A 57,671-nucleotide genomic window follows, 5' to 3' on the forward strand; every position below is an offset into this window, starting at 1 on the left:
TCTCTGTTCTTCTCTCTGTTCTTCTCTCTGTTCTTCTCTCTGTTCTTCTCTCTGTTCTTCTCTCTGTTCTTCTCTCTGTTCTTCTCTCTGTTCTTACCTCCCCTAGCAGGTGGTCCCGCGGGCTGGGAGCTTTCCGGTCAGGAAGTACGTCGACGCGTGGTTGCGGGCGCACTCGTTGTTGAACCATGACGTGTGGCCGTAGGTGTCGCTGACCAGCAGGCGGCTGCCGCGGATCTGGCGTTGGAGGCTGACCGCGCCGGCCAGCGGCGTCGCCGGGTCGTGGGTGTTGTTCAGGATCAGCACCGGCGGTGCGTCCTTGATCGGGGTCGGCTTCCACGGGTTGGTCGGCGGGATCGGCCAGCCGGAGCAGGCGGCGGCCATCACCCAGCCCTCGACGGCGGCGCCGACTCGTGGTGCGACCGCGCGGGCGACGGCTAGCCGCGCACGCACGTCGGCGTACCCACGGAACTCACCCGGGAAGTCCATGCACGACACCGCGGCGTACGCCGACTCCGGGAAGCCGACGTAGCTGTTGCCGACGAAACCCGACCCGTCGCCCGCGTCAGAAGCCTTGGCCAGCGCCGACGCGAACGCCGTCCACGGGCCCTCGAAGCCGCCGAGGGTCGGCAGGAACATCGGGAGCGCCATCCGGATCTGGTCGCCGTTCACGGTCGTGTTGCCCACGGGCAGTGGTCGCCGGTCGGCCTTCCGGACCACGGCGTCGAACACCTTTCCGACATCGCGCCCATGCAGCGCACACTCGGGCGTCGCGGCGCACCAGGCCGCCATCCGGTCGAAGCCGCGTTCCATCTCGCGGGCCTCGCTGAGCACGAAGCCGGTCGAGCCCTGGGCGTGGTCGACGATCCCGTCGAGCACCATCCGGTCGATCCGGTGCGGGAAGAGCTGCGCGTACGTCGTCCCCAGGTACGACCCGTACGACGGCCCGAAGTAGCTGAGCTTCCGCACCCCGAGCGCCGCCCGCACCGAGTCCAGATCGCGCGCAGCGGTCCGGGTGTCGAGGTGCCGCATCAGGTCGCCGTTCTTGGCCAGGCAGGCCTTTCCGAGCTCGCGGCTGGCGGCGACCATGGCGTCGTACGAGCGTCGCGAGTCCGGGAACACCGGTACGCCGGGCTTCAGCACCGGGCCGCAGTCGAGCTGACTGGATCCGCCCGTTCCGCGTGGGTCGAAGCTGACCACATCGAACCGGTCGCGGAGCTCCTCCCCGAACAGGTCGCCGACGATCCCGGCCGCCAGCATCGAGGCGCCGGGGCCACCGGGACCGCCCGGGTTGAAGGTCAGCACCCCGAGTTTGTGCGCCTGGTCGCGGGCCGGGACGCGAGCGATCAGCAGCTCGGTCTGCCCCTTGCCCGGCTTCGCGTAGTCGAGCGGCACCGTCAGCCGCGCGCACTCGGCCGGTTGCCCCTCCTCGCAGGGTTTCCAGTCGATGCGCGCGGCATTCGACGGTACGGCGGGCAGCAGCCCCGCTCCGATCAGGCCCAGCGCCAGCAGTCCCTTGATCACCATGCGGCCAAGCTACGAACCGGAAGGGTCGCGGCCCGGCGCTGGAACGATCAACAGGCGAAAGTGAACGCCGGCACTCCGGTCAGTGGGCCGGCGCGAAGTCCAGGAAGCCCACCACCGAACGGATCCGGCCGTCCGCACCGACGGTGACGATATCGGTGCCCCCGGCAACGGCTTCCTGGCCGTCGGCGCCGAGTTCCCAGGTCCAGCGGACCCGGTCGTGGTGCTCGTCGATCTTGCCCGTCACCGCGAACCGCAGGCCCGGGAACATCCCCTGCGCGGTGCCGACCATCGCGCTCAGCTCGTCGTACCCGGTGGCCTCGAAGCTCGGGTCGACGAAGTACCCGTCGGGCGTCCAGGTCTTCTCGATCAGCCGGGCCCGCTGCTCGGCGTCGGTCTCGTTCCAGATGGCGAAGTACTGCTCGGCCAGGTTCATCGTGTTCTCCTCAGGATCGGTTGCCACAACCTTGCGGCCGGTCGCGGCGATCGGGCGATGACCTCGGAGGTCATGTCGGTGGACACCTCGGCGGTTACCGTCGGGAGCATGACGATCGCCGAGGAGACCTTCCAGCGGCCGGTGGGTGAGCTGCTGCGCGGCTGGCGCGAGCGGCGGAGGCTCAGCCAGCTCGACCTGGCCAACCAGGTCGAGGTGTCGACGCGCCACGTCAGCTTCGTCGAGACCGGGAAGTCGAAGCCGAGCCGCGAGATGGTGCTGCGGCTGGCCGAGCATCTCGACGTACCGCTTCGGGACCGCAACCAACTGCTGCTCGCGGGCGGCTACGCGCCGGTCTACAGCGAGGCGTCGCTGCACTCGCCGGCGATGCTCGCCGTACGGGAGACGCTGCGCCGGTTGCTCGACGCGCACGCACCGTTCCCCGCGCTGGTCGTCGACCGCTGGTGGAACATCGTCGAGACCAACGCCGCCGCCGCGCTGTTCACCGAGGACGTCGCGCCCGAGCTGCTCGCCGCGCCGATCAACGCGCTGCGCCTCACGCTGCATCCTGAGGGGCTCGGCCGGCGGATCAGCAACCTCGCCGCGGTCCGCGCCAGCGCGCTCAGTACGCTGCAGCGGCAGATCGCCAGCACCGCCGACCCCGAGCTGCAGGACCTGTACGACGAACTGCGCGGCTACGCCGGCGACGAGCGCGTCGCGGCCGGGCCGGTCGCGGAGGTCGTCGTACCGATGAAGCTGCGGCGCGGGGACCAGGAGCTGTCGCTGCTGACCACGATCGCGACCTTCGGGACGCCGCTGGACGTGACCGTGTCGGAACTGATGATCGAGCAGTTCTTCCCCGCCGACGAGGCGACCGCGCGGTACCTGAAGGAGATGGTGTGATGCTGCCCGACCAACGCATCGGTGACCCGGTCGAGCTGCCGCTGGCGTGGCTCGACTTCTACCGGGAAACCGTGCAGCGCAAGCTCGACGGACTGTCCGACACGGAGCTGCGGACGACGCAGCTGCCGTCGGGGTGGACGCCGCTGGAGCTGCTGAAGCACCTGGTGTTCATGGAGCGGCGGTGGTTGCGCTGGGGGTTCACCGCGGAGCAGGTGTCGGAGCCTTGGGGTGACAGCGACGCCGACGAGCGGTGGCGGCTGGACGAAGGCGACACGCTGGAAGGCTTGCAGGCGGCGCTGCGCGAAGGTGGGAAGCGGACCCGGGAGATCGTCGCGGGGGTGGTGCGGGCGGAGGCCGCGGCGGCGCAGGGGGTCGGGGTGGTCGGCGTTGGAGCGCTCGGCGTCCGGGCGGCGGAGGGCGGCCGGTTCGGGAGCGAGGACGTGAAGCCGACGCTGGGGTGGATCTTGTTCCACGTGCTGCAGGAGTACGCGCGGCACGTGGGGCAGCTGGACGTCGTACGGGAGCTGGCGGACGGGACCACCGGCGAGTAGGACCCCCGAGGTCCCACCCGCCGGTGGGGACCGCAGTTGATCTCGGTGTACATCAACTGCAGCCGCTGAGGACCATGCGTTTCGGGGCGCTGATCCTGTGCTTTTGGCGGCGACTTCGTCGCCGCGGGTTTTGGGGCTTTTCGCCCGCTCTTCCCTCGTCGTTCGGTCGCTTCGCTCCCTCTCTCCTCAGTCCAGAGCGGGCGGCCCCAAAACCTCTCCTGCTGATGGAGATTTGTCAGTACCCCACCGGCGGCCGGCCCGTTCCGCCCGCGGGCCGGCCGACGGCGTCATCGGTGTGAAGGGGGAGGGCCAACTACCGATGAGTCGGCAGCCCGGTGGGCCGCTCGGTGGGCAGGGGAGGAAGGCTCGGCTTGCCCGGCAGGGAAGGCTTTCCGGTCGGGATCGGCAGCGAGGGCTGACCCGGCAGGGACGGCTTCACGGTCGGGACCTTGATCGTCGGCAGGGACGGCTTGCCCGGCAGCGACGGCTTGGTGGTGGGGACGTTCGGCTTGCCCGGGAGCGATGGCAGCGTCGTCGGGACGTTGACCGGCGGCGCGGTCGGCACGTGGTCGGTGACGCACGGCGGCAGCTCGGGCTTGGCCGGGAGCGACGGCTTCCCCGTCGGCTCCGGAACGTTCGGCAGCGAAGGCTTCTTGACCGGCACCGAAGGCAGCGACGGCTTGCCGGTCGGGACCGGCACGTTCGGCAGGGAGGGCTTGCCGGTGGGGACCGGCACGCTGGCCAGCGAGGGCTTACCCGGCAGCGACGGCTTGCCCGTCGGCACGTTCGGCAGCGACGGCTTACCGGTCGGGACCTGCGGCAGCTTGCCCGGGAGCGACGGCTTCCCGGTCGGCACCGGAACGGTCGGCAGCGAAGGCTTCTTGACCGGCACAGAAGGCACCGAAGGCAGCGACGGCTTGCCCTGCGGCAGCTCGCCCTCGACCTTCACCTTGACCGACGCCTCGATCTTGCCCTTGCTCGGCACCTTCGGCAGGCAGGTCGGGTCGACCGTCGGCACCGCGGTCGGCGTACCGGCCGGGAGCTCGACGGGGACCGGGGGCTTACCGCCACCGGCGAGCAGGTTCTTCACGTCGGCCGGTCCGCCGATCGCGGCGGACACCGTCGCGACGCTGCCGGCGAGCGCGGTGACACCGGCGGCGGCCAGGCCGCGGCGCAGCCAGGCGAGCCGCCGGCCGCGGCGCATCAGGTCGGCCGGGTCGGGCTGCCACGGCTCCAGGTCGTACTCGAGCGCGCTGCGCACCCGCTGCTCGTCGCTCATCTTGTTCCTCCAACTACTCCGGATTCGATCAGGTCGGGTGCCAGACGCAGCTTGGCCAGGGCCCGGGAGGCCGTGCTCTTCACGGTCCCGGCGGCCATGCCGAGAAGCTCGGCGGTCTCCGCTTCGGAGAGGTCCTGCGAGTACCGCAGGGCGACCACGGTCCGCTCGCGCACTGTCAGCCCACCGAGAGCTGACAGCACGGCGTCCCGGGTCTGGACCTCGCCGGCGAAGTCCGCCACCGACCGGTCGTCCCAGTCGTTGTCCACCGGATCGCTGGGCACTTCGTTGGACCAGCGGCGGCGCGCTTGCGAGAGGAACCGGTTGACCAGCACCCGACGGACGTACCGCAACCGGTCGCCGTCCAGCCGGTGCCACTTCGGGTAGGACCGCATCAGCGCCTGTTGCACGAGATCCTCGGCGGTGTGGCGATCACCGCACAGCATCTCCGCGAACCGCAGCAGCGGCGTCGACTGCGCCTGCACGAACCGCTCGAAGTCGGCGTCCGCGGCCCGGGTCATCGATTCTCCTCAGCCTCTGTCACACCTGTCCAAACCCGGTGAGTCACCGGTTGGGTTCTGTCCGTTCCGAAGAAATTTATTTCCGTCGCTGTACAAGTACGGCGTTTGTTTGTCACGATCGGTCAGCCGGGTGTCGCACCCGGTGACAGCAGCCTCACCGCCCCGGAGGTACCGCCATGCGTATCACCCGAAGGTCCGCGGCCGCACTCTGCGTCGCCGCCGCGCTGGCCGCCGCACCCCTGGCCGCCGCCGTCCTGCCCAGTACGGCGGCCGGCACCGACCCGGTCGCCGTCGCCGGCCAACCGGCCGAAGGCTCCACCAACGTCGTCGCCGACGGCAGCCGGATCGTCCTCGGCGACGCCCCGGTCCGGATGGGATCGGCCGAGATCAAGCAGCGTTCCGGTATCGGCAACCTCGACCCGGTCCGCTTCCCCGCGGCGACGTCCGCGGTCGTCGTCGACTACACGACCGGTACGCCGGACGGCTCGACCGCCGAGGTCGACGTCCGCGCCCTCGTCAACGACCGCTGGTCGGAGTGGACACCCGCCAAGGCCGGTACGCCGACCGCGCTGCCCGGCGTCAGCGACCTGGTCCAGCTGCGCATCATCGTCGTCGCGCCTCCGACCGGCGCGAAGCCGTGGGTGGCCGACGTACGGGTGCAGCCCACGGACAAGGCCGTCGCGAGCACGATGAAGGTGCAGGCCGCGCCGCTGAAGTCGCGCGTCTTCGCCACCCGCGAAGGCCTGGTCGGCGGCACCACCGCGAACGGCCACGTCATCATCAGCCGCGACCACTTCGTCGCGCTGCCGTCGCGCCGCGGCCTGGCCAACAACGGCTCCGGCAACTACTCGGTCAAGGTCTGTACGACGACCGGCACCCTCCGCTGCGCGTTCGAACCGGTCTGGGACGTCGGCCCGTGGAACACCAAGGACGACTACTGGAACCCGAGCGCCACCCGCGAGATGTGGAAGGACCTCCCGCAGGGCCGGCCCGAGTCGCAGGCGGCGTACCAGAACGGGTACAACGGCGGAAAGGACCAGTTCGGCCGCACGGTCGCCAACCCGGCCGGCATCGACCTCGCCGACGGCACCTTCTGGGACGCGCTCGGCCTGACCAACAACGCGTGGGTCGACACGACGTACCTGTGGACCGGTGACGGCGGCCGCGGCACGGTCGCGATCACCTCGGGCTACCTCAACGTGCGCAACTCGGCGAGCTCGTCGGGTGCCGTCGTCGGGATGGCCGGGAAGTCCGCGCAGGTCACGGTCGAGTGCCAGGTCACCGGGCAGAGCGTCTCCGGTTCCCAGGGGACGTCGAACATCTGGTTGCGAGTGCATTCCGGGATGTACGTCGCCAAGGCCTGGATCAGCGCCGGTTCGTTCGGTGCTTGCTGAGCGGGGCTTCTGAACCACCGTGTCCGGAGAGCCTCGGGCGGGACTCTCCGGGCACGGTTTCCTCAGCAGCCGTGGGTGATCTGGGCGCAGGTGTGAGTGCCCCAGTCGAGCTTCTCGGTCCTGGTGGTGCCGTTGGACTTGCTGATCTTCACGATGATGCGCTGGGTGGTTTCGCTACCGGGGGTCCAGGGCTTCGGGTCCTGGTGCTGGAGCAGCCAGTAGTTGCCTTGGACAACCGCCTTGGTGGTGGCGCCGCCGGGGAAGGTGTAGGTGATCGCGGTGACGTCCTTGGGGAGGACGCCGGCGGCCCAGTAGTAGTTGTACTCCTTGCCGCCGCGCGGAATGAGGTTGTGGGCGACGGCGAAGGCCGCGAGCTTGGTGGACGCGATGATGCGGGCCGGTTCGCGGAGCGAGCCCTCGTTGTTCTGCCGGGCGTACGCCGTGTCGCAGGCGGCCCAGTGGGAGGCGTCGGCGAGGACGACGATCGTGCCGGGGGCGCCGTCGAGGCGGGCGACTGGTTTGGCGGAGCGTCCGGGGTGTGGCTGGTCGGTCAACAGGCGCTTGCAGGCGGCGACCGCATCCTTGGGGAGGGGGTACTCCTTCGGACGAGGAGGGACGGTAGGCCGGGTGACCGTCTTCTGCTGGGCTGCTTTCGGACTCGCCGTCGGAGTACCAGGACCGCCGGCTGCCGGCGTACCGGTCGTGGACTGGTCGGCTCGGGCGATCGTGATGCCGGCGACGGCGATCGCCGCGACGGCGACCGACGCGAGGACGGCGGCGCCGTTGCGCAGTACCCGGTGGTTCCTCATCTGTTGCCCTCCACAAGTTGTCGTTTCGGGCTGAAGGACGCGACCGCGCCGGGGAAGGTTCTTCAGCAGCCGTGGCTGATCTGCGCGCAGGTGTGCTTGCCCCAGACCAGCTCGTGCGTGGTCAGCACCTGGTCGTTCGCGCCGAGCAGGTCGACCTTGATCCGCGGACTGTCCGGCCCGTCGTGCTGGCTCGGCCTCGACCCGCGGTACTGCATCAGCCAGTAGTTCCCGAAGACCGACGCGCCCATCACCTCACCCTCGGGGAACCGGTAGCGCACCCCGGACACCCCCAGCGGCAGGATCCCCGCCGCCCACGAGTACTCGTACGGCGTGCCGCCCTCGATCACCTGGTTGTTGGCGACCGCGAACGCGTCCACGTCCGCACGCGAAGGGCGCTGGGTGGAGGTCGCCTGCCGCAGCGACACCTCGTCGCCGTACCCGCTGTCGCAGGCGCCCCAGTAGTTGCGTCCGGCAAATATCGCGATCGCTCCACGGGCGCCGCTGAGCGACGCCTTGCGCTGCGCCGCCGGTCCCGGCCGCGGAGTCTCGGCCTGCAAGGCGGTCCGGCACTCCGCGAGGAACTGCGCTTCCGGCTGCTCCGGAGCCCTGGAGTCCGGAGTCGGAGTGTTCCCGATGCCGCCCGGGGTGCCGGACATGGTCGGGCCGAAGGTCGACTTGCCGCTGGGGACGGCGCCGTCCGGGCGCGTCCGCGGCCCGGCGGTCGGCGTACCGGCACTCGGCAGGCCGAACGTCGGCGGACCGGCCGGCGCCGACCCCGACGGGCTCCCGAACGACAGCAGCCCACCAGCAGCAACAGCCAGTACGGCGACCGACGCGAGCCCTGCGGCAGCCAGTCCACGCATTCGGCGCCGGTGGTGCGCGCCGGCGATCACCGCCGCCGGGTCGAGCGGGCGGAGCTGGTCGTCCGGGCGCAGCGCGGCGCGCAGCTCCTCGTCGAAGTCGTCGTTCATGGCCGTTCTCCTAACGACACCTGGTCCAGAAGCTGCGGGGTCGCCCGCAGCTTCTGCAGGGCGCGGTTCGTCGCGCTCTTCACCGTGCCGACCGCGACCCCGAGCGTCGCGGCGGTCTGCGCCTCGGTCAGGTCCTCGACGTACCGCAGTACGACGACCGCCCGCTCCCGCGCGGTCAGCGTGGCGAGCGCGCCCGCGAGCGCGATCCGCCGGTCGACGGCGACAGCCGGGTCGGCCACGGTCCGGCCACCCCGCAGGTCGAGCTGCTGCTCCAGCTCGGCCGCGTGCCCGCTCGGCCGCTCCCGCCAGGGCCGTCGCCGCGCCCACGAGAGGTGCTGGTTGACCACCGCCTGCCGGACGTACCCGAACGGGTCCCCGAGCTCGATCCGGTCCCAGCGCAGGTACGCCTTCTCGAGCGCGGTCTGCACCAGGTCCTCGGCGAGTGCGGGGTCGCCACAGAGCATCCGCGCGATGTGCACCAACCGCGCAGACCTGGCCAGCACGAAAGCCGTGAAGTCCTCGTCCCGCCCGTCGGTCCGCCCCATGGAGTCTCCGTCCTTCCACAGCTCAAGACGCCGTAGGCCGGAGAAAGGTTCTGCGCAGGTTCGCAACTACCAGCCCAGCACCTTTCAGGTACCGGCCACCGGATCGGTGGTCGGTACCTGAGACCCGGTCGGGAGCTAGCTGGACCGGACGGCCGGGCGAGGGAGCGTGAGCCGGGCCAGGTCCGCCGGGGCGCAGTCGGCGGCGGCTCGGACTCGGTCTCTTCCTGCTGCCTTGGCGGCGTACATGGCTCGGTCGGCGCGGAGCAGGAGCTCGTCGACGGTCTGGCCGTCGGACGGGGAGACGGCGACACCGATGGAGACGGTCAGGTGGAACGTGTCCGGGTCGAGGTCGGGGTCGTCGAGGACGCCGGCGCACATCGCGGCCAGTGGGCTCGCGGCGACGGCGGTGCGCAGGCGATCAGCGGTGCTGGTCGCGTCGGCCAGGTCGGTCTCCGGGAGTGCGATCACGAACTCCTCGCCGCCGAAGCGACCGATCACGTCCTTCACCCGGATCGCCCCGCGCAGGATCGTCGCGACGGCGCGCAGTGCTTCGTCGCCGACCAGGTGTCCATGCCGGTCGTTGACCTGCTTGAAGTGGTCGATGTCGACGAGCAGCACCGCCACCGGCTCTCGCTGGGCGCGCGCCGTACGCAACATCTCCTCGGTACGCCGCCGCCACCAGTCGATCCGCCCGAGGCTGGTCTTCGGGTCGGTCTGCGCCTCGCTCTCCAGCTGCGCGAACAACAAAGCCCGCTGAGCCGTCAGCGAGATCGGGATCGCCAGGAACGCGAACCACGGGCTGACCAGCGCCGCCGCGGCGAGCAGGCAGCCCAGCGTCGCCGCAGTCGCGTCCACGCAGAGCGAGTCCTTGTCGCCGATCGCCTCCTGCCGACTGCTCCCCGGCACGATCAGCACGATCGCGAGCCCACACAGCGCCGCATCAGTCGCGACGTACGCGAAGGCAGCGAGCGTCATCGACACGACGAGCGCCAGCGAAGACCCACCGAGCAGATCGCGAGCCCCCACGAACACCGCATGCGCCGCGCCGACGCCGAGCACGCACACCGCCGTACTGAACGCCCACCGGTACGGAATGCACCGCCCGGCCCGGATCCGCCACCAGATCCGCAGCAGCACCGCGACCAGCACCGCCAGCGCCGGATGCAGCACCAGCGCCGCAGCGATCATCCACGCCGGCGCCAGGTCCTTGTGCAGCGCGCCGCCGGACTTCCGCCGGTTCTCGACCCGCCGCGCTCCCTCGACCGAGATCAGCGCCGACACGGTCAGCGCGAGCACCAGGTCGAGGCCCTTCCAGGAAGGCAGCTCGGCGAACGAGCGCACGCCGTACCCGATCGCGAGCAGGTCGACCAGCGCGACGAGACCGAACGCCGGGACCGTCAGGGTCCACAGCGCCCAGTTCCGGACCGATCGCCTACTCTGCGCAACCATCCTCTAACAGTACGGCGTTCCGGAGGAACCTGTCGTAAGGATTTGATCAACTATCTGACTCTTCCAGCAGGATGGAAGAGTCGTCCGCTCAGCGCTTGCGGCGCGCCGCCCCGAACAACCCGCGCACGATCTCCCGCCCGGCCGACCGCGCGAACTGCTTGAACGCCGACGAGCCGACCACCTGCTCGACCATCGACTTCTCCGGCTTCTGCGCCCGCGGCTTCGGCTGCTCCGGCGCCGGCTGCTGAGCCTGGGCCTGCGCCTCGGCCTCGGCCTGCGCGGCGCCCGCCTGCACCTTCGCCGCCAGCTTCTCGTACGCCGACTCGCGGTCGACCACCTCGGAGTACTTGGCGTGGTTCGCCGACGCCGCGACCGCCGCGCTCAGCTGCTCGGCCGAGGCCGGCGCCATCAGCGACTGCGGCGCCCGCAGCCGGGTCCAGGCGACCGGCGTCGGCGCGCCCTTCTCGTTCATCACGGTCACGATCGCCTCGCCGATCCCGAGCTGGGTGAGCACCTCGGCCAGCTCGTACGACGAGTTCGGGAACGTCGAGACGGTCGCCTTCAGCGCCTTCGCGTCGTTCGGCGTGTGTGCGCGAAGCTGGTGCTGCACCCGCGAACCGAGCTGCGCCAGGACGTCGTCCGGGACGTCCTTCGGGGTCTGGGTGACGAAGAAGACGCCGACACCCTTCGAGCGGATCAGCCGGACGGTCTGCGCGATCGAGTCCAGGAACGCCTTCGAGGCGTCGTTGAACAACAGGTGCGCCTCGTCGAAGAAGAACACCAGCTTCGGCTTGTCCACGTCGCCGACCTCGGGCAGGTCGTGGAACAGGTCGGCCAGCAGCCACATCAGGAAGGTGGAGAACAGCGCCGGCCGGTCCTGCAGGTTCGGCAGCTCGAGCAGCGACACGACGCCCTTGCCGTCGCGCTGCTGCAGCAGGTCGGCGGTGTCGAACTCCGGCTCCCCGAAGAACGCCTCGGCGCCCTGGTCAGCGAACCCGATCAGCGAGCGCAGGATGACGCCGGCGGTCGCGGCGGACAGCCCGCCGAGCTCCTTCAGGTCGCCCTTGCCCTCGTCGCTGGTCAGGTGCGTGATGACCGCGCGCAGGTCCTTCAGGTCCAGCAGCGTCAGGCCCTGCTTGTCGGCGTAGTGGAAGATCAGGCCGAGCGAGGACTCCTGGACGTCGTTCAGCCCGAGCACCTTGGACAGCAGCACCGGCCCGAACGACGTGATCGTCGCGCGGATCGGTACGCCGGACCCCTGGCCGCCGAGCGCGTAGAACTCGGTCGGGAAGCCGGTCCCGGTCCACTCCTGGCCGATCGCCTTGGTCCGGGCGAGCAGCTTCTCGTTGCCCTCACCGGGCTGGGAGATGCCGGACAGGTCGCCCTTGATGTCGGCGGCGAACACCGCGACACCGGCGGCGGACAGCTGCTCGGCCATCAGCTGCAGGGTCTTGGTCTTGCCGGTACCGGTCGCGCCGGCCACCAGGCCGTGCCGGTTCACCATCGAGAGCGGGATCCGGACCGCCGCCTCCGGGTTCGGCGTACCGTCGACCAGCAGCGACCCGAGCTCGATCGCGGGCCCCTCGAACGCGTACCCCTGCTTGACGGTCTCCACGACGTCCGGTGTCTCGGCCATCTCAACGCTGCCTTTCGCGCGACGGAACTACCCCTGCGCTCGGCATGCTAGTGCGGCCGGGCGACCAGAGGGGGTCAGCCGCGCACGAGGAACGGCTCCAGCAGGCCCGGAACCGCTTCCTGGGCGAACTCGAGGCCCTCGTCGGCGTCGGCGTCGCGGGCCGAGTAGGCGCCGCCGCCCGCGGCCGTGATCGCGCTGAAGGTGGCCAGGCCGGCACGGCGCTGGAAGACCGACTGCCGGACCCGCCAGCCCAGTACGCCATCGCGTTGCAGCGCCGCGGTTGATCGGCGTACGGAACCGGAGCGGGTGACCAGGTACTTGCCGGTGATCCCGTGGCCGAGTGCCTTGTAGTTGTCGCGGGCGAGCACGATCGCGACCGGCAGCAGTACGACGGCCAGCAGGCCTCCGAGCTGCAGCAGTACATCGGTGAACAGGAGCCCGAGCACCACCAGGACCAGCACCGGCAGCAGCGCGGCCGCGACGGAGATCCGGAGCCGCCGGCCGAGCGCGGCCCGCGGGTGCGGGGTCAGCCGAGCCGCGGCCGTGGGTGCGACTTCTTCCCGCAGTACGGCGGCCGCGATCCGGTCGGCGAGGTCTTTGGGAGCCGGAGGCAACAACGTCTTGTGGTCGGTCTTCTCGTCCTCCTGCTGCTGCACCAGCCCGGTCGCGATCGCGTCGACGCGGGCCGCACCGGCCAGGCGGGCGCCGAGCGGCTCGACAACGTCGACCCCGCGCAACCTCCGCTCCTCGATCGAGATCGAGCGCGTGGTGAGCAGCCCACGGCGTACGCGCAGGGTGCCGGGCTCGCGGTCGAGGCGGTAGTTCCACCACATCTCGACGAACAGCCCGAGCGAGCCGACCAGGCCCACGACCAGCAGGAACGCGGTCAGGATCACCAGTACGCCGAGCAACGGCGTACCGTTGAAGAGGTCCTGGACCCAGTCGATCAGCTCGTCCTGCAGCGTGAACCACTGCGACACCTGCATCACCGCACCACCGGCCGCGAGCCCGAGCGTCGGCGCGAGGAACGAGATCGGCGCGTACCGGATCCAGGCCGGATCGAGCACAGCGAGCGTCCCGTCGCTCTCGTGCTGCTCACCGCGCAGCAGCTCCAGCCGGAGCCGCTCGCCCTCGGCGCGCGTCACCGGGCTGAGCGACAGCGTGCTCTCGACGGAGCTCTCCCCGGTCCCGATCTTCACCGCCACCAGCCCGAACACGCGCAGGAGCGGGTTCGCCGTCAGGTCGACGCTGCGGATCCGCTCCCGGCTCAACGCCCGCCGCCGCAGTACCACCAGGCCGGTCCGCAGCTCAGCCTGCTCGGCACCGATCCGGTACGCCGTACGCCGCCAGCGCACGTACTCGAGCAGGGCTCCTGCGAGCACCAGCAGGACACCACAGGGCACCACCCAGGCGAGCGCCGTACTCCAGGAGGTCCCCGAAGCCACGCCGACAGCCGTCGGCACCGCAGCTCCCACAGCTACGCCGGCTGCCAGGAGGGCGCCGACGGCAACAGCCCGTGCGTCGAGCCGGCGCCAGCCGTCCTCCACCCCACCCACGCTCACGTCGCATCACCCGGCGTCGCCTGGGTGACCTGCGTCAGCCGCTCCGCGAGCTCCCCCGCCTGCTCCTGCTCCAGCCCGCGGATCTTCAGCGAACCCCGGGCGGACGCGGTGGTGACCACCAGCGTCGACAACCCGAACTGCTGCTCGACCGGGCCGCGCAGCGTGTCGACGGTCTGGATCCGCGACATCGGCGCGATCCGCCACTCCTGCCAGAAGTACCCGGCCCGCACGTACACCGCATCCTCGGTGACCTCCCAGCGGTGCACCCGGTACCACCACAGCGGCAGCACCGTCGCGAACGGCAGCCAGCAGACAGCCACCAGTACCGCCGGCGCCAGCAGCCAGAACCGGGCCGGCGCGATCAGCAGCCCGAGCAGCACCAGCGTCAGGATCGGCGGCGCGAAGACCAGCGCCGAGTTCACCCGCCAGACGCCGAGGACCCGGCGGTCGAGTGCGTTGTTCGGCGGCCGCAACCGCACGGTGCCCGGCATGACTTCCCCAGTTCCCCGACGTCGATGGTCGGGAACAACCCTAGGAGCCGGGCACCGCCGGGGGCGTCCACCAGAAGTCGGACACCCCCTGTCCGTTGGTCAGCGGACCACGACCACCTTGGTCGAGGCCGTGGTGAAGGCCCAGATCGCGTCCGACATCGACTTCTGCACCCGGATGCAGCCGTGCGAGGCCTTCTGGTTGGTGCCGAGCTGCCAGTCGCCGTGGATCTGCGCACCGTTGCTCTTGTACGTCGGGATCTGGTGGAACCCGATCCCGCACGGCGCGAACCGGACGAAGTTGTTCAGGTAGAGGCTGGCGCCGTCGGTGTTCTTCTTGATCCGGGCCGCCCGCCCGCACTTGGAGCCGGTCGTGTACGTCCCGGGCTTGAGGTAGCTCGGGTTGTCGACGATCGGGCCCTGCCGGACGACCTTGCCCTTGGCGTCGATCAGCCACAGGTAGTTCTGGCCCTGGCTGAGCACGATCCGCTTGCCGCCGCCGCTGGCCGGGACCGCCCGGACGTCGCAGCGCTTGGCCGAGGCGGCCAGGACGCGGCTGTACGTCGTACCGCCGAGCGAGCCGTTCTGGGTCATCTTGTTCGCGGCCTGGAACCGGATCGTCGCCGCCTGGGTCATCTGGCCGATCTTGCCGTCCACCGGCCCGGCGTAGCAGCCGAGCGCGTTCAGACGGGTCTGGGCCGCCTTGTTCTGGGCCACGGTCAGCGCGTCGGCCGGTAGCGTGGTCCCGGCGACCGCGACGACCACCGTGGCCGCCCCCGCCGCCAGCTTGGTCAGTACCTTCATGTCTACCCCCTGATAGTCCCTGTGCACTGTGGACGTCCGGGAGCGGTGAAAGGTTGAGTCTTGGTCTCGACCTTCCGCGGTGACATTCCCGACCTCTCCGGAGACCTCCGGCCCCGCTAGACTTCGGTGGGTGATCTTCAAGCGCGTCGGTGAGGAGCGGCCGTACCCCGATCACGGGTACAAGGCCAAGGACTGGTCCGTGCTGCCCCCGCGGCAGATCAGGCTCGACGAGCTGGTCACCACCAAGGGCACCCTGGACCTGAACGCGCTGCTCGACGAGGACTCGACCTTCTACGGCGACCTGTTCGCGCACGTCGTCGAGTACAAGGGCGAGCTGTTCCTCGAGGACGGTCTGCACCGGGCGCTGCGCGCGGCCCTGCAGCAGCGTCTGGTCCTGCACGCCCGGGTCCTGGTCGTGAGCTAGATGGCCGCCTTCCACCCGCAGCCGAGGCCGTACTCGCGGTTGCACTGGCGGACGCCGATCACCATGGTCGTGCTGCTGATGATCCTGGTCGGCGGCTTCTGGTGGGGCTGGAACTCGCTCACCGACTCCAGCGCCGAGCCGAACTGCGTCGAGCAGAAGCTCGAGAACAACCGGCTGGTCCCCAAGCAGGTCGTGCTGAACATCTACAACGGCGGCGCCCGCGCCGGCTCCGCCGCCCGCCTCGGCGAGGACCTGAAGAAGCGCGGCTTCAACATCAACAAGATCGCCAACGAACCGAACGGCGACAAGGTCGACACCGTCGAGGTCCGCGGCGCCACCGCCGACGGCCCCGAGGTGAAGCTCGCGATGGGCCAGCTCAACCAGAAAGCCGCCACCAAGGCCGACGCCCGCGCCGACCACACCGTCGACATCGTCCTCGGCAGCGGCTTCACCAAACTCAACACCAAGGGCGTCCCCAGCATCGCCGTCCCCGCCGACTCCGTCGTCTGCCTCCCGGTGGTCCGCCCGTCCCAAGCCATCCCCTCAGGCCAGAACCCGAACTGACCTGCGACGACCTCTCAGTCGTCGAGCCACTGCCGCTGATCCGCGCTTCGGTGGAAGCCGTTGTGCCAGGTCCGCACGCACGGCCGCCCCGTGACCGGATGCGTACCGTCGCAGGCTTCGTCAGCCGGGTCGTGAGACGCCGGCACCTCCTGTCGACCGGTCGCAGATGCCTCCATGGCACGCCCCTTCCAGAATCGCTCACTACACATCCTACCCATTTCTACCCATCACGATACGGGTAGAAATGGGCTATTGACAGTTACCCGTTGAATCTGGGTAGATTGTGGTGAGCGCCCATCCACCCTGGAGGACACCATGACGCTGCGCCTGATCGCCCACGAATATGCCGAAGGCACCACCGGTCAGACCGGGTGCGCACGCGTCTGGCTCGATGACGATCACCAGGACGACGTACTGGTGCAGTTGTACGAGACGCCCGACGGTCTCGACCGGATCGCGCCGGCCTCGATCCCACCCGGCGAGCTCCTGGGCCGCCTCCCCGTGGACACGCTGCTCGAGGCGGCTGACGCCATCCGAGCCCAACGGTGATCAGGCCGCTCGCCGTCGGAGAACTCCTCGATCTCTACAACGGCGCGCGCAAATCGGTCTTCCGGGTTGAGCTGCTGCAGTCGTACGCGTGGCCGGACGAGGCGGACCGCGTTGCCTCGTGGCGGGAGACCGGGACGGTCGCGCCCTCGACCGACCAGGAGTGGAAGGACGTCGCCGACCAGATCGCGGCGGGCTGTACCAACACCTTGGTCCACGTCATCGATCTGCCGGTCAACGACTACCTTCGCTACGAGTTCGCCGCCTATCAGGCCGACAACTTGCCGGCCGGCCAGGACGTCCGGATCGCGGTGCGCTCCACCCATCCAGGGCTCCGGGACGTGCCGTCGGAGTTCGCACTGTTCGACGACACCGTGGTCTGGTACCGCTACAACGCGGAGACCGGTGTCAAACTCGGCTGGGAGCTCGACGACGATCCCGAGACGCTCGCGGCGTGCAGGCGGTTCCGCGATCTCGCCATCGGCTGCTCCACACCGCTCCTGCAATTCATCGATGATCTGAAGGACGACCGACAGTAGACACGTACGCGTTCGACAGTGAGGTACCCGCCCTGCAACACAAGCTCGGCGGGTTGCTTCGTGGTGCCCGAAAGCTGGCTGGCCTGTCCGGCGAGAAGCTCGCGACAGAACTGGGGATCTCTCAGTCCAAGCTGTCCCGGATCGAGTTGGGGCAGTCCGCTCCGTCGGTGGATCTGGTGAGCCGCTGGGCACAGATCGCCCGGGTCGACCACGAGCGTGTGACCGAGATCGTCGGACTCGCCGAGCGGATCGCCACCGATGCCTATCCCCGCCCGTGGCACGGTCGGGTCCGCGGAGGCATCGCACGGCTGCAGCACGAGATCGCCGACGCCGAGGCCGGCGCGCGGCTCAACCTCGAGTGGCATCCGCGACTGATCCCGGGTCTGCTGCAGACTCCTGACTACGCGCGGGAGATCTTCCGTTGTGCGTACTCCGACGGCCCGGAGCTGCAGGCCGCCGTCGCGGCTCGGATGGCACGGCAATCCGTTCTGTACGACTCCACGCAGACCATCCGCTTTCTGATCGGTGAGACGGCACTGCGTTGGCCAGTGGAATCCGCGGCAGCCTTGCGCTCCCAGCTGGACCGTCTTGGGCTGCTGGCCGCCGAAGGCACGGCGGACTTCGCGATCGTGCCCTTCAGCTCACCCTCCGGTGCCTTCTCCTACCACGGTTGGCGAGTGCTGGCCGAGCGCGACGAGGAGCCGGATGTGGTAGAGATCGAACTCGAGACAGCCAAGGTGGACATCACCGACCCCGAGCAGACCGCCGCCTATCGCGCGGCGTTCGAGCGACTCTCCGACTCCGCCGTACGTGGCGCGGCCGCGGTGAAGTTGATTCGACGGATCCGTGAGGAAGTCTCGAAGCACTAGCAGGTTCCTGGCAGCGTCGCCGCACCAACAGACGACCTCAGCCAGGCACCTGCCACTGAATTCTCTCTTCTCTTTCTTGTGTTCTTTCTCTTGGTCTTTGTCTCTTCTCTTCTCTCTCAGTCCAGCAGTTCGACGAACCCGTCGGTGCCGTGGACTCTGATGCGTTGGCCGTCCTGGATGCGGCGGGTGGCGTGGTCGATGCCGACGACGGCGGGGAGGCCGTACTCGCGGGCGATGACGGCGCCGTGGGTCATCAGGCCGCCGACCTCGGTGACCAGGCCGGAGATGCCGACGAACAGGGGTGACCAGCTCGGGTCGGTGAAGGCGGTGACGAGGATGTCGCCGGGTTCGAGGTCGGCCTTGGCCAGGTCGAGGATGACGCGGGCCCGGCCCTCGACGGTTCCGGCGGAGACCGCCAGGCCGGTGAGGGCACCGGCCGGTACGTCGTCCCGCCGGTACGAACCGCTGATGGACTCGCCGTCCGAGGTGAGCACGCGCGGCGGGACGAGGGACTGGTCGACCCGGAAGTCGTCCTTGCGGCGCTGGATCAGGCCGGCGTCGGCCTGCTGCGTGCGGACGACGTCCTGGAGCTCGTGGAACGTGAGGTAGTAGATGTCCTCGCGCTCCGCCAGTACGCCGGCCGCGACGAGCCGGTCGGCCTCGGCCAGCAGCGCCTGCTTGTAGACGGCGTAGCGGCAGATGATCGCGTACTTCGGGTACTCGCGGTAGCCGATGAAGGTCCGCACCCGCTCGATCATCTGCTGGGTCTCGGTCGCCTTCTGCTCGCCGCCGGGCAGCGCGCGCAGCCGCTCCAGCACCTCCTGCTCCTTGGCGAGCGCCTTCAGCCGGCCCTCCTCGAAGCGCTGCTCAGCAGCGCCCGGCGCGAACAGCTTCACGTTGTCGAGGATCAGCGGCACCAGCGTCTCGGGCTGCTCAATCCAGCGCGGGCGGGTGATGTCGATCTCGCCGACGCAGCGCATGCCGTACTGGTCGAGGTACGCCGTGATCGCGGCGCGCGCCTCCTCGCCGCCGGCGACCTTGGGCAGCTGGTCGAGGAAGTCGTCCTCGGCGTCGGCGAGGAAGGCCAGCACCTCCGGGTACGGGCGGACGGCGTCGGCGACGTCGAGCAGCGCGAGGCCCATCTCGGAGGTGATGTTGCCGGGCGCGGACAGCGTCAGCGTGTCGGCCGCGTTCTTCTCGCCGAGCCACTCGAACAGCTTGTCGTTGAGCCACCAGGTGGCGTCGTGGCTGGCCATGATCGCCTGCATGCTGAGCGGGTCGCCGAGCAGCCGCTTCTGCTCGGCGAACGCCTCGAGGAGGAAGTCGAACAGCGCCGGCCCGGTCTTCGCGGCGATGTCGTCGCGCAAGGCGGCCAGGGCGGCCTGGCTGCGCCGGATCAGTTCGGTGACCACGGCAGGATCGGTCGGAAGCGGCGCGGAGGCACCGCGCATCGGCGGCTCGGCGGCCGCGCGCTCCCGACCAGCGGCCGGCGCTTGGTCCGGCACCGTCGGGATGAAGTCCCCTCGATCCAGCAGCGTCTGCAGTGCGTCCTGGATCAGCGGGTCGCCCTTCCCCACCAAGTCCAAGAACCCCGCCCGGCGCCCAGGCGAACTCAAATGCGGCGTCGAATCGACGAACAACCGCCCACCCGCCGCCAGCATCGGCGCCATCGCCGTCGACTGCCACACCGACAGCCCGAGCGGCTTCATCGCGTCCGTCATCATCTGCTGGTGCCCGACCGACAGGAACACATGGTTGCCCTGGTCACCGGTCTCCGGCACCGGGAACAGCGTGGTGATCGGCCGGCTCTGGACGATCTGGAAGTCGTCGTCGACCAGGCACCACTCGATGTCCTGCGGCCGCCCGAAGTGCGCCTCGATCCGCCGTCCGAGCGCGACCAGTCGCACAGCCTGCTGGTCGGTGAGCGCCGGCAACTCCTGCTGCGAGGCGGAGAGCACGACCTCCTCGGTCCCACCTCCCGGCAGCGCCTGGATCGCGATCTGCTTCGCCGAGACCGTCCGCCCGACCACCTCACCGTCGCGCACCGTGAACACATCCGGATTCACCAGCCCGGAGACCAGCGCCTCCCCCAGCCCGAACCCGGCGTCCACCGTCGCGACCTTCCGGTTCCCGCTCACCGGATCGGCGGTGAAGAGGATCCCCGACGCCTGCGAGAACACCATCTGCTGCACGACCACGCCCATCAGCACCGCCCGGTGGTCGATCCCGTTGCGCTGCCGGTACGTCACCGCCCGCTCGGTGAAGAGCGACGCCCAGCACCGCCGTACGGCGTCGATCACCGCCGCCGCCCCGACCACGTTCAGGTACGTGTCCTGCTGCCCGGCGAACGACGCCGTCGGCAGGTCCTCGGCCGTGGCACTCGACCGTACGGCGTACGCCACGCCCTCGACGACCGCCCCAGCGATCGCCGCCGCGACCTCCTCCGGCACGTCGACCCCCTCGACCGCCGCCCGCACCTCCGCGCTCAGCGCCCGGATCCCTTCCCGATCGTCAGCGGCCAACCCCGCCAGCGCATCGAGCCGGTCGTCGACAGCAGCCGTCACGACCTCCCGGTACGCCGAGGTCGTCACGCAGAACCCCGCCGGGACCCGCACCCCCTCGATCCGCGCCAACCCACCCAGGTTGGCCCCCTTCCCGCCCACCAAGGCGAGCTGCGACTGATCGGTTTCCTCGAGCTCCAGCACGTACTGCACAGCCACTGCGGCGACCTCCGGGAGAAACGGATTGTGACGACGGCCGCCGATTCTCCGCCATCACCGGGGTCTTGCGGCAAGCCCCGGGGTGCGCTATAACCTGAAACTGCAGGGAGACGAGGTCTCGCTGCTTTTTTGTTGCCCTCTACACCTGTTCGCGGCCGCGCTCGCCGAACCATCCAGCCAGGCGCCCGGCCCGCGACACCGCGCGCAGCCTGCGAATGGTCTTCTCGCGCAGCGGGTTCGGGGTCACCACGAGCATCGCGTCCCCGGCCCGCAGTACGGTCCGGCGATCGGGTACGAACGCCTGCTTGGCCCGGATCACCAGCGAGATCGACACCCCGGCCGGCAGCCGCAGCTCGCCGATCTCGACCCCGGCGAGCTTGGACTCGCTCGGGATCTGCACCTGCAGCATGTCCGCGCCGAGCGACTCCAGCGGCGCGACGTCGATGTCGACCTCGTGCGCCGCGTTGTCGTCCAGTACGCCGAGCCGCCGGGCCAGCCAGGGCAGCGACGGTCCCTGCAGGAGCGTGAACAACAGCACCAGCACGAAGACGACGTCGAACACCCGGTCCGCCTCGGGCACGTGCTCGGCGAGCGGGATCGTCGCCAGCACGATCGGTACGGCGCCGCGCAGGCCCGCCCAGGCGATGAACGTCTGCTCCTTCCACGGCATCCGGAACGGCGTCGCCGACAGCGCGACGGCCGCGAACCGGCCGACCACGGTGACCGCGATCCCGATCACCAGCGCGACCACGACGTCGTCCAGGCCGATCCGGCCGGGCGAGGCGAGCAGGCCGAGCATCACGAACAGCCCGATCTGGGCCAGCCAGGCGATCCCGTCGACGAACGACTTGGTGGCGATCCGGTGCGGCAGCTCGGCGCGGCCGATGATCAGGCTGGTCACGTAGACGGCCGCGAAACCGGAGACGTGCAGCAGGACCGTGCCCCCGGCGTACGAGATGAAGGCGAGCGAGACGATCGCCAGCGGGTACAGACCGGCGGAGCCGAGCGCGACGCGGCGGAGCAGGCCGACGCTCACCCAGCCGACCAGGAAACCGAACAGGGCGCCGATGACCAGCTCGTAGAGCACCAGCCCGGCGAAGTACGGTACGCCGTGCTCGCCGATCGAGCCGGTGCTGACGATCGTGACGAGCAGCACGGTCGGCGCGTCGTTCAGACCGGACTCGGCCTCCAGTGCGCCGCGCAGCCGTGGTCTGATCGGGACCCGGCGCAGCACCGAGAACACCGCCGCGGCGTCGGTCGGCGACGTCACCGCGCCGAGCAGGACCGCGATCTGCCAGTCCGCGCCGAGCACGAAGTGCGCGACGCAGGCGACCACCGAGACCGACACCGCGACCCCGAGCGTGGCCAGCACGACGCCGAGCGGCATCACCGGGCGCACTTCGTTCCACCGGGTGGTCAGACCGCCCTCGGTGAGGATGATCACCAGCGCGGCGAACCCGAGCGCGTGCGCCAGCTCGGCGTCCTCGAACTGGATCCCGAGCGCGGACTCGCCGAGCAGCAGGCCCATCCCGAGGTAGATCAGCAGCGAGGGCAGCCCGAGCCGGCCGGACAGCCGCACGGCGACGATCGCCACCAGCAGCACCGCGGCGCCGGCGAGCAGGATCCGGTCGAGTTCGTGCACGTCCACAGGCTCGGCCCCTCGGGGTCGGGGGCTGCATCCTAATTGACCGGAGCTATCAGCAACGAATCATCTCGCCGGACAAAGAACGAGGACCCTGACGCATCACACAGCATCAGGGTCCTCGGCGTAACTCCCGGCCGGAGCCGGTTGGCGGTGGCGGAGGGATTTGAACCCTCGGAAGGGGGGTACCCTTCACGCGCTTTCGAGGCGCGCTCCTTCGGCCGCTCGGACACGCCACCGCCGCAGAGGCTATCAAGACCTGTGCCCAATAAAGAAATCGCGCAGCCGGGCGCCCGCCTCGTCGGCCATCACACCGCCGATCACCTCGGGCCGGTGGTTCAGCCGGCGGTCCCGGACGACGTCCCAGAGCGAGCCGACGGCGCCCGCTTTCTCGTCGTACGCCGCGAAGACGAGCCGGTCCAGCCGGGACAGCACGATGGCGCCCGCGCACATCGTGCAGGGCTCCAGCGTGACCACCAGCGTGCAGCCGGTCAGCCGCCACTCGCCGACCGCCGCGGCGGCCTGACGGATCGCCAGCACCTCGGCGTGCGCGGTCGGGTCGCCGGTCGCCTCGCGCTCGTTGTGGCCACGGCCGATCACCTCGCCGTCGGCGGTCACCACCACCGCACCGATCGGTACGTCGGCGCTGCCGCGGGCCTGCTCGGCCTCGGCCAGGGCGAGCTCCATCAGCCGGGCCCAGGCCCGGCGGGCCGGGTCAGCCAATGGCTTCGATCGCCTCGTGGAACTGGTTGGCGAAGCCGAGCGCCTCGGCGATCTCCTCGAGCATCTCCTCGGGGTACAGGTCGACGTCGTCGATCAGCGCGCCCAGATCCATCGCGGTCATCCCGAGGTCGGCCACGATCGCCAGGTCGCCGGCCGGGACCTGCTCGTCGTCGTCCTCGGCCAGCGGGATGTCCAGCTCGTCGACGACCTGCTTGGCCAGCGGCCACTCGGTCGCCGCGGTGACGTCGGACATCAGCAGCCGGGCCCGGCCGCCGTCGACCCGGACCAGCACGAAGAAGTCCTCGTCGACCGAGATCATCCCGATCACCCCGGACTCGCCCGGGTAGCGGCGCAGCGCCGACACCAGCGCGGACAGATCCGGCTCGCCGCGCAGCACCAGTGGCGTGACCGTCCAGACCCCGTCCTCGGTGTAGGCCGCGAGCGCGAAGTCGAGCTCGGTGGTCGTCATCGGCGAGGCCGTGGGATCAGACACGGCCTCATCGTCGCAGAATCAGGCGTCCGGCGGGAGGGATCCCCGATCTCGAGCCGGTATCGGTGCCCCGTCAGTTACCGTACGGCGACGCTGCGCGACCGCCTCACGGCTGCACGGTGAACGGCCCGAAAACCCCGGTCGCACTACTGGCGGCCTGCGGGAGCTTGGTCGGGTAGGTGAGCATCACCTGGAAGCTCTGGCCGACGTCGTAGATGTGTCCCCACCGCGTGTAGAAGTACCCGCTGACCGCCGTCCGCGCCGAGCTGACGACCGTCCAGGAGGTCTCCCCGACCCGCCGCGCGTAGACCATCACCACCTGGTTGCCGACCGGTCCCAGCGTCCCGTTGGCGCGCCGGTACTCGAGTGTCCCGAAGCTGGACAACGTCGAGTCTCGAAGCACCGGCAAACCGGCCGTCGGCGCGACCACCGTGCCCACGAAGTACGTCGGCGCCTGCGGCAACTGTTTGACCGTGATCGTGGTCTCCCGGCTCCACGGCGAGTTGTCGATGCCTGCCCCGGAGACCGACACCCGCATCCGGAACGTCCCGGGCCGGTCGGGCTTCCAGTACCGCGCGTACGAGCCGTTGGCTGCTGTGTTGCCGAACGACTGCGTCGACTGCCAGGCCGAGCCGTTCCAGAAGTCCAAGGTGGTGAACAGCGTCCCGGGAAAGGCTGTCCCGCTGACCTTCCAGTAGTTGTTCACGGTTGCGGTCGGGGAGGCCGTCAGGTAGCTCATCGAGAGCAGCTTGTGTGCGACCGCCGGGGCTGTGGTCAGCTCGACGTAGTCACCCACGGATGGCAGGTTGGCGAACAGCTCGGTGGCTTTGGTCAGGGCGAGCTGGACGGAGTAGCGGCCGTCGGCGCCGGTCCTGACGGTGGCCAGGACGGTCGCGCGGTTCGGGCCCAGGATGCGCACGGTGACGCCGGCCGCTGGGACCAGCGCGCCGGTGGTCGAGTAGCGGCGGGCCAGTCCGGTGACCACCGTCTTCGCCGTACCGCTGGTGCGCGCCGGCTGGTCGAGCACGAGCGTGGCGCCGCGCTGCACCTGGAACGACACGTCGGCGGCGAGCTCGTCGGCGCCGTGCGTCACCTTGGTCATCACCCACCGGCCGGCCCCGCCGGCGAGAGTCGCGGTGAGGAAGCCCGTCCGGGTGTCGATGGTCGGAAACTCGTTGTGGACCTTCTCCGTCAGCGGCACCACGACCCGCTGCGAGCCGTCGGGCCGCTCGACGGTGATGGTCATCCCGTCGCAGGCCACGGACTCCGGGGCCGGCACCTGCATCTCGACCGGCACCCGCAGGTCAGCGGTGGTGAGCACGTTCTCGTTCGGGTCCCCGCCGTAGGACTGCATCGGCGGCCCGGCCAGGCACGGGTCCGCGGCGGCTTCGGCGTACGTCAGGGAGGCAGCGGTGACGAACACCCCCACCGCGAAACTGATCAGCTTGCGATGCATGGCACAACTCCTAGGGCTGTACGGCGAACGGACCGACGACACCGGTCGCACTGCTGGCGAGGGTCGGCAGCATGGCCGGATAGGTGAGCATCACCTGGAACGTCCGGCCGGGCTGGACGTTCACTCCCCAGCGGGTGAAGAAGTACCCGCTGACGGTGGTCCGCGCGGTGCCCACCCGCGCCCACCCGGTCTGGCCGACCTCGCGCGCGTGCACCTCGACCACCTGGTTGTAGACCGGGCCGAGCGTTCCGTCCGCCCGCCGGTACTTCAGCGTGCCGTACGTCGACATCGTCGAGTCCCGATGGATCGGCTGACCCGCGGTCGGCGCGACCGTCGCCCCGACGATGTACGTCGGAGCCTTCGGCAACGCCATCACCTTGACGCTGACCTCGCGCGACGGCGAGTTGTCCACCCGCTGGCCGCGCACCCACACCCGCAGCCGGTAGGTCCCGGGCTTCGTCGGCATCCAGTAGCGCGAGTAGACGCCGTTGGCCGGGATCGGCCCGTACGACGGCGTGGTGACCCACGCGCTGCCGTTGAACACCTGCAGATCCGCGTCGAGCTTGCCCGGGTACGCCGACCCGGAGACCTTCCACCAGCCGTTCGCGTACGCCGTGGGCAGCGCACTCAGGTAGCTCATCGCGATCAGCTTGTGGGCGGTCCGGTAGTCGGTGATCTGCTCGACGTAGTTGCCGCTGGCCGCGGTGAAGGCCCGCAGCGTGGTGTTCTGCGTGAACGCGACGGTGGTCCGGAACCGCCCGGTCGCGTCGGTCTTCGCGGTGGCGACCAGGAGGTCCTGCGTCAGGTGCAGCAGCTTGACCGTGGTGTTGGCGGCCGGGACGAGCGCGCCGGTCTTGGAGTACCGGCGCAGCTGGCCGGACAGCGTCGTACGGGCTGTGCCGCTGGTCCGCGCCGGCTGGTCGAACGTCAGCACGCTGCCGCGGTACACGTGGAACGGCACGTTGGTCTCCAGCACGTTCGCGCCGTGGGTGACCTTGGTGATCACCCAGTCACCCTCACCGGTCGCGGCGGTCAGCGGGAGGAACCCGTACCAGGTCCAGCTCGGCGGCGTCCCCCGGCCACCCTCGTTCGGCAGGGCGACCGTCTGCTGCTGCGAGCCGTCCTTCTTCTGGACGTACGCGACCATCCCGCTGCAGTCGAGCGAGTCGCGGTTGGCGTGCATCTCGATCGGCACGCTCCCGGACGCGTCCAGCACGATGGTCTGGACCGGCGAGGTGTCCTGGCTGATCGTGGGCTGGTTGTAGAGACACTCGTCGTCGGCGGCGTCGGCATCGAGCGCGGCGGCGCTCATCCCCGCGGTGACCAGGCTCGCGACGGCCAGCAGTGCGACCGGCAGCTTCGAACGGATTCTCATGGCGTCGCTCCTGAGCAGAAGGTCTCTTGCTCAGCCAGATGCACGCCAGGGGCGAAAAGTTAGTGGTGGTACGTCGCCCGCCGCATCGCGGCCCGGATCTGGCGGATCCGGGCCCGCCGGGGCAGCACCCGGTCGCGGAGCGCTTTGGCCTCCTCCAACTCGCGCAGGAAGGCCGCGCGGCGGCGCAGACGGTCCAGCTGCTCGGGCGACTTACCGGAGGTCTCGGTCACGGGCGCACGTCCGTCCGGGTCGGTTGAGGTCGGAGCGCCCTGGGGCGGGCGGGGGCACGAACCAAAATCGACTGCACCCCAACCGTATCGGGGACCGAGGTTTCCCGGGACGAATCGCCGACGCGGTAGCGTTCCGGCCATGCAGATCCTCGTCGTGGACCACCCGCTCGTCGCCCACAAGCTCACCACGCTGCGGGACCGGAGCACCGACTCGCCGACCTTCCGGCGGCTGACCGAGGAGCTCGTCACGCTGCTCGCCTACGAGGCGACCCGGGACGTGCGGACCGGCCCGATCACCGTCCAGACCCCGGTCGCGGAGGCGGAGGGGATCAAGCTGACCTCGCCGAAGCCGCTCGTCGTACCGATCCTGCGGGCCGGGCTCGGCATGCTCGAAGGCATGTCCCGGCTGCTGCCGACGGCCGAGGTCGGCTTCCTCGGGATGATCCGCAACGAGGAGACCCTGACCGCGTCGACGTACGCCGAGCGCCTGCCCGAGGACCTGCACGGCCGGCAGTGCTACGTGCTCGACCCGATGCTGGCCACCGGCGGCACGCTGGCGGTCGCGATCCAGTTCCTGGTCGACCGCGGCGCCGACCACATCACCGCGATCTGCCTGCTGGCCGCCCCGGAGGGCGTCGAGCGGATCGAGCGCGAGCTCGCCGACCTGAACGTCCCGTGCACGCTGGTGATCGCCGGCATGGACTCGCACCTGAACGAGAAGGGCTACATCGTCCCCGGCCTGGGCGACGCCGGTGACCGCCTGTACGGCGTCGCCCAGTAGCTCCTAGACGAGCGTGTTGCGGTAGAAGAAGTTGGCCCGGCGATCCCCGGTGACCCCGGAGGCGAAGCCGAAGTAGAGCCGCGCGGTCGCGTCGGTGGCGCCGTACACGGCCATCCCCTCGGCCTCGCGGTAGGTCAGGCTCTTCCCGGCCAGCGTCAGGAACGAGTCGACGAGCTCACCGCGGTTGATGTCGTAGCACCACAGCTTCGAGTTGGCCTTGGTCTCGTCGGGCTCGCCCGGGTAGGCCTCGCCCTCCCAGAAGTAGCAGTACGAGCCGTAGAGCGCCCAGCCCTGGAAGTCGATCCCCGGCGTCAGGGCGGGCTGCTTGAAGCTGGCCAGCACGTTGCTGTAGTCGCCGGCCTGCGCCGCGGCCAGCGAGTAGATGTTGATGTGCATCCCGTCGGCCAGCGAGTGCCGTACGCCGAGCCGCCCGTACCGCTGGTCGACGGCCGGCGTGAAGACCGACCCGTTCGCGACCGGTTTCCACTTGGTCAGCGACGCCGAGTCCTTGGTCAGCGTGGCGCCGTTCTGCCACGGGAAGCGGCAGATCTGCCGGCCACGCCCGTTCGCGGTGTCGACGTCGGTCTCGGTCCACAGGTACGACGTACTGCCGACGCCCTGGGCGCCGATCGAGACGCCGTGCCCGAAGCCGGTCAGGTACATGTGCCCGAGCACGGTCCCGGAGAAGTTCAACTGGCTCAGCGTCAGCGTGCCGCTGTTCGCGGCCGTGCCGGAGCGCAGCTGAGCGGTGAAGATCCGGTTGTTCGGGGTGTCGAAGGCCATCGACTGCATGACCGTCGGGCCCCAGAGCGGTTTGTGCCGGAAGAACTCGTTGGTGGTCGCGCTCATCTTGAACCGCTTGGTGGCGGGCAGCGCGGTGGTGTGGGCGGAGGCGGTGGGGGCGGGGAGGCGGACGAGACCGGCAGCAACGATCGCGCCGAGCAGACCGCGGCGGGAAAGGTTCATGCTGTGAGCGTAAGAGCAGTAATTCACACTGTCATCAGCTCACTTCACACTTTTTTCTGTTAGAACGTCTCCGGCAGGTCGGCGGACTCCAGCGAGACCAGCTGCTTGGGGGTCGGCGCGGCGATCTCGGCCAGGCGGTGGGCCTGGCGTTCGGTCATCTGCTGGAACATCTGCCGCGCGGTGCGCCCGTTGCCGAAGCCCTCGCCGCGGGGCAGGACCTGGAACACGTGCGACAGGGCGGCCTTCGCGTCGCCGCTGAGCTCGTACTGGTGCTCGTTCGCGTGGAACTCGAAGATCGCCACCAGCTCGGCCGGGGTGTAGTCGTCGAACAGCATCGTGCGGGTGAAACGCGACGACAGACCGGGGTTGGAGCCGATGAAGCGGCCCATGTCGTTCACGTAGCCGGCGACGATCACCACCAGGTCCTCGCGGTGGTCCTCCATCATCTTGACCAGCGTCGCGATCGCCTCGGAGCCGAAGTCGTTGCCGATGCCGACCGGGGCCAGCGAGTACGCCTCGTCGATGAACAGCACGCCGCCGAGCGCCTGGGTGATCGCGGCGGTCGTCTTCGGGCCGGTGTGCCCGACGTACTCGCCGACCAGCGCGGTCCGGTCGACCTCGACCAGGTGTCCCTTGCGCAGCAGCCCGAGCGCCTTCAGCACCCGGCCGTACAGCCGGGCCACCGTCGTCTTGCCGGTACCGGGGTTGCCCGCGAAGACCAGGTGCCGGCTCAGCGGCGGCGCGGGCAGCCCGGCCTCCTGCCGCATCCGCACGGTCTGCATCAGCTTCACCATCGACTGCACGTCGCGCTTCACCCGGTCGAGCCCGACCTGCGCGTCGAGCTCGGCGAGCACGTCCTCGAGCGTCTCGTCCTCGGGCGGCATCGTCTCGTCCAGCGCCGCGACCGGCTCGGTCACGGCCGGCGCTCCCCCGGCAGCGGCCGCCGGCACCGCCGCGGCCGGAGCCATCGGTACGCCGTCGACCGTGCAGTCCTCGAAGACCGGGCTCGCGCCGTCGTCCTGACCGGCCGCGCCCTCGCAGTCCCGGATCCGGACGTGCCGCAGGACCGGCGTACTGCCGCTGCTCAGGTGCAGCGCCGGGTAGCGCGTACCGACCACGTCGCAGTCGGTGTAGGTCCCGGCCGCCTTCTCGGCGAGGAAGATCCCGTTCTTGGCGACGCCGCTGACCCGCAGCCCGGTGACGGTCGGCGAGACGCCGGACCAGACCACCAGCCCCGATCCCTCGCAGCTCTCGACCGTGCTCCCGGCGATCTCGGCGCTGGCGCCGGTTCCCAGCACGATCCCGGCCGCCTTCGTCCGGCTCACCCGCGCCGCGTCCACCCGAACCAGCCCGGTCCCGGACAACTCGACCCCGGTCCCGGCCGTCGCGCTCACCGAGCACGCGGTCAGCGTCGTCGCAGCGGCCGTCTCCAGGTGGATCCCGACCGCGCCACCAGTGATCCGGCAGTCCTCGGCCCGAACCGTCGCCTGGTCCACGACCGACAGCGCAGTCAGGCCCACATCGGTCACGCCACACGCGTCCAGCTCGACCCGCGACGTCCCAGTCGCGTGCACGCCGTGCTCGGCGCCGCCACGGATCAGGCAGTCGGCCAGCCGCACCGACGCCGTCCCGGTCAGATGCACAGCGCTGTACGTCGTACGGTCGAACCGGGTGTCGGTCAGCACCGCCTCGGCCGCGTCAGAGATCAGCAGCCCGTTCGCCCCCGCGTCGGGCACCGTGCAGCCTCGAGCAGTAAGCGACGCGGAGTCCTGAACGACCAGCCCGCTGGCCTTCGCACCGCGCAACCGGCAGTCGACCAGCTCGACCTTCGCCGTACCGGCAGCCTGCACGGCGGCCGCCCCGGCCTGGTCGATCGACACCTCCTGCAGCACTCCGGCCGCGTTGTCCTCGACCAGTACGCCGGCCATCCCCGTCCGCCGCAGCACCGAGTCGGTCAGCTTGACCCGGCTCTCACCCCGCAGCCGCAGTCCGTACCCGGCGACGTCGCTCATCCGGAGCCGGTTCGCCTCCAGGTAGGCGCCACCGGACAGCACGATGCCGATCCCGTCGATCGTCTCGACCGTGCAGTCGTCGACCTGTACCCGGACCGCGCCCGCGACGTGCATCGCGGCCAGCCGCCCGTTGCCCAGGGTCGAGCGGCGGACGAGCAGCGACGTCACGCCGTACCCGCTCAGGTCGGTCCCGCCGCCTTCGTTGCCCCGGGCATGGATCCGGCTGCCGGTCACCGCGCAGTCCTCGATCAGCAGCCCGGCCCCGCCGGTGACCCCGATCGCCGGGGTCCCGCTGTCGTCGGCGGCCCGGACGACCAGGCCGCGCAGCGCGCACTCCAGCCCCTCGACGACCACCGCGGGCTCGCCGCTGCCGGCGACACCGGTCAGCTCCACGCTGCCCTGGCCCTGCTCGGCGATCACGACGATCGAGCGGTCCAGGACCACCTGCTCCTGGTACGAGCCCGGGGCGACCGCGACCACGTCACCGGGCGATGCGGCCCGGACCGCGTCGGAGATCCGGCGGAACGTCCCCCGCCCGCCCTTGAGGGCCACATACCTGGTCGTCACTGCGCTCCCTGTCCTCCGGTCGTCGCCTGCACCCCTGGCGGCAGCACCAGACCCGAGGCGGTGGTCTGCAGCGCAGGCACGTTAACACTCGACGGCAGGACCAGCAGCGAGGAGGAGCCGCCCACCGGCTCGTTGGAGGCGTACCAGCTCGGGTTGATCGAGGACCGGATCGCGCTGGTCAGGAAGACGCCCTGGATGGACTTCTCGAACATCCGGAACGGGATCTGGATCCAGAAGTCGGCGAAGCCCTGCCGGTGGAAGAACCGGCTGCCGCCGAAGCTGGTGCCGATCGTCTTCACCAACGCCGTGCTGACACCGGTGGTGAGTGTCGCGACCGCGTTGATCGCACCGTCGCCGACCGCGTCCCACCCGGACAGCTTGACCGAGTTGCCGTCGGCATCGGTGATTCCGAAGATCGAGGCGTTCATGGTGCCGTTGACGAAACCGGACAGCAGCGACGGCCCGAAGTTGAAGCCGTAGTCGTAGGTGCCACCACGCCAGCGGGTCGCCGACTCGTTGCCGGTCCACTCGTTGTTCCAGAGCCGGTCGTGGTTGAGCGGCCGCCGGTTCAGGTGCTTGCCGGCGTCCAGGTTGACCTGCTCCTGGCGGAACTGCCGCAGCGCGCCGCCGAGCTTGGAGTCGTTGAGCGCGCTGCTCATCCCGGTCTTGATGGTCGCCGAGACCCCGGCGTTCATCAGCGCCTTCAGCGCGTCCTTGCCGGTGAACGACCGGCCCTGCGCGTCGGCGATGATCGCGTTCACGATCAGGTTGGCGGTGAACTCGAGCACGAACTCCTGCCCGAACTCGATCATCGCCTTCTGCCCGACGCTCTTCCAGAACGGCGCGTACGCCGCCTCCCGCAACGCCGGGTCGCCGTTCGGCAGCAGCGTGCTGCCGCGGCCGAGCGTCCAGTCGCTGTCGGTCAGGAACGGCATCCGCTGCGGCTCGCGCAGCCGCCGGCCCCAGCCGCGCATCTCGGTCAGGCCGCCGCGGAAGTCGTACTCGCTGCCGGTCAGCGTGAGCTTGTCGCCGCGCATCTCGAAGACCAGGCCGTCGTGCCCACGCTCGCCGATCACCCGGCCGTCCTGGTCGTACAGCTTCCACTGGCCGCGCCAGTTCTCGGTCTCCAGGTAGTTCGTCCCGGACAGCTTGCGCTCCCGGACGACGGCGCCGTGGTCGAACTCCTTCCACTGCCCGTACTCCGGCCGCCCGGCCCCGTCGAGGTGGTACTCCCGGACCCGCAGCGGGCTGTCGCTCAGGTGCAGCGGCACCTCGCGGATGACGTCGTCACCCGCCGCACCGCCCGGGCGGAGGTCGGCGAAGTGGTCGGAGCCGCGGACCCAGCCCTGCTGCCAGTCGGCGCCGGTGCTCCACATCCGGACCAGGTCCTGGTCCCCGGCGACGCGAACGCCGAGCTTGTCGAAGGTGCCGCTGCGCCAGTGCTGGTTGGGCAGCTTCCACGACTCGACGTACCGGCCGCCGTCGAGCATCCGGCGGTCCCGAATCAAGTTGCCTGCGGCATCGAAATCGCGGAACGAGTCGTCCCAGGACAGCGTGTCGTCGGTCGAGCCGCGGAAGAACACCCGGTCGCCCTCGCGGCCCGCGATCGCGGTCCCGTTCACGTCGAGCTCCCGCCAGCGCCAGTGCGCCGAGTCGGCGGCGCCGGTCCCGACGACGTACCGCTGGCCGTTGCCGGCCGTGTTCGGGGCCTTGTGCGAGACACCGGTCAGGTTGCCGTGCCCGTCCCGCTCGAACCAGACGTTGCGGTTCTGCGGCTCGGGGAACTCGCGGACGAGGCCGCCCGGGAAGCCCTCCCGGACCGTCACCCAGGCGCCGTTCACCTCGGTGACGTCGCTCCACCGGTCGCCCGCGGTGACCCGCCAGCCGCGCTGCGGGCCCGCTTCCCAGGCGGTGCCGCCCGACGGGTGCACGGTGGTCGGCGGCGTCGCGTGGTCGCCGACCTTGAGCGTGGTGCCGTCGTGCAGCTTGCCGGTCGAGCGGACGAAGCTGCCGTCGAGCGCGACGTCGACGACCGAGGCGTCGTTGCCGACGTACCGGATGCCCTGGCCGGCGTTCGGGCCGGTCTGCTCCCAGCGGAAGATCTGGAACCGGGCGTCGTCGGCCAGGTGCGCGGCCTGGCCGACCGGGCGCTGGTTGCCGTAGATCGTCTCCCGGACCCAGACCGGCGGCCGCTGCTCGCCTTGGCGGACGACGGTCAGCAGGCCGTCGCCCGTGACCGTCTGCGCGCCGCCGGACTCGCGGCCCTGGCGGGACAGCTGGTCCCACGTACCGGGCCGTTCGAGCGCGCCGTCCGCGGTCCTGACCAGCGTGAACTCCTGGTACTGGCCGGCCGACGAGGTGCCGTGCCAGTTGCCCCACTTCTGCTGGGCGACATCGGTCACCTCGACGTCGTTCACGGTCCGGGTGACGGTGTCCTTCCAGCCGTCACCGACGGTCTCCCGAACTCGGTTGCCGTCAGCAACCGGGTTCGCGTGGTCGTCGAACTTGTACCAGTGCCAGTCGTCGCCGTTCTTGGTCGCCAGCACGTGACCGGTCGAGCTGTTGTACTTCTGCAGCCCCTCGCGGTACTCGCGGATCGTGCGGCCGTTGTGGACGTCGGTCCAGCCGGCGCCGGTGGTGTCGAAGTGCCGCTTGCCCCAGCCGGTCGTCGTCACCCCGTCCTGGGCGTAGCTGACCCAGGTCGAGCTGCGGTCGAACCGGCCGAAGCCGAGCGTGTCCGTACGCCGGAAGCTGTCGAGCAGCGACCCGTCCGGCAGCCAGCGGCGCTCGAAGACCTCGACCGGCTTCCCCGTCGAGCTCATCAGCTTGATCCGCCCGTTGCCGATCCCGGAGACGTCGACCTTGCCGTGCAGGAAGCCGCCGGTCGTCTCGTCCCCGACCCGCGACCAGGTCCCGGCCGCATGGTCGACGACGTACGAGAACCGCGTGGGCTGCCCGTTGCGGACCACCGGGAAGCCCTGCTGCAGCAGGTCCCCGGTCCGCGAGAAGGTGTGGAACTCGCCGTGCCGGGCCATCCCCGGCAGGTTGATCTGCAGCCGCACCGATCCGTCGTCGGCGATCGTCACCACGTGCGGACGCCGCATCGGTACGCCGTTCGCGTCGGTCCACCGCACCGTTCCGTCCGGCTGCCGCACGACGCGGGTGAGCCCGCCTTCGAGTGCGTTCGGCCGGATGTCGGTGACCTCGCGGACCAGTCCACCGTTCAGGTCGAACACGTCGTGCCCGCCCGCGCTCCGGGCGACCGTGAAGTGGCCCGCCTCCGCGTCGAAGGTGACGGTCCGGCCGGGCACCGGCGTGTGGTCCGCGTCGACGCGGCGCGCGGTGTTCCCGGTGATCTCGAGGAAGCCGGTCTCGCCCGGGAGCGTCATCGTGTGGCCGCGGGTCGCGAACGCGCCGTTGGCGTCGTACAGGCGGAAGCCGCCGTCGTCGGCGACCCGGAAGCCGCCGTTCGGCAGCAGGTCGACCTGGTGCGTCACCGGTACGTCGGCGCGCGTCCGCAGCTGCAGGGTGTTGTCGGCGTGGTGGACGACGACCAGCCGGTCGTTGACGCCGACGCCCGGCTGGTGCATCGGGATCCGCCGGTCGAGCCCGGCGCCCAGCTCGTCGAACGTGCGGGCGATGCCGGCCGGGTCGGTGATCCGCAGGTTGCCGTTCGGCAGGACGTCGATCTGGTGCGGCAGCCGGGTCCCGAGGTGGTCGACGAACTGGAGGTTGCCGCCCTCGGTCCGGTAGCGGTAGACCGGCGTCGGGAAGTCGGCGTGCAGGACCCGGCCGCCGGTACCGGTGCGGATGCCGTCGGCACCGAACCAGCGGACGTCGTTGAGACCGTCGTCGACGACCATCAGCTGCCCGTTCGGGAGCCGGTTGGCGTGCGTGTTCGGGACCGGCGTGCCGTTGCCGTCGAGGATCCGGAGGCCGCCGGCCGGGTTCGGCTCGGCGAACAGCGTGCCGTGCAGGTTCAGCCGGTCGGTGAGCGCCAGGCCGTCGGTGACGTGGACGCCGGTCGGCCCGAACCGCTGGGTCTGCCCGTTCGCGCCGGTGACCCGGAACCCGCCGTCGGGCAGCAGGTCCGTCGTTGTCCCGGTGATCGTCCGGCCCTGGACGTCGACCAGCCGCGCGCCGCCGCCGGCGTCGATCTCGACGAACCGGTCGCCGCGCAGGTGGTTGCTGTTGACAACGGATCGGCCGTCGCCGAGGTGGGTGCCGTCGGCGGCGTACCGCTGGGCGAACCCGTTGTCGTCGAAGATCCGGAAGCCGCCGTCGTCGAGGGCCCGGATCGCGAAGTCGTCCGCGCCGTTGCCGACCAGGTGGAACGCGCCGTCGGCGTCGCGGATGACGATCCGCTCGGTCGTCCCGGCCAGGCTGAACCGGTCGCCCTCGAAACCGGCCTTGACCACCATGCCGTCGGTGCCGTCGTTCAGGCGGCCCTTCGCGTCCAGCCGCGGCCGGTCCGGCAATGACTGGGTGCGCAGGTCGTCGAGCCCGGCGAGCAGGTGGTCGGCGGTGGTCGGGTTGTTCGCGTCGAACACGTACTTGGCGTGGATCAGGTTGTCCTGCGCGGTCTGCAGGTTGACGTGCAGCCGGTCGCCCGGCGCGGTGCCGGCCGACGGGCCGTCGGTGCGGCCGCCGAAGATCCCGTCCGACTTCGACGCGAGCACGAAGTCGTCGTACGCCTTCTGCACCGGGACGAAGTCGAGCATCCGCTGGTTGACCACGGCGTCGGACTCGCCGGGCAGCCGGAACAGCTCCGCCCGGGCCGCGAGGTCGTCGCCCCAGGTCTGCGCCATCGGCTCGGGTGCCTGCCGCCACGACAGCGGCTGCAGCTTGCCCGCGAACGTGTCGCTGTTGTTCAGTACGCCGGACCGCAGGTCGGTCGCGAACGAGCTGAAGTCCGTCCGGCTCCAGGCCCGGCTGAAGATCTGCTGCCCGTCGAACCGCGCGAGCACGGACACCGCGTCGCCCGGGACGTCCCGGGTCACCGTGATCACCAGCTCCCCCGGTACGCCGGGCTTGGCCACCGTGATCACGTTCACCGTGCCGTTGGATTGCACGACCGAGGACGACGTCACGTCGGTCATGCCCTGGAACTTGCGCAGCCCCTCGGTGGAGAACGCGGTCGCGAAGTCGCCGAACGCGGTCTGCGAGGACAGCCCCGGCCACTCCTCGCGGATCAGCTCCTCGACCCGGCCCGGCGGCAGCTGCTCGGCCCGCACCGGGATGATCGTCAGCCCGTCCTCGACCCGGTTCGGACCGGTCCGGATCAGCGTCGTCGGCGCCAGCGTCACCTCCCACTGGGTGGGGTTGACCGCGGCCGCGTCGTCGGCGAGCTGCTGGTAGCCCGGCGGGTACGCCATCGCCAGCTTGCCGTGCTCACCCGGTACGTCGATCTCGAAGACGACCCGGTTCGCCTTGACGCCGTTCTCGGCCCAGGTCTTTTGGAAGTCGAACCCGTTCGAGGTGGACGACGGCAGCCGCTCGACGAACTCGTCGGCCTGCGCGGCCAGCCCGTCCAGCGACATCCCGCGGTACAGGGTGACGTTGCCGTTCGGGCCCTGGAAGGCCAGGTCGTTGGTCTTGGCAACGAAGTCGTCGACCTTCGAGACCAGGTCGTCGAGGTTGTGCACCTGCGCCAGGTCGACGTAGCCGCCGTACCCGCGCTGGGAGGTGAAGGCCGACTGGGCGACGTCGTCCATCAGCTCGCGCAGCGAGTCGTCGGCCGCGGCGGCGTTCAGGTGCGTACGGGACAGGTCGACCGACGACAGCCAGCGGGCCTCGTCGGCCGGTGACAGGCCGCCCGGCGGGATCGGGGTGGGCATCGACCCGGCGAGGCCGGTGTCGAGGCGGAGGAACGCGCCGGTGGTCTGGTCGTACTTCAGCGCGCCGCCCGGGGAGGCGACGGTGATCTCGCGGCCGTTGGCCTTGACCGGCCACTGCACCCCGAGGCCGTCGTGCATCTTCCCGGCGTACAGGCTGCCGGTGAAACCGTCCTCGACCATGGTCAGCCACTGGCCGCCGAGCGGGCCGCCCTGCAGCGGCAGCGACTCGCCGATCTGCGCGAGGTTGCCGCGCCGCATCACCTGGTACTCCCAGGTGTGCGCCGTGCCGCCGTTGTCGAACTTGGTCACCGAGACCGTGCCGCCGGTCTGGATCACCTCGACGTCGTCCAGGCGGCCGACGGTGGTCACGTCGTTGCCCCGGACGGACACCTCGACGCCGGCCGGCAGGTGGTGGTTCTTGACCGAGGTGTCGGCCATCGGGTTCGTCCGGTACGCGCCGCCCGAGCCCTGCGACCGCTCGGGCGCACCGCCGACCAGGCGCGGCCGGTCCTGGATCGACGCCTGCAGCAGGTCGTCCAGCTGCCCGCGCAGGTCGTCGAACCGCATCCCGTGGTTGGCCTCGAACAGCTCCTTCGCGATGTGCAACTGGCTCTCGGCGCGCTGCAGGTTCTGGAACGCGTCGTCGCCGAGCGACGGACCGGTCGACGGTCCGTCGGTGCGCGCGCCGAACTCGTCGTACTTGGCGGCGGCCTTGAAGTAGTTGTCCTGCGTGCGCTGGACGTGGTTGAAGTCGCTGATCCGCGTGGTCAGGTCGTCGCCGGTGTCACCGGCCTTGCGCAGGACGTCGACCCGCGCGGCGTTCTCCGCGTCCCAGATCTGGCTGAGCGTCCGGGTCTGCGGCATGCCCTTCCACGACGCGGGCTCGATCCGGCCGAGGAACTGCTCGTTGTTGTGCAGGACGCCGCCGCGCAGATCGGTCGCGATGTGCGCGAACTCGGTCCGGCTCCAGGTCTTGTCGAAGATCAGGTCGGCGCTGTCCAGCTGGCCGGTGGTGACCCGCACCGAGTCGGCCTCGACGTCCCGGGTGATCGTGATCGCGAGCTGCTCGCCGGCTCCCGGCTTGGTGACGACGATGGTGTTGACCAGGCCGTCGGTGCTCTTCGTCGAGTTCACGGTGACGTCGGACAGCCCGTCGAACTTGCGCAGCCCGTCGGCCGAGAACGCCTTGCCGAAGTCGTCGAAGGCGGTCTCCGACGCGAGCCCCTCCCACTTGGCGGTGATCACTTCGTCGTACTGCGCGAGCGGGATCTGCTCGGCCCGGACCGGGATCACGGTCATCCCGTTCTCGACCCGGACCGGCGCGTCGGTGCGGACCAGCGTCGTCGGGGCGAGCGTGACCTCGAACTGGTCCTGGTTCCACGCCTTCGCTTCGCCCGCGCCTGGCTTGTAACCCTCGGGGTAGGACATCGCGAGCTTGTTGTGGGCCGGCGGGACGTCGATCTCGAAGACCACCCGGTTGCTCAGCACACCGTTCTTGGCCCACTCGTCCTGGAACTTCATCGTGCTCGACGTCGAGATCGGCAGCCGCTCGACGAAGCGGTCGGCCTGCATCGCGGCCGGGTCCATCGACATCCCGCGGTACACGGTGATGTTGTCGGCCGGCCCCTTGGTGAGCAGCTCCTGCGTGACGGTGTGGAAGTTCTTCACCTTGCTGACCAGGCCGTTGCCCTCGAGCGCACTCGGGTTCACGAAACCGCCGTAGCCGCGCTTGGAGGTGAAGGACCCGCCCATCACGTCCTTCATCAGGTTCTCGACGGCCTTGTTGGTCACCGCCTCGCCGAGGTGGGCGCGGGAGATGTCGGTCTGGGCGTCCCAGCGCGCCACCCCGTCGCCGGTCAGGCCCTTCGGCGGGTTCGGGCGTCCCAGGGCGTCGCCCGCGAACTCGACCTCGCCCTGGAAGTGGCCGTTGCGGTCGTACCGGTAGACGCCGTCCGGCCCGGCCACGACGATGTCGTCACCGCTCACCTTGACCGGGAGCGTGCCGCTGATGTCGTCCACGACACCGTTGAGCTGACCCGCCATCCCGTGCGCCGTACCGCTGCTGCCGGCCAGCGGCCCGTCGGTCAGGTGGAACGTCTGCCCGGTGAGGTTCGGCCGGCCGATCCCCAGCCGGAACGTCCAGCTCCGGCCGGCCCCGGCCTCGGTGATGGTCAGCTCACGCCCGTTGACCGAGCCGGTGAACGCGTCGGCCCGGCTGCCGGTGAAGCTGACCACGCCGTTCTCGACCTGGAACGAGGCGCCACCGCTCGGGACCTCGAACGAGCGCGCCCCGGCGCCGTCCAGCTTCGGCCGCTTGACCGCGTCGTCGAGCTCGCCGCGGACAGTGTCGAAGTCCAGGTCGTGCTTGCGCTTGAACCCGGTCTTCGCCGCGTCCAGATCGGCCCGCGCCGAGTCCAGGTCGATCCGCGCCTGCTGCCCGACCTGTACGTCGGACGACGGCCCGTCGATGCGGTCACCGTGCAACTGCACGTTGAGCTCGGCGTTGCGCAGGTTCATCTCGGTCTGCTTGAGCCGGGAGACGTCCTCCATCTTGACGTCGACCATCGAGTCGGAGTCGCCCGGCCGGCGAACCACCGCCTGCTTGGCGGCCAGGTCCTGCTCCCACTGCGCGTTGAACGGCTGCTGCCGGTTCCACTCGGCGGGCTTCGGCAGCGCGACGAACAGGTCGTTGTCGTGCAGCGTCCCGGCCTTGAGGTCGGTCGCGATGTTGCCGAACTCCTCCTGGCTCCAGGCCCGGTTGAACCTGGTGCTGCCGTCCACGTCGACCGTGACCCGGACCGAGTCCGCGTGCGGGTCCCGGGTGACGGTGATCTTCAGCTCGCCGGCCACGCCGGGCTTGGTGACCGTGATCTCGTTGAGGTTTCCGGTCACCTTGGACGACGCGGTGACGTCGGCCATGTTCGAGAACTTCTGCAGGTGCACCTGGTCGAAGGCGCGGGCGAAGTCGTCGAAGGCCTCACCGGACGGCATCCCGGACCAGCGTTCGCCGATCAGGTCGTCGATCTGGTCGGACGGGATCTGCTCGGCTCTGACCGGGATGACGGTCAGGCCGTCCTTCTGGAACGGCGGCTCGTCGGTCCGCCGCAGCACGGTCGGCGCCAGCGTCACCTCGAACTGGCCCTGGTTCGGCCCGGGCGCCTCGTGCGGCTTCGGGGTGTACCCGTCCGGGTACGACATCGCCAGCTTGCCGTGCCCTGGCGGGACGTCGATCTGCAGCACCACCCGCTTGCCCGGGTCGGCGCCCTTGGCCCACTGCGGCTGGAACTCCCAGTTGCTCGACGTCGAGATCGGCAGCCGCTCGACGAAGTGCGTCGCGTTGGCCGCGCTCGGGTCCATCGCCAGGCCGCGGTAGACCGTCGTACGGCCGATCGGGCCCTCGCCGAGCAGGTCGTCGGCGATCCGGTTGAAGCGGTGCACCGCGTCGGACAGGACCTCCTCGCCGCCGCGGGCCAGCACCGCCGGGTCGACGTACCCGCCGAAGCCGCGCTTGGAGGTGAAGGCGCCCTCGGAGATGCTCTGCATCATCGCCCGGACCTCGGGGAACTCGCCCGCCGCGGCCATGTGCGTGCGGGAGATGTCGGCCTGGGCCGACCAGCGGGCCAGGTCGTCGACGTGCACCCCGGCCGCCGGTACGGCGGGCGGCAGCGTGCCCGCGACCCCCGGCTCGGCGCGCAGGAAGTTGCCGGCCCGGTCGTAGAACTGCGGCCCGGTCGGCGACGGAACCTTGAACTCGCCCTTCGACCAGCCGACCGCGAGCTTGCCGCCGTCGGCGTCGGGGATCAGCGCGTTCTCGGGCAGAGCGGACTCGATCTGGGTGAAGACCCGCTGCCCGTCGAGCGCACCGCCCTTCAGCACCAGCTCCTCGTGGGTCAGCATCGGCCGGCCGAGCCGGTTCAGCTCGTAGGTCAGCGTGCGCAAGTTGTTGCCATCAGCACCGGTCTGGAAGACCTTCAGGGTCCGGCCGTCGAGCACGCTGCTGTACTCACCGGCCCGGGAGCCGGTGAAGTTCGCGTGCATCCCGTCGAAGGTGAACGCGACGCCGCCCTGCGGGACCGGGAATTCGTTGCCTCCAGCACCCAGTGCTCGGGGGCGATCCTTCAGCGAGTCCATCGTCAGGTCGTCCAGCTGCTGCTGGAGACCGTCCACACTCATCGAGTGCTTGGCCTCGAACGACGTGGTCGCCGTCTGCAGGTCGTTCTCCGCCGCGCGCAGCCCCTGGTTGGCCTGCTGCCCGACCACGAGGTCGTCCAGCGAGGCACCGTCCAGGCGGCCGCCGTGCACCGCGACGTCCTCGAAGGCCGACTTCACGTTGGCCTGCGCGACCTGGACCTCGCGGAAGTCGTCCATCCGGGCGGTGACGACCGCGTCCAGGTCGCCGAACTTGCGGAAGACCTCGGTCTTGGCCGCCATCTCGTCGGCCCAGGTCTGGTCCAGCGACTTGGGCTCGACCGCCTTGCCCTTGCCCTTGACGTCGACCAGCTTGAGGTCGGCCGCCGCGTCGGCGACCTGCCAGGAGGCCGGCTGCGGCAGGTTCGTGAACTGCTCGTTGTTGTGCAGCACGTTGCCGCGCAGGTCGGTGGCCAGATGCTTGAAGTCGGTCTGGCTCCAGGTCCGGTCGAACTTGTTCAGCCCGTCGGAGCTCATCGTGACCCGGACCGAGTCCGCCTTCGGGTCGCGCAGCACCGTGATGGTCAGGTCGTCGGCGAAACCGGGCTTGCTGACGATCGTCGTACTGGTCAGGCCGTCGGTGCTGAGCACGGACTTGGAGGTGACCGAACCGAGGTCCGGGAACTGCTTGAGGCTGCTGGTCTCGAACGCCTTGACGAAGTCGCCGAACGCGGTCTCCGAGGACAGCCCCGGCCACTTGGCGGTGATCACCTCGTCGTACAGCGAGGGCGGGATCTGCTCGGCCCGGACCGGGACGATCGTCATCCCGTTCTCCATCCGGTTCGGACCGGTCCGGACCAGGTTGGTCGGCGACAGCGTCACCTCGAACTGGTCCTGGTTCCAGGCCCTCGCCTCCCCGGCGCCAGGTTTGTAGCCGTCGGGGTACGACATCGACAGCTTGCTGTGCCCGGCCGGGACGTCGATCTCGAAGACCACCCGGTTGCTCAGGGCACCGTTCTTGGCCCACTCCTGCTGGAACTTCGGCGTGCTGGAGGTCGAGATCGGCAGCCGCTCGACGAAGGTGTCGGCCTTCATCGAGGCCGGGTCCATCGACATTCCGCGGTACAGCGTGACGTCGTTCTCCGGGCCGCGGAAGGTCAGGTCCTTGGCGACGGTCTCGAAGTTGTTCACCTTGGCGATCAGGGTGCCGTCCTCGAGCGCCTGCGGGTTCACGTACCCGCCGTACCCGCGCTTGGAGGTGAACGAGCCGCCCGCGACGTCCTTCATCAGGTTCTCGACGGCCTTGTTCTCGGCCGCCATCGTCAGGTGGGTCCGGGAGATGTCGGCCTGCGCGTTCCAGCGGGTCAGCGCGTCGCCGCTCAGGTGCGACGGCGGGACCGGCGTCGGCAGATGCCCGGCCGCGGCCGGTCCGGCGCCGTGGAACTCGCCGGTCTTCGTGTAGACCAGCGGGCCGTCGCCCGAGCCCACGACGAACCCGTCATCGGTGATCTTCACCGCGACCGGACTGCCCTGCGGCCCGTCGACGAGGGCCTTGTCGAAGGTGCCCATCCGGCCCTCGAGCGTGATCGACCGGCCGTCGAACAACCCGCCGTGCAGCGGGAAGGACTCGCCGACCAGGTTGGCCCGGCCGCCGAAGCCGAGCGAGTAGTTCCAGGTGTGCACGATCTGGCCGTCGGCGGACTCGACGATGGTCAGCGCCCGGCCGTTCACCGTCCCGGTCAGGTTGTCGGCCTTCGCGCCGGAGAAGCTGACCTGGCTGCCGTTGAGCTCGAACTTCGAACCGCCGCCGCCCGGCAGGTCCATCGGCCCGCCCCGACCGGCGCCGACCAGGCGCGGCCGCTCCTTCAGCGAGGCCGTCAGGACGTCGTCCAGCTGCTGCTGGATGCCGTCGGCATCCATTCCGTGCTTGCCCGCGAACGAGGCCTTCGCCGCGGACAGGTCGGCGTCGGCCGCCCGCAGGTCGATGTGCACCTGGTCGCCGACCGCCGGCCCGGACGACGGACCGTCGATCCGGGTACCGTGCACGTCGACGTTGTGGGCCGCGGTGTCGAAGTTCGCCTGCGCCCGCTGGACCTGACCGAAGTCGTCCATCTTGGCGTTGACCGCCGCGTCGGTGTCGCCGGGCTTGCGGAACGCCCCGGCCTTCGCCGCCAGGTCGCTGTCCCAGGCCGCGCTGACCGACTGGCTCTCCAGCTTGCCCTGGGCGTTGTAGTGGAACGTGCCGCCCTTGGCGTCGACCAGCTGTACGCCGCCGCCTTCGAGCTGCCGGACGGTGACCCCACCCGGTACGGCGTCGCCGGTGAGCGTGGTGATCCGCAGCTCGCCGCCCGGCGCCTTGACCAGGACCTGGTCGGTGCCGCGCAGGATGCCGTCGGTCTTGGTCAGCCGCAGCCCGTCGTCCAGCTTCAGGCCGCTGCTGTCGAACCGCAGCGTCTGGCCGGTCGCGGTGTCGGTGAAGCGGATGTTGCCGCCGGCCAGCACGTCCATCCGGCCGTCCGGGCCGCCGCCGTACAGGTTGAAGGTGCTCACGCCGCCTTCGGTGCGCTCGACCACGACGTACGCGCCGGGGCGGTCGGGCAGGCCGTTCAGCGGGATCTCGGCCCGGCTCGCGATCGTGTTGGTGCCGATCCCGGAACGGCCGATGTCGTCGCCCTTGGCCAGCGAGTAGCCGGGGTTGTGCACGGCCGGCGCGGGCTGCGGGCGGATCGGGACCAGCTGGGTGTCGAGGTTCTGGGCGGCGTGCGCGTTCGCTCCGGGGACACCGGCCTGGCCGAGGTCCGTCGTCCCGGCGTGGGTCGGGATCGGCTGGTCGCCCACCTTGAGCGCGGGCAGGCCGGCGTCGCCGGGGAGGTTCGTGCTGCGGAGGTTGGTGCCCGGGAGGTTGGTGCTGTGGAGGTTGGTGCCCGGAAGGTTCGTGCTGTGGAGGTTGGTGCCCGGGAGGTTCGTGCCGGGGAGGTTCGTGCCGTTCTGGCCGCCGGTGTGGACGGTGGTCGGCTGGACGTGCAGGTCGGCCGCCCGCTGCGGCAGCGAGATCGGCTGCACGGTGACCGTCGGGGCGTTCGGGACGTTCTGTGTCCCGGCCAGGCCCGGGTTGTCCACCTTCAGGGTCGGCGGCGGGGTCTTCAGGTCGGCCGAGCCGAGGTGGACGTTCGCGTTGACGTCGGCGCTGCCGGGCTTCGGGGTGTGCACCGACGGCGGCGTGACGCCCTGCGTGGTCGAGCCGGGGTTGTGCAGCAGGTCCAGGGCCGCGTTGATCCGGTCGACCGCCGGCGGGGTGAAGGCGTGCGCGCCACCGAAGGTGCCGCCGGTGGCCGAGTGCAGGATCTCGTCGATGCTGCTGGTGAAGTGGTTGGCCTGGAAGCCGTTCGCGGCGCCGTCACCGATCTGGCTGCCGAAGTGGCCGGAGACCGCCGGCGGGTTGTTGCGGATCGCGGAGCCGGACAGGTCGCTGAGGCCGGTCGCGTGGGTCGGCGCCGGAGTGTGCAGCGTGCCGAGGTTGTTCAGCGCCGCGGCCGGCGGCTGGATGTTGATGCCGTTGACGTGCACGCCGGTCGCGCCGGTACCGATGTTCGCGGTGGTGATGTTGGTGATCGACTGGCTGCCGATGTTCGGCGTACCGATCTGGGTCGGCTGCGAGACCGAGCCCACGCCGACGCTGCCGAGGGTCGGGGTCTCGACGTGGACCGGCGCGGGCATGCCGTTGGTGCCGACGTGGATCGGCAGCACCGCCGTACCGACCTGGGGAGTGGGCAGGCCGTTGGTGAGCACGGTCGGCAGTCCCGGCGTACCGACGCTGGGAGTGGGGATGGAGGTCCCGACGTTGACCGCCGGAAGGTTGCTCCCGGCATTGGCCGGGAGGTGGACCCCGCCGGGGGTGATGGTGGTGGTCGGGTTGACGCTGATCCCGAAGTCGCCGGCCTTGACGTTGCCGACGTTGATGTTGATGTCGTCGATCGCGCTGAAGACCTGGCCACCCTTGAAGCCGGAGCCGGTCGCGCTGGTCAGGCCCTCGACGTGGATCGCCGGGATCCGCACCTCGGGGGTGATCAGGCTCTGCAGGAAGCTGTTCTTCGGGACCACGTGCCCGGCGCCGGTGTCGATCGGGATCTGGCTGATCCCGCGGCCGATCCCGGAGATCGTCGGCAGCCCGAAGACGTCCTTGCCCATCACACCGCGGCCGATCACGCCGACCTTCAGCGCCTGGGTGAACGCGGCGAAGTCCGACATCCCGAGCGCCTTGAAGGCGCGGATCTCGTCGCCGGCGACCGGCAGGAAGATCCGGGTCCACTGCAGGTTGCCGAAGTGCGCCTGGATGAACTTGCCACTGTTCACCAGGAAGGTGCCCAGGCCCTTGCCGAACGCCGAGAACCCGTTCCCGATCACGGCCGGCATCTTGCCGATCGCGGTCCCGAGGTTGTGCAGGCCGTTCAGGGTGATCTTGCCGAAGTTGCTGCCGAAGTTCCCGGCCGCGATCGGGAAGTTCCGCAGGTTCTTCACCACGAAGAGCCCGGTCTCCTTGATCGCGATGTTGGCCAGCATCGGCATGCTCTTCAGGCCGGTCAGCAGGCCGTTGAACAGGAAGTCCTTGCTGAACACGTTCTTGAAGGTGTTCGCGATGCCCTTGACCCCGGCCCCGATGCCCTTGCCGATCGCCTTCACGATGCTGAAGATCGGCAGCGCCTTGGTGGTCGGCGCGATCAGTCCGAGCCCGGCCAGGAACAGGTCCAGGAAGCTGGCGTCACCCTTGGCGACGTCGACGATGGTCTTGATGAACAGCGCCAGGTTCACACCGAGGGCCAGCAGCGCGATCGGGCCGCCGAAGATCAGCGCCGGGATGATCAGGATGATCGCCAGCCACTTGAACGCCTCCCAGAACGCCTCGCACTCCGAGATCGGCAGCTGGATGTCGGAGACGCCGCTGATCCGGCCGGAGTACGTCCCGGCCTGCTCGCTCTGGTAGTTGCCCGCGGCCTGGGCCGCGTTCTTCTGGGTCTCCCGCTCCGGGTCGTCCTCGGCCAGCCCGCGGCCCGCGTTCAGCGCGGCGTCGGCCTTGGCCTGCTGCTCGACCACCACGCCGCGCCACTCCCGCAGCGCGGTCGCCGAGGTCTCGAACGCCGAGGCAACGTCCTCGACGTGCCCGCGCAGCCGCCCGTCGACCTTGCCGCGCAGCGCCTCCGCGGTCGCGCCGACGAACACGCTGTCGTCGTTCTTGTTCATCACCGCCTCGATCGCGGTGATGATCTCCCGGGCCTTGGTGCCCATCTTCTGGAAGCCCTCGGCCAGCGCGGCGATCCGCTCGGGGTCCCCCGGCGTGGGGTCCCCGCCGAGTCCGATCGCGTCCCAGTCACCCGGCCGTGGCATCGGTGAACCCTTCTCGCGGCGCAGTGGTCCTTCCGCACAGACCACGCACGGGAGCGCCGCCAGGTTCAGATTCGGGGCCCGGAAAACTTTTCTGAACCGTCCGCGCGGTTGCGGCGTGGACTGGGTGAGACCGATCGAACCGCGGGAGGGTCGATGCCGGACAGACTCAAGATGAACTACAACCTGCTGAACGACGCCAAGCGGGATCTCCACGAGCTCGCGGAGAACCTGATCCCGTCGATGGACGACGCGGTCTTCCAGAACCTCGGCGACGGCACCGGCGACTCGGTGCTGGGCAGCAGCGAGATCTCGTCGGCGGTCTACTCCCTGCACTCGAACGCGAAGTACACGATGGGCAAGGCCAAGGACGGCCTGACCAAGCTCGGCGACTCGTTCGGCTCGGTCGGTGAGGCGTTCCTGCAGTTCGACGCCGAGATCGCGCAGGGCATGAGCGCCACCAACAGCAACCTGGCGCTGTCCAACTGGCAGCGTGACAAGGCGCAGTGGGACCACTACCAGGCCCACAAGGACGAGTGCGTCGGCGACAAGCAGCCGGACTTCTGCAGCGCCACCGACCCCGGTGCGGCACCGCCGCTGGACCAGACCATCGTCACCGACCGGGGCAACATCAACACCCATCTCACCCTCGATGACAAGGGCAACGTCATCAAGGAGGAGACCACCGTCACGTACGACGGCAAGACGTACACCTCGGTCACGACGTACACCGACGACCGGCACACGATCGTCACCGACAGCACCTACCCCGACGGCAGCACGGTGCACAACGACACCAAGCTGCAGGAGGACGGGAGCTCCCACAGCGTGTCGACCAGCACCGACACCGACGGCAAGAAGGACACCACCGAGACCAGCATCAACGCCGACGGCAGCGGCACCCAGAAGGTGACGAACTCCGACGGCACCACCGAGGAGTACACCCGCGGCGCCGACGACTGGCGCGGCACGAACGCCCCGTGGGTGAAGGTCGAGAAGCCGGCCGACGGCTCCGACGACCACCACACCGCGGACCGCCCGCCGCCCGGCGGGGGCGGCTCCGGCCGCAAGATCGCCTGACCCGTCCAGCACACCCGACCGAACAGAAAGCGACTCACCATGGCGTACGACGGCATCAACCTCGACTACGGCAAGATCGTCGAGGTCTGCAACCTGATGACCAACGCGCACGACCAGATCTCGCCGATGATCGAGAACCTCCGCACCCGGGTGAACACCCTGGTCGACGACGGCATGGTCTTCAAGCAGTCCAGCGAGGTCATCCGCAACACCTACAACAACTTCGACACCTCCCTGAAGGCCGCCGTCAAGGGCATCCAGGACTTCTCCGACATGTTCAAGTCCATCAAGGAGAACGCCGAACAGTTCGACCAGGGCATCAGCGCCAGCCTGAACCAGTCGAAGTAGCACCAAGCAACGATCGAGGGCCCCGGAGAGATCTCCGGGGCCCTCGATCGTTGACAAGAAAAGCACAAGAAACAAAAAGAAGAGAAATACAGTGGCGAAGGTCGCCTGTGGTGACCGAAGTGCCCGACCACCGGTTGTCGAATTGCTGAAACAGCAGGAACCGGAATTTGCTCCCGCCCCCGGGATGGATCAAGATCGCGGGAAGACACCGCCGGGCGGGCCAGGACAACACGCTGTCCTCAAGGCACACTACGAACGCGTCGGCCCAGGTCCGGTGGCCTACCTCGACGAGACCTACCACCTGGGCAACGACGGCCGGCCGCGCTTCTACGTGATGGCGGCTGTGGTCGTTCTCGAACCCGACCGTGATCCGCTGCGGTTCGACCGCTCGGTGCGAGCGGGACTGATCGCCTCCGACACGATTTCCGAGTCCGCGACGCTGGCAGCGGTCTGCCCGGGCACCTAGCACCTGCTGCGGCTGCCAGAGTTGCTTGCGCCTCGCGTCATCGAACCGCCCTGGAAACAGCAAACCCCCGGCTGCCGTAGCTACACCGAGGGCCAACCTGACTCACGAACCCGAGGGCAAGAAGCCGAAGTCTTTGCTGCTGACCAGGATAGAGCCAGCATCAAGCGTTGCACGAAATCAGTAGCAGCAGGGTCGTCGACCTCAGCCTAGGCACCCAGCTCAGCCACAGACGACCCACTCTATCTCTTTGTCTTTTCTCTGTTGTCTTGTCTTTGTCCTTGTTCTGTTTCTGGTTCTCAGACACTCAATGTCGTCAGGGGGACCTGGACTGCTAGGGGTGTCGAGCCCGGGCCTGTTGTCCAGGCCCGGCCCTGTTTCGGGGTGGCCCGGGTGATGTTGTGGGAGAGGCGGACGCCGATCAGGTCGCCGTCGCCGATGGAGCGGGGTTCGATCAGGAGGCCGCGGCGGGCTCGGCGGGCGGCTGTGGGCCAGCCGCCCATGCCGGTCTGGAAGCCGTCGGTGCTGGCGGCGAAGACCAGGCCGGTGCCGTTGTCGCGGCCGGAGACGACGATCTCCTTGAGCAGCTTGTCGGCGGCGGCCATCATCACCAGGTCGGCGTCGTCGATCATCACGACCTTCGGGCCGGGGATCCGGTCCAGGGTGGCGCGGAGCAGGTCCTCGCCGGGGTCGGAGCCTTCGAGCAGCACCACCTGCGGGTGGTGGGCGAGCATCCGCAGCTGCGTCTCGCGCGGCGTGATCAGCACCAGCGACGTACCGCCCGCCAGCAGCGAGACCGCCAAGCAGGACAGCGTGTTGCTGCGGCCCGACCCAGGCGGACCCAGTACGGCGAACGACGACGCGACGCCGGCCAGGTCGACGCCCAGCGCGCCACCCTCGTCACCACCGAGCCCGATCAGCCCCCACTGCGCACGCCGGTCCTCGGCCGCCACCATCTCGTACGCCGCGGAGAACTCCACCGACGACGGCAGCTCGGCGATCGCGAACGGGCGCCGGTCGGCCGGTACCTTCGCGTCGCGTTTGCGCGCCTCGACGGCGATCTCGCGGATCGCGTCGACCTGCTCGGTGCCGCCGCCCTCGGCGAGGATCGCGATCTGGGTCTCGGTCCCGGTCAGCACGTGCCAGCCGCGGCCGGGGATCACGTTCGCGGGCACCTTGGTCAGCCGCAGTCCGGCCGCCTGGTAGTCGGTGCGATCGGCCTGCCGCAGCAGCAGCTTGTGGTCGTTGTGCGACGACAAGCGTCCACCGAGCAGCGACCGCTCCGACGACGCGACCACGTGGATCCCGACGCCGGCGCCCTCACGCAGCAGCCGGATCACGTCCTGCAGCAGCTGCCCCTGGTCGTGGTCGTCCAGCATCGTGGACAGCGCGTCCCAGCCGTCGATCATCACCAGGATGTGCGCCGGCCGCTCGGCCTTCGGCACCAGCTTGCGCAGCTCGGTCAGCCCGGTCGCGTTGTACTTGCCGGCCAGCTCCTGGCGCTCGGTGAGCTCCTGGTTCAGCCGGCGCAGGACGCGACTCATCCGCTCCATGTCGTGGCGCGAGACCACCGCGCCGCAGTGCGGCAGCGTCTCCAGCACCGCCAGCCCACCACCCGCGGCGTCGATGCCGTAGATGTGCAGGTCCGCGACACTCAGGTTCTTGGCCGCTGACCCCGCGAGCGTGCGCAGCATCTGCGTCCGCCCCGACCGCGGCGCCCCGATCACGTAGAGATGCCCGAAGGTCTCGAAGTCGACGCCCGCCACCCGCTGCTGCTGCAGCGCGGGCAGGTCCTCCAGCGCGTACGGCGCGAACAGCTTGCGGTGACTCGTGTCCGGCAGGTCCGCCAGCAGCAGCTGCGCGCGCAGCGCGGGCTGCCAGGGCTTCGGCTGTACGGCGTAGTCCTCGAGCCGTGCCGCCGCCTCCTGGACCGCCTCGACCAGCGCGGTCAGGTCGGTCGCGGCCACCGCGGTCGGCGTACTGGTGCCTTCGGCAACGACAGAGTCGTCGCGGGCCACGGCCTTGCCGAGCGACTCCCAGTCGAGCTCGGTGACCTCGACCTTGGCCGGCTCCGGCGGGCCCTGCTCGATCAGGTCGTCGCCGCGGTTGCGTTCCGCGCCGACCCAGCCGGTCTGGAACAGGTCGGCCAGCCGCGGGCCGCGCCGGATCAGCGCCCGGCCCGGGATCGCGGAGTTGATCGAGGCGGCCTCGTTGACGTCGACGATGTCCTGGCTCTCGGCCTGGTCGGTGACCCGGAGCGCGATCCGCAGGTTTGTGTTGGCCCGGATGTCACCGGTGACGACGCCCGCGGGCCGCTGGGTGGCCAGGATCAGGTGGATCCCGAGCGACCGCCCGCGCTGGGCGATGCTGATCAGGCCCGGCACGAAGTCCGGGATCTCGCGGACCATCGCGGCGAACTCGTCGATGATCAGCACCAGCCGCGGCAGCCGGCCCAGCGACGGGTCGACCGCGCGCTTGGCCTGGTAGTCGGGCAGGTCCTTCGCGTCGGCCGCGGCGAGGATCCGTTCACGGCGCCGCAGCTCGGCGTCCAGCGACTCCAGCACCCGTTCGACCAGGTGCGAGTCGAGGTCGGTGACCATGCCCAGCGTGTGCGGCAGGCCGGCGCACTCCTTGAAGGCGCTGCCGCCCTTGTAGTCGACCAGGACGAAGGTCAGCTCGTCCGGCCGGTTCACCGCGGCCAGCGACGCGACCATCGACTGCAGCAGCTCCGACTTGCCCGAGCCCGTCGTACCGGCGATCAGTCCGTGCGGGCCGTCGGAGACCAGGTCGATGGCGAACCGGCCGTCGAAGTCGGCGCCGAGGACGAACGTCGTACTGGCCGGACGGCGTTGCCAACGGCTCAGCAGTACGTCGGCCGTCGGCGGCTCCAGCTCGAGCTCGTCGAGCAGCTTGACCGTCTTCGGCAGACCGGCGTCGTGGTCGGGGCTGACGTCGCGGATCGGCGCCAGCGCCCGGGCGATCTGCTCGCACCACTGCGCCGTTACCTGGTCGATGCGCACGTTCTTCTGGTCCGGCAGACCGGGCCGCTTCACGGTCAGGACCTGCTGCCCGGTGGTGATCACCGCGCTGCACTCCTCCGGCAGCAGCCGCTCGTCGCGGTCGATGCAGACGTTGTAGACGCCGACCGCCGGCCCGTCGGTGAGCACCTGGATGAACCCCGGTACGTCGCGCAGCCGGCGCGCGCCGTCCGAGATCACGACGATCTCCGGGTCGTTCAGCGGCTGGCTCTTGCCGGCGGCCTCGATCCGGCGCTGCCGGCCCTGGACCTGCGAGATCAGCTCGGTCACGCGCGCCGTCGTACTGGCTTCGTCGTTGGCGATCATCACGGCGGCGGGCGCACCGGCCGGCCGCAGGTGCGGCAGCCAGCGGACCCAGGCCCAGTCGTCCATCCGGTCCGGCTCGGCCAGTACGACGATCCGCAGCATCCGCGGCGAGTGCAGGACCGCGGCCTGGATCACCATCCACCGGGCCAGCGCCCGCGCCTCGGCCTCCTGGCCGGCGATCCCGACGATGCCGTGCCCACGCAGCGGTACGGCGACCGGCGCGTCCGGGATCGTCCAGCGGATCGACCGGTGGTTCTCCTCGCGGCCCTGGTCGTCGAGCTCCTTGAGCGACGCCTGGTCGGCGGTCCCGACCCGGAGCAGCAGGTAGTCCGCGTCGCTGCGGCGGCGCTCCCACAACCGGCTGCCCGGCATGGTGGCCAGCTGCGCGATCCGGACCGGGTCCGGCGCGGTGACGTTGCGGATCACGCGTTCGCGGGTGACCGCGACGCTGATCTCCTCCTCCAGGGCCGCCTTCCGCGCGTTGTAGCGGCGGATCGCCTCCAGGTGCTCGGCCCGGTTGCTCTTGCGGCTGCTGAAGAAGTTCATTCCCATCATCATCGGGCTGAGCAGCGTGAAGATGAGGAAGTAGTAGGAGTTGAACAGTCCGACCATCACCATGCCGAGTACCACCGGCGCGAGCACGACCGGCCACGGGAACGGCCGCTTCTGCGGCGGGGCCGGCGGATTCGGCAGCCGGAGCTTCTCGTCGTCCAGGTGCGGTGCGATCCGCGGCGGCCGGTTGTAGTCGAGGCCGAAGCCGTCCTCGGACCGCCGAACCGCGGCGACCGCCTCGAGCGACCCGCTGCAGCGCAGCAGGACCGAGCCGACCGAGAGGTCCTCCTCCGGCGGCCACTCGTTGACCTGGCCGACCGGGGACTCGCCCGGGTCGACGGCCGGAGAGGGCGCCGTCGCCGACGGGTTCTCGACGTCCTCGACCCGGATCGCGCTGGTCGCGGCGTCGTCGCCGGGCGGGCCGATCCGCCGGCTCATCACCTTGCCGTGCGTCGACGCGGTCTGGTGCCAGGTCACCTCACCGGCCGGGCCGACGGTGACCCACAACCCACCGGTCGGTACGCCGGTGCCGCTGAGCCTGATCGTGCAGAGCGGGTCCGAGCCGATCTCGTGGCTGCCCGGGCCGACCCGCCAGATCCGCCCGGCCTCCGGGCCGGAGACCTGGTGCAGCTCGACGACCACGGGCGCCGGACCGGCCGGCAGCTGCAGCAGGTTCGGCAGCACAGCGGGCGCGCCGATGCCGAGCACGCCGCCGTCGCGGACGCCCGAGCCGGCCAGCGGCGCGGCGGCGTCGAGGCGCCGGCTTCCGGCGTACAGGGTCTGGCCGGGGCGGCCGAGGCCTTCGGCGAGTCCGCCGACGGACAGCCCGCGGGGCAGTTTCACGATCCGGTCGGTACGCCGTTCGTCCTGTCCCTCCACGGTGGTGAGGTTCAGTTCCACGATGGCGCCTTCCCGGTCGGTACGTCGGTCCGGCGGTCGTCGAGGACCGAGATTCCGGCCAGCCCGACCGGCAGGTCCAGGTCGGCCAGGTCGTCGGTGGGTGTCGCCGTGGGACTGGCCGGCTCCTGCCGGTCGAAGTCGTGCAGCGGCATCCGGCGGACCGATCGGGCCACGGCCTTGGCCAGCGGCAACGGGTCGATGTTCAGCCAGGACGCGGCGCCGTGCAGCCGCAGCCCCTGGTCGGCGGTCGCCTCGAGCAGGCGCGAGCTGCCGCGGGCCAGCCCGAGGCTGACCAGCCGGATCCCGGACGGCAGCGGCGCCTCCAGCGGCTCCGCTCCGACCACGAACCAGGCACCTAGCCGCCGGACCGCGTCGGTCAGCGGCATCCCGTCGTGCTTGTGGTGGATGCCGTCGGCAACCTCGACCGCGCCGACCGGGAGCCGGACGTCGAGCTGCGCGGCGAGCGCCTGGACGACAGCGCGCGCGGTCCGCGGTACGCCGTACACGGACAGCGACGAGGGGCCGGCCAGCAGGTCGAGCAGGATCGCACTCTTGCCGTCGGCACCGACCCCGACGCAGATCAGCAACGGCGGCTGGGCGTCGGCGCCCCCGGCCCGTCCGGTGTAGCCGGCGAGATCCGTGCGCTCGATCCACCACAGGCGTGGATCGGACTCGTCGCGCTCCCACGGCGAGGCCAGCGGCCGCTCGGAGCCGGGCCCAGCGACCAGTACGCCGATCCGCCGCTTCGTGAACGCCAGCGCGTACGGCACCATCGAGACCTCGAGGCCCGCCGCGTAGCTCATCGCCCGCTGCGCGTCCGACCAGGCCGAGTGATCACGCAGTACGCCGGCCAGGAACGTCAGCCGCCGCCGGTACCGGACCCGGGCCGCGATCGGGTCGGTGAACGCGTGCACCGTCCGGCTGGTCTCGCGGCCGATCCACCGGAACAGGCGCTTCCAGCCGCCGAGTCGGCGAACCAACAGGTTCAGCAGGACAAGCGCCAGCAGCACCAGGCCGGCGTATCCCAGCATCTGGCGCACACCGCCGCCGCCACCCATCGGGGTCATGCAGCGGCCTCGCCCCACCCGCGCCGCAACAGGTCGGCGCGCAGCGCGCGCACGGCCGTGTGGGTCCGCGACTTCACGGTGCCGAGCGGCACGTCCAGCGCCGTGGCGACGTCCTCGCCGGGCTGGCCGCCCAGGTGCACCCGGATGACGACCTCGCGGTGCGCCGTCGTCAGGCGGCTCAGGGCGTCGACCAGGACGCGGCGTTCGGTGACGTGGTCGGCCGGGTCCGGCGTACTGCCGGTGGTCTCGAACTCGCTGTGGCACAGGCCGATCGGGACCGCGCGGCTCTCCCGGCGGAGCAGGTCGACGACCAGGTTGCGGGCCACCCGGAACAGCCACATCCGGATCGGCCGGCTCTCCCAGTCCAGGTTCTCGGCCTGCTGCCAGGCGCGCAGCAGGGTCTCCTGGACGACGTCCTCGACGGCGTAGGCGTCCCAGCTGACCAGGCTCTTCACGTAGCGACGCAGCGTTTCGCGCTCGGCTAGGCAGAGCTCGATCGCGTGCAGCCGGCTCGGGCTGACGTCGTCGATGACCGGACCTCACAGTTCGTTCGGGGCGGGGCCCGGGCGTCCGGGCGGTGCTGCGGGGATTGAGTTCAGGACTTAAAGTTAGTTGAGGGCGCCACTACTGACAACGATGTTCCGTGAACAGCAAGTAACAGTTCGGCAGCCGATCGTCACAGATGAGCGGCACGCCGGTCGTGGTTGACTTCCGTCCCGGCGAGGGGGGATTCTCGGCGGGCCCGTCTTGCTCCTCATCCGTCCCCAAGCCCAGGAGACTACGTGCGGTCACAGCGCAGGCCCGGTGTTTCTCGCCAGAACGGCAAGATCTCGCCATCCCGGTTCGCCGGGACCTTCGCCCGCCGGCCCGGGGTGCCGCAGCTCACCCGGATGCCGGACCGGCGCGCCTGGACGACGATCGCACTGACCGCCGGCCTGGTCGGCGGGGTCGCGATCGCGATTCCGTTGCTCAGTCACCCTGGTTCGGAAAGCACCGCGGTGGCGGACGTTCCGGTCGCCTACCGGACGCCGGCCGGCCCGGTCACGCCGACGCTGACCCCGGCGGCGAACGCCGGAAAGCCTTCTCCTGGGGCGACTGTGACCGTGGTGAAGACCGTCACCGTCACCCGGCCCGGCGGTCAGGTGACCGTCCTGCGCCCCGGCGTGACCGTGACCTTGCCTCCGGCAACCATCACCGCACCGCCGCTCGCGGCCCGGACGGCGACCGCGACCACCACGTCGACGACCACCGCCACCGCCACCGCCACCGTGACGACGACCACGACGATCACCGCCGATCCGGGCAAGTCCGGCCTCAAGGCGAACGGCAAGCCCGAGGGTCAGCCCACCAAGCCGCCGGCCTCGGAGAACCTGCCGCCGCAGGGCCTGGCGGCGCCGGCCGCCGTACCGGTCCGGAACGACACCACCAACCGGTGCATCGAGATCAAGGACGGCCGCGGCCAGGACGGCACTCCGTTGCAGGTCTGGGACTGCGCGGGCGCCGAGCACCAGAAGTGGACCTTCCACCCCGACGGCACGGTCCGGTCGATGGGCCTGTGCATGGATCTGGCCTGGGCCAGAACCGACGACGGGACGACGGTCCAGCTGGTGAACTGCAACGGCGGCTGGGCGCAGAAGTTCACGCTGAACACTTCCCACGACCTGGTCAACCCGCAGGCGAACAAGTGCGTAACAGCCGACAACGCCGGGAACGGCGGTCGCCTGGTGCTGCGCACCTGCAGCGGCGCCCCCGGCCAGAAGTGGCACCGCGACTGACAGTTGCCTGAAGCAACGTGGCGGTTTCTCGCCACCGACCCGCGTTGACATCCGCCGGACCGACCGGCGATCGTACGACCATCTCGACGGGCCATCTCGGGTCCGTCCCGCGCCTGCTGGAGCCACCGTGCGTTCGGACCACAAGCCCGACGACCCGTCCCTGAACGATTTCGCGCGGAACTTCGCCCGGAACCCGACCCTGCCGAAGTTCGCGCGCCTGGGCGTGCGCGGCTGGGCGGCGATCGGAGCGACGCTCGTCGTCGCGGCCGGCGTCGTCGTCGCCGTACCGGCGCTCGGCCGGATCGGCGGCGGGGACGGTGCCGGAGGCAACGGTGACGACCAGTCCTCGCTGGCCGGCGGCCCGGAGCTCGGCGGCTCGTTCGGCGAGAAGAGCGGCGACAAGCCGCCGTCGGCGACGCCGACCGTCGTACCGTCGGCTCCTCCGGCCGGCAAGCCCGGTACGACGTACGTGCAGCGCCCCGGCGTCACCGTGACCCAGCCGCCGGCGACCGTGACGATGCCCGGCAAGCCCGGCGCGAACGTCACCACGACGCTGCCCGGCGGCGGCGCGACCACCAAGGCCGGGACGAACCAGCCGCAGAAGCCGGTCCAGCCGGCCAAGCCCGGCGCCGACGCGACGACCGACGCACCGGCGAAGCCGCCGCGCACGACCGCGACCAGCAACCCGCCGCAGATCCAGAACGCGCCGCGCGTCACCTCGGTCCCGGTGCAGAACTACAACACCAACCGCTGCGTCGACGTGAAGGACGCGCAGAGCGGCACGGCCAAGGACGGCACCGCCCTGCAGCTGTGGGACTGCGCCAACAGCACCAACCAGAAGTGGGCGTTCTACAGCGACGGCACGGTCCGCTCGATGGGCCTGTGCATGGACCTGGCCTGGGCCAGCACCAGCGACGGCACGCAGGTCCAGCTGGTGAAGTGCAACGGTGGCTGGGCGCAGAAGTTCACGCTGAACGGCGCGCACGACCTGGTGAACCCCCAGGCCGACAAGTGCGTCACCGCCGACGGCACCGGCAACGGCGCCCGGCTCACCCTGCGCTCCTGCAACGGCACGTCGTCGCAGAAGTGGCGGAAGAAGAACTGAGTTCACCTCGGCGGGTGTCGAATACTCGCCGCCCTCCAGCTTGATCCGGACCGATCCGATCGGCAATGGTCGAGATGTGCCCCACCATCTCGGCGGGTCGTCGGGACCCGTCGCACGCCCACAGGAGCAGTTGTGCGATCGGACCACCTTGCCCAGTTCACCCAGCGCCTTCGGCGGCTCAGCGGACGGCTGAAGCTGCCGGAGAACGCCGCGCGGCCGTCCGCGCGGGCAATCGCGACCGGTGCCGTCGCCGCGGTCGCGGTCGCGGCGATGGCCGCTGCCGTCCCGTTGATCGGCCAGGTCAACGGTGGCAGCCGACCTGCGGCGGCTCACGACGTACCGGTGTCGCAGGTCGTCACCAGCGACCCTTCCGGCGGGCAGCAGGCGGACGCGCCACCGGCGACGCCGACCAACGGGCAGGTGCCCCCGGTCACGCCTGGCAAGCCGCCGGTGCTGCAGCTGCCCAAGCCTCCGGTGGTTCCCCCGGCCGGGCCGCCGCCGGTGCAGAACGTGCAGCTTCCGTCAGGCGGCGGCCACCAGGTGGGCTCGGGCGGCGGCGGTGGGACCGTCGAGCCGCCCGCGCGACCGCCGGTGAAGAAGCCCGCGGCACCGCCGAAGCACGTCACGACCCCGCCGAAGAAGCCCACCCCGCCGAAGCCGCCGGCCAAGCCCCCGGTGCAGACCCGGACCGTGTCCCTGGTCAGCACGGGTGAGCTCCGCAACTACGACACCAACCGATGCGTCGACGTGAAGGACTCGCTCACCCGCGCGAACTCCGGCACCCGCCTGCAACTGTGGGACTGCGCCGGCACCGGCAACCAGCGCTGGGCCTTCTACTCCGACGGCACGATCCGCTCGCTCGGCCTGTGCCTGACCGTCTCCGGCGGCGCGATCACGGACTCCGGCTGCTCCGGCAGCTCGGCCCA

General features: G+C 70.3%; 40 protein-coding genes and 1 tRNA gene (1 of these 41 running past the window's edge). 15 read left to right on the forward strand and 26 right to left on the reverse strand.

Annotation, left to right across the window (positions count from 1 at the left end):
* Positions 1-102: 102 nt before the first annotated feature.
* Positions 103-1,524: an alpha/beta hydrolase gene (locus ACZ6Z4_RS25620; protein WP_465569286.1), complete on the reverse strand. Its 1,422-nt coding sequence runs from the start codon at positions 1,522-1,524 to the stop codon at positions 103-105.
* Positions 1,525-1,603: 79 nt separating this feature from the next.
* The gene (locus tag ACZ6Z4_RS25625; RefSeq protein ID WP_465569288.1) at positions 1,604-1,984 is read right to left on the reverse strand and encodes a nuclear transport factor 2 family protein; all 381 of its coding nucleotides are present in this window, start codon (positions 1,982-1,984) and stop codon (positions 1,604-1,606) included.
* Between the two features lie 81 nt (positions 1,985-2,065).
* Between ACZ6Z4_RS25625 and ACZ6Z4_RS25630 the strand changes: the two genes are divergently transcribed.
* Together ACZ6Z4_RS25630 and ACZ6Z4_RS25635 are read left to right on the forward strand one after the other, a co-directional pair.
* Positions 2,066-2,857 carry an MmyB family transcriptional regulator gene (locus tag ACZ6Z4_RS25630; RefSeq protein ID WP_465569290.1) on the forward strand — a complete coding sequence of 264 codons (792 nt, stop codon included), beginning with the start codon at positions 2,066-2,068 and terminating at the stop codon, positions 2,855-2,857.
* Positions 2,857-3,408 (forward strand): DinB family protein, encoded by a 552-nt coding sequence (locus ACZ6Z4_RS25635; RefSeq protein WP_465570190.1) that lies wholly within the window; start codon positions 2,857-2,859, stop codon positions 3,406-3,408. Before ACZ6Z4_RS25630 ends, ACZ6Z4_RS25635 begins: the two co-directional genes overlap by 1 nt.
* Before the next feature lie 313 nt (positions 3,409-3,721).
* Here the strand turns inward: ACZ6Z4_RS25635 and ACZ6Z4_RS25640 are convergent, their stop codons facing one another.
* Both ACZ6Z4_RS25640 and ACZ6Z4_RS25645 read right to left on the reverse strand, forming a co-directional pair.
* A complete protein-coding gene (locus ACZ6Z4_RS25640; protein WP_465569292.1) occupies positions 3,722-4,687 on the reverse strand; it encodes an anti-sigma factor in 966 nt (321 codons plus the stop codon).
* Positions 4,684-5,205 carry a SigE family RNA polymerase sigma factor gene (locus ACZ6Z4_RS25645; RefSeq protein ID WP_184801481.1) on the reverse strand — a complete coding sequence of 174 codons (522 nt, stop codon included), beginning with the start codon at positions 5,203-5,205 and terminating at the stop codon, positions 4,684-4,686. Before ACZ6Z4_RS25645 ends, ACZ6Z4_RS25640 begins: the two co-directional genes overlap by 4 nt.
* Positions 5,206-5,381: 176 nt before the next feature.
* Here ACZ6Z4_RS25645 and ACZ6Z4_RS25650 point away from each other — a divergent pair, with 176 nt between their 5' ends.
* Positions 5,382-6,599, forward strand: coding sequence for a hypothetical protein (locus ACZ6Z4_RS25650; RefSeq protein WP_465569296.1), 1,218 nt, complete (start codon positions 5,382-5,384; stop codon positions 6,597-6,599).
* Positions 6,600-6,661: 62 nt separating this feature from the next.
* On the opposite strand, the gene ACZ6Z4_RS25655 is transcribed toward ACZ6Z4_RS25650, so the two are convergent.
* The 8 genes from ACZ6Z4_RS25655 to ACZ6Z4_RS25690 form a co-directional block, all read right to left on the reverse strand.
* Positions 6,662-7,408: a hypothetical protein gene (locus ACZ6Z4_RS25655; RefSeq protein WP_465569297.1), complete on the reverse strand. Its 747-nt coding sequence runs from the start codon at positions 7,406-7,408 to the stop codon at positions 6,662-6,664.
* A gap of 62 nt (positions 7,409-7,470) precedes the next feature.
* Positions 7,471-8,379, reverse strand: a complete 909-nt coding sequence (locus tag ACZ6Z4_RS25660) for a hypothetical protein (protein WP_465569300.1) — start codon at positions 8,377-8,379, stop codon at positions 7,471-7,473.
* Positions 8,376-8,924 carry a SigE family RNA polymerase sigma factor gene (locus tag ACZ6Z4_RS25665; RefSeq protein WP_465569302.1) on the reverse strand — a complete coding sequence of 183 codons (549 nt, stop codon included), beginning with the start codon at positions 8,922-8,924 and terminating at the stop codon, positions 8,376-8,378. Before ACZ6Z4_RS25665 ends, ACZ6Z4_RS25660 begins: the two co-directional genes overlap by 4 nt.
* 135 nt (positions 8,925-9,059) lie before the next feature.
* Positions 9,060-10,373 (reverse strand): GGDEF domain-containing protein, encoded by a 1,314-nt coding sequence (locus ACZ6Z4_RS25670; protein WP_465569304.1) that lies wholly within the window; start codon positions 10,371-10,373, stop codon positions 9,060-9,062.
* An 88-nt stretch (positions 10,374-10,461) separates the two neighbouring features.
* Positions 10,462-12,009 carry a helicase HerA-like domain-containing protein gene (locus ACZ6Z4_RS25675; protein WP_465569305.1) on the reverse strand — a complete coding sequence of 516 codons (1,548 nt, stop codon included), beginning with the start codon at positions 12,007-12,009 and terminating at the stop codon, positions 10,462-10,464.
* Between the two features lie 74 nt (positions 12,010-12,083).
* Positions 12,084-13,571, reverse strand: coding sequence for a PH domain-containing protein (locus tag ACZ6Z4_RS25680; RefSeq protein ID WP_465569306.1), 1,488 nt, complete (start codon positions 13,569-13,571; stop codon positions 12,084-12,086).
* On the reverse strand, positions 13,568-14,062 hold the full coding sequence (locus tag ACZ6Z4_RS25685) for a PH domain-containing protein (protein WP_465569308.1): 495 nt from the start codon (positions 14,060-14,062) through the stop codon (positions 13,568-13,570). Before ACZ6Z4_RS25685 ends, ACZ6Z4_RS25680 begins: the two co-directional genes overlap by 4 nt.
* Before the next feature lie 99 nt (positions 14,063-14,161).
* Positions 14,162-14,863, reverse strand: a complete 702-nt coding sequence (locus ACZ6Z4_RS25690; protein WP_363675519.1) for a L,D-transpeptidase family protein — start codon at positions 14,861-14,863, stop codon at positions 14,162-14,164.
* Between the two features lie 130 nt (positions 14,864-14,993).
* Between ACZ6Z4_RS25690 and ACZ6Z4_RS25695 the strand changes: the two genes are divergently transcribed.
* The 5 genes from ACZ6Z4_RS25695 to ACZ6Z4_RS25715 all read left to right on the forward strand — a co-directional run bounded on the left by ACZ6Z4_RS25695 (position 14,994) and on the right by ACZ6Z4_RS25715 (position 17,805).
* Positions 14,994-15,287: a type II toxin-antitoxin system VapB family antitoxin gene (locus ACZ6Z4_RS25695; RefSeq protein WP_184801463.1), complete on the forward strand. Its 294-nt coding sequence runs from the start codon at positions 14,994-14,996 to the stop codon at positions 15,285-15,287.
* The gene (locus tag ACZ6Z4_RS25700; RefSeq protein ID WP_465569309.1) at positions 15,288-15,851 is read left to right on the forward strand and encodes a LytR C-terminal domain-containing protein; all 564 of its coding nucleotides are present in this window, start codon (positions 15,288-15,290) and stop codon (positions 15,849-15,851) included.
* A gap of 315 nt (positions 15,852-16,166) precedes the next feature.
* Positions 16,167-16,400, forward strand: a complete 234-nt coding sequence (locus ACZ6Z4_RS25705) for a hypothetical protein (protein WP_465569310.1) — start codon at positions 16,167-16,169, stop codon at positions 16,398-16,400.
* Positions 16,397-16,936: a DUF6879 family protein gene (locus tag ACZ6Z4_RS25710; RefSeq protein WP_465569311.1), complete on the forward strand. Its 540-nt coding sequence runs from the start codon at positions 16,397-16,399 to the stop codon at positions 16,934-16,936. The genes ACZ6Z4_RS25705 and ACZ6Z4_RS25710 overlap by 4 nt, the downstream gene beginning before the upstream one ends.
* 53 nt (positions 16,937-16,989) lie before the next feature.
* Positions 16,990-17,805 carry a helix-turn-helix domain-containing protein gene (locus ACZ6Z4_RS25715; RefSeq protein WP_465569312.1) on the forward strand — a complete coding sequence of 272 codons (816 nt, stop codon included), beginning with the start codon at positions 16,990-16,992 and terminating at the stop codon, positions 17,803-17,805.
* Positions 17,806-17,921: 116 nt separating this feature from the next.
* Here the strand turns inward: ACZ6Z4_RS25715 and rph are convergent, their stop codons facing one another.
* The 8 genes from rph to ACZ6Z4_RS25755 all read right to left on the reverse strand — a co-directional run bounded on the left by rph (position 17,922) and on the right by ACZ6Z4_RS25755 (position 26,441).
* Positions 17,922-20,525, reverse strand: a complete 2,604-nt coding sequence (gene rph / locus ACZ6Z4_RS25720) for a rifamycin-inactivating phosphotransferase (RefSeq protein ID WP_465569314.1) — start codon at positions 20,523-20,525, stop codon at positions 17,922-17,924.
* A 139-nt stretch (positions 20,526-20,664) separates the two neighbouring features.
* Positions 20,665-22,173: a potassium/proton antiporter gene (locus tag ACZ6Z4_RS25725; RefSeq protein WP_465569315.1), complete on the reverse strand. Its 1,509-nt coding sequence runs from the start codon at positions 22,171-22,173 to the stop codon at positions 20,665-20,667.
* Positions 22,174-22,315: 142 nt separating this feature from the next.
* Positions 22,316-22,406, reverse strand: a tRNA-Ser gene (locus tag ACZ6Z4_RS25730).
* A gap of 13 nt (positions 22,407-22,419) precedes the next feature.
* The gene (tadA, locus tag ACZ6Z4_RS25735) at positions 22,420-22,854 is read right to left on the reverse strand and encodes a tRNA adenosine(34) deaminase TadA (RefSeq protein ID WP_363677265.1); all 435 of its coding nucleotides are present in this window, start codon (positions 22,852-22,854) and stop codon (positions 22,420-22,422) included.
* Positions 22,855-22,882: 28 nt separating this feature from the next.
* Positions 22,883-23,383 (reverse strand): tRNA adenosine deaminase-associated protein, encoded by a 501-nt coding sequence (locus ACZ6Z4_RS25740; protein ID WP_465569316.1) that lies wholly within the window; start codon positions 23,381-23,383, stop codon positions 22,883-22,885.
* 103 nt (positions 23,384-23,486) lie between these two features.
* Positions 23,487-24,836: a hypothetical protein gene (locus ACZ6Z4_RS25745; RefSeq protein ID WP_465569317.1), complete on the reverse strand. Its 1,350-nt coding sequence runs from the start codon at positions 24,834-24,836 to the stop codon at positions 23,487-23,489.
* 10 nt (positions 24,837-24,846) lie between these two features.
* Positions 24,847-26,211 carry a hypothetical protein gene (locus tag ACZ6Z4_RS25750; protein WP_465569340.1) on the reverse strand — a complete coding sequence of 455 codons (1,365 nt, stop codon included), beginning with the start codon at positions 26,209-26,211 and terminating at the stop codon, positions 24,847-24,849.
* 59 nt (positions 26,212-26,270) lie between these two features.
* Positions 26,271-26,441: a hypothetical protein gene (locus ACZ6Z4_RS25755; RefSeq protein WP_465569343.1), complete on the reverse strand. Its 171-nt coding sequence runs from the start codon at positions 26,439-26,441 to the stop codon at positions 26,271-26,273.
* 139 nt (positions 26,442-26,580) lie between these two features.
* On the opposite strand from ACZ6Z4_RS25755, the gene upp reads away from it, so the two are divergent.
* Positions 26,581-27,222, forward strand: coding sequence for a uracil phosphoribosyltransferase (gene upp, locus ACZ6Z4_RS25760; RefSeq protein WP_363677136.1), 642 nt, complete (start codon positions 26,581-26,583; stop codon positions 27,220-27,222).
* Between the two features lie 3 nt (positions 27,223-27,225).
* Here upp and ACZ6Z4_RS25765 read toward each other — a convergent pair whose 3' ends face one another.
* From ACZ6Z4_RS25765 to ACZ6Z4_RS25775, 3 genes are read right to left on the reverse strand one after another with little or no spacing between them, the layout of a single operon-like run.
* Positions 27,226-28,188: a phage baseplate protein gene (locus ACZ6Z4_RS25765; RefSeq protein ID WP_465569346.1), complete on the reverse strand. Its 963-nt coding sequence runs from the start codon at positions 28,186-28,188 to the stop codon at positions 27,226-27,228.
* Positions 28,189-28,247: 59 nt separating this feature from the next.
* Positions 28,248-30,767: a right-handed parallel beta-helix repeat-containing protein gene (locus tag ACZ6Z4_RS25770; RefSeq protein WP_465569348.1), complete on the reverse strand. Its 2,520-nt coding sequence runs from the start codon at positions 30,765-30,767 to the stop codon at positions 28,248-28,250.
* Positions 30,764-46,114 (reverse strand): pentapeptide repeat-containing protein, encoded by a 15,351-nt coding sequence (locus ACZ6Z4_RS25775; RefSeq protein WP_465569350.1) that lies wholly within the window; start codon positions 46,112-46,114, stop codon positions 30,764-30,766. The genes ACZ6Z4_RS25770 and ACZ6Z4_RS25775 overlap by 4 nt, the downstream gene beginning before the upstream one ends.
* A 153-nt stretch (positions 46,115-46,267) precedes the next feature.
* On the opposite strand from ACZ6Z4_RS25775, the gene ACZ6Z4_RS25780 reads away from it, so the two are divergent.
* The 3 genes from ACZ6Z4_RS25780 to ACZ6Z4_RS25790 all read left to right on the forward strand — a co-directional run bounded on the left by ACZ6Z4_RS25780 (position 46,268) and on the right by ACZ6Z4_RS25790 (position 48,005).
* The gene (locus ACZ6Z4_RS25780; protein WP_465569352.1) at positions 46,268-47,191 is read left to right on the forward strand and encodes a hypothetical protein; all 924 of its coding nucleotides are present in this window, start codon (positions 46,268-46,270) and stop codon (positions 47,189-47,191) included.
* Positions 47,192-47,230: 39 nt separating this feature from the next.
* Entirely contained in the window at positions 47,231-47,539 is a 309-nt protein-coding gene (locus ACZ6Z4_RS25785; RefSeq protein ID WP_270134663.1) for a hypothetical protein, read from the forward strand.
* Between the two features lie 274 nt (positions 47,540-47,813).
* Complete coding sequence (locus ACZ6Z4_RS25790) at positions 47,814-48,005, forward strand: hypothetical protein (RefSeq protein ID WP_465569354.1); 192 nt, start codon at positions 47,814-47,816, stop codon at positions 48,003-48,005.
* Between the two features lie 296 nt (positions 48,006-48,301).
* On the opposite strand, the gene ACZ6Z4_RS25795 is transcribed toward ACZ6Z4_RS25790, so the two are convergent.
* From ACZ6Z4_RS25795 to ACZ6Z4_RS25805, 3 genes are read right to left on the reverse strand one after another with little or no spacing between them, the layout of a single operon-like run.
* Complete coding sequence (locus tag ACZ6Z4_RS25795) at positions 48,302-52,798, reverse strand: FtsK/SpoIIIE domain-containing protein (protein WP_465569356.1); 4,497 nt, start codon at positions 52,796-52,798, stop codon at positions 48,302-48,304.
* A complete protein-coding gene (locus ACZ6Z4_RS25800) occupies positions 52,789-53,865 on the reverse strand; it encodes a hypothetical protein (RefSeq protein ID WP_465569358.1) in 1,077 nt (358 codons plus the stop codon). Before ACZ6Z4_RS25800 ends, ACZ6Z4_RS25795 begins: the two co-directional genes overlap by 10 nt.
* Positions 53,862-54,395 (reverse strand): sigma-70 family RNA polymerase sigma factor, encoded by a 534-nt coding sequence (locus tag ACZ6Z4_RS25805; RefSeq protein ID WP_465570194.1) that lies wholly within the window; start codon positions 54,393-54,395, stop codon positions 53,862-53,864. The genes ACZ6Z4_RS25800 and ACZ6Z4_RS25805 overlap by 4 nt, the downstream gene beginning before the upstream one ends.
* Before the next feature lie 252 nt (positions 54,396-54,647).
* Here ACZ6Z4_RS25805 and ACZ6Z4_RS25810 point away from each other — a divergent pair, with 252 nt between their 5' ends.
* The 3 genes from ACZ6Z4_RS25810 to ACZ6Z4_RS25820 form a co-directional block, all read left to right on the forward strand.
* Positions 54,648-55,640 carry a ricin-type beta-trefoil lectin domain protein gene (locus ACZ6Z4_RS25810; RefSeq protein ID WP_465569359.1) on the forward strand — a complete coding sequence of 331 codons (993 nt, stop codon included), beginning with the start codon at positions 54,648-54,650 and terminating at the stop codon, positions 55,638-55,640.
* Positions 55,641-55,767: 127 nt separating this feature from the next.
* A complete protein-coding gene (locus tag ACZ6Z4_RS25815; RefSeq protein ID WP_465569361.1) occupies positions 55,768-56,745 on the forward strand; it encodes a ricin-type beta-trefoil lectin domain protein in 978 nt (325 codons plus the stop codon).
* Between the two features lie 132 nt (positions 56,746-56,877).
* Positions 56,878-57,671 carry the 5' portion of a ricin-type beta-trefoil lectin domain protein gene (locus ACZ6Z4_RS25820; protein WP_465569363.1) on the forward strand. 142 nt of this gene lie beyond the right edge of the window, so only the first 794 of its 936 coding nucleotides appear in the window; its start codon is at positions 56,878-56,880; its stop codon lies beyond the right edge, outside the window.

It is taken from the genome of Kribbella sp. NPDC104740, from assembly GCF_055583505.1.

What these genes read in the sequence shown, in the direction of transcription:
- ACZ6Z4_RS25620 (WP_465569286.1), bottom strand. Translation starts at nt 1,524, where the DNA reads ATGGTGATCAAGGGACTGCTGGCGCTGGGCCTGATCGGAGCGGGGCTG.
- ACZ6Z4_RS25630 (WP_465569290.1), top strand. Translation starts at nt 2,066, where the DNA reads ATGACGATCGCCGAGGAGACCTTCCAGCGGCCGGTGGGTGAGCTGCTG.
- ACZ6Z4_RS25635 (WP_465570190.1), top strand. Translation starts at nt 2,857, where the DNA reads ATGCTGCCCGACCAACGCATCGGTGACCCGGTCGAGCTGCCGCTGGCG.
- ACZ6Z4_RS25640 (WP_465569292.1), bottom strand. Translation starts at nt 4,687, where the DNA reads ATGAGCGACGAGCAGCGGGTGCGCAGCGCGCTCGAGTACGACCTGGAG.
- ACZ6Z4_RS25645 (WP_184801481.1), bottom strand. Translation starts at nt 5,205, where the DNA reads ATGACCCGGGCCGCGGACGCCGACTTCGAGCGGTTCGTGCAGGCGCAG.
- ACZ6Z4_RS25650 (WP_465569296.1), top strand. Translation starts at nt 5,382, where the DNA reads ATGCGTATCACCCGAAGGTCCGCGGCCGCACTCTGCGTCGCCGCCGCG.
- ACZ6Z4_RS25655 (WP_465569297.1), bottom strand. Translation starts at nt 7,408, where the DNA reads ATGAGGAACCACCGGGTACTGCGCAACGGCGCCGCCGTCCTCGCGTCG.
- ACZ6Z4_RS25660 (WP_465569300.1), bottom strand. Translation starts at nt 8,379, where the DNA reads ATGAACGACGACTTCGACGAGGAGCTGCGCGCCGCGCTGCGCCCGGAC.
- ACZ6Z4_RS25665 (WP_465569302.1), bottom strand. Translation starts at nt 8,924, where the DNA reads ATGGGGCGGACCGACGGGCGGGACGAGGACTTCACGGCTTTCGTGCTG.
- ACZ6Z4_RS25670 (WP_465569304.1), bottom strand. Translation starts at nt 10,373, where the DNA reads ATGGTTGCGCAGAGTAGGCGATCGGTCCGGAACTGGGCGCTGTGGACC.
- ACZ6Z4_RS25675 (WP_465569305.1), bottom strand. Translation starts at nt 12,009, where the DNA reads ATGGCCGAGACACCGGACGTCGTGGAGACCGTCAAGCAGGGGTACGCG.
- ACZ6Z4_RS25685 (WP_465569308.1), bottom strand. Translation starts at nt 14,062, where the DNA reads ATGCCGGGCACCGTGCGGTTGCGGCCGCCGAACAACGCACTCGACCGC.
- ACZ6Z4_RS25690 (WP_363675519.1), bottom strand. Translation starts at nt 14,863, where the DNA reads ATGAAGGTACTGACCAAGCTGGCGGCGGGGGCGGCCACGGTGGTCGTC.
- ACZ6Z4_RS25700 (WP_465569309.1), top strand. Translation starts at nt 15,288, where the DNA reads ATGGCCGCCTTCCACCCGCAGCCGAGGCCGTACTCGCGGTTGCACTGG.
- ACZ6Z4_RS25705 (WP_465569310.1), top strand. Translation starts at nt 16,167, where the DNA reads ATGACGCTGCGCCTGATCGCCCACGAATATGCCGAAGGCACCACCGGT.
- tadA (WP_363677265.1), bottom strand. Translation starts at nt 22,854, where the DNA reads ATGGAGCTCGCCCTGGCCGAGGCCGAGCAGGCCCGCGGCAGCGCCGAC.
- ACZ6Z4_RS25745 (WP_465569317.1), bottom strand. Translation starts at nt 24,836, where the DNA reads ATGCATCGCAAGCTGATCAGTTTCGCGGTGGGGGTGTTCGTCACCGCT.
- ACZ6Z4_RS25750 (WP_465569340.1), bottom strand. Translation starts at nt 26,211, where the DNA reads ATGAGAATCCGTTCGAAGCTGCCGGTCGCACTGCTGGCCGTCGCGAGC.
- upp (WP_363677136.1), top strand. Translation starts at nt 26,581, where the DNA reads ATGCAGATCCTCGTCGTGGACCACCCGCTCGTCGCCCACAAGCTCACC.
- ACZ6Z4_RS25765 (WP_465569346.1), bottom strand. Translation starts at nt 28,188, where the DNA reads ATGAACCTTTCCCGCCGCGGTCTGCTCGGCGCGATCGTTGCTGCCGGT.
- ACZ6Z4_RS25775 (WP_465569350.1), bottom strand. Translation starts at nt 46,114, where the DNA reads ATGCCACGGCCGGGTGACTGGGACGCGATCGGACTCGGCGGGGACCCC.
- ACZ6Z4_RS25780 (WP_465569352.1), top strand. Translation starts at nt 46,268, where the DNA reads ATGCCGGACAGACTCAAGATGAACTACAACCTGCTGAACGACGCCAAG.
- ACZ6Z4_RS25785 (WP_270134663.1), top strand. Translation starts at nt 47,231, where the DNA reads ATGGCGTACGACGGCATCAACCTCGACTACGGCAAGATCGTCGAGGTC.
- ACZ6Z4_RS25800 (WP_465569358.1), bottom strand. Translation starts at nt 53,865, where the DNA reads ATGACCCCGATGGGTGGCGGCGGCGGTGTGCGCCAGATGCTGGGATAC.